At 38.8% G+C, this 44,166-nt stretch carries 44 protein-coding genes; 29 read left to right on the forward strand and 15 right to left on the reverse strand.

The window, feature by feature from the left end; all coding sequences use genetic code 11:
• Positions 1-493: 493 nt before the first annotated feature.
• Positions 494-1,429: an NAD(P)H-dependent glycerol-3-phosphate dehydrogenase gene (locus GGR10_RS05665; RefSeq protein WP_182480299.1), complete on the reverse strand. Its 936-nt coding sequence runs from the start codon at positions 1,427-1,429 to the stop codon at positions 494-496.
• Positions 1,430-2,252: 823 nt separating this feature from the next.
• Here GGR10_RS05665 and hisS point away from each other — a divergent pair.
• The gene (gene hisS / locus GGR10_RS05670) at positions 2,253-3,755 is read left to right on the forward strand and encodes a histidine--tRNA ligase (protein ID WP_182480300.1); all 1,503 of its coding nucleotides are present in this window, start codon (positions 2,253-2,255) and stop codon (positions 3,753-3,755) included.
• Between the two features lie 115 nt (positions 3,756-3,870).
• On the opposite strand, the gene GGR10_RS05675 is transcribed toward hisS, so the two are convergent.
• Positions 3,871-4,395: a peroxiredoxin gene (locus GGR10_RS05675; RefSeq protein WP_010704267.1), complete on the reverse strand. Its 525-nt coding sequence runs from the start codon at positions 4,393-4,395 to the stop codon at positions 3,871-3,873.
• Between the two features lie 300 nt (positions 4,396-4,695).
• Between GGR10_RS05675 and GGR10_RS05680 the strand changes: the two genes are divergently transcribed.
• Positions 4,696-6,336 (forward strand): alpha-D-glucose phosphate-specific phosphoglucomutase, encoded by a 1,641-nt coding sequence (locus GGR10_RS05680; protein ID WP_182480301.1) that lies wholly within the window; start codon positions 4,696-4,698, stop codon positions 6,334-6,336.
• A gap of 47 nt (positions 6,337-6,383) precedes the next feature.
• Here GGR10_RS05680 and fumC read toward each other — a convergent pair whose 3' ends face one another.
• The gene (gene fumC / locus GGR10_RS05685) at positions 6,384-7,772 is read right to left on the reverse strand and encodes a class II fumarate hydratase (protein ID WP_034990181.1); all 1,389 of its coding nucleotides are present in this window, start codon (positions 7,770-7,772) and stop codon (positions 6,384-6,386) included.
• A gap of 227 nt (positions 7,773-7,999) precedes the next feature.
• Here fumC and groES point away from each other — a divergent pair, with 227 nt between their 5' ends.
• On the forward strand, positions 8,000-8,296 hold the full coding sequence (groES, locus tag GGR10_RS05690; RefSeq protein WP_010701621.1) for a co-chaperone GroES: 297 nt from the start codon (positions 8,000-8,002) through the stop codon (positions 8,294-8,296).
• 47 nt (positions 8,297-8,343) lie between these two features.
• Positions 8,344-9,987: a chaperonin GroEL gene (groL, locus tag GGR10_RS05695; protein WP_010704263.1), complete on the forward strand. Its 1,644-nt coding sequence runs from the start codon at positions 8,344-8,346 to the stop codon at positions 9,985-9,987.
• A gap of 444 nt (positions 9,988-10,431) precedes the next feature.
• Here groL and GGR10_RS05700 read toward each other — a convergent pair whose 3' ends face one another.
• The 3 genes from GGR10_RS05700 to murJ all read right to left on the reverse strand — a co-directional run bounded on the left by GGR10_RS05700 (position 10,432) and on the right by murJ (position 14,216).
• Positions 10,432-11,022 (reverse strand): NifU family protein, encoded by a 591-nt coding sequence (locus tag GGR10_RS05700; RefSeq protein WP_010704262.1) that lies wholly within the window; start codon positions 11,020-11,022, stop codon positions 10,432-10,434.
• 467 nt (positions 11,023-11,489) lie between these two features.
• On the reverse strand, positions 11,490-12,575 hold the full coding sequence (gene trpS / locus GGR10_RS05705; RefSeq protein ID WP_182480302.1) for a tryptophan--tRNA ligase: 1,086 nt from the start codon (positions 12,573-12,575) through the stop codon (positions 11,490-11,492).
• A gap of 78 nt (positions 12,576-12,653) precedes the next feature.
• Complete coding sequence (murJ, locus tag GGR10_RS05710) at positions 12,654-14,216, reverse strand: murein biosynthesis integral membrane protein MurJ (RefSeq protein WP_182480303.1); 1,563 nt, start codon at positions 14,214-14,216, stop codon at positions 12,654-12,656.
• A gap of 1,203 nt (positions 14,217-15,419) precedes the next feature.
• Between murJ and GGR10_RS05715 the strand changes: the two genes are divergently transcribed.
• The 5 genes from GGR10_RS05715 (at position 15,420) to GGR10_RS05735 (ending at position 18,980) form a co-directional block, all read left to right on the forward strand.
• Positions 15,420-15,716, forward strand: a complete 297-nt coding sequence (locus tag GGR10_RS05715) for a helix-turn-helix domain-containing protein (protein WP_339379947.1) — start codon at positions 15,420-15,422, stop codon at positions 15,714-15,716.
• A 535-nt stretch (positions 15,717-16,251) separates the two neighbouring features.
• Positions 16,252-16,593, forward strand: a complete 342-nt coding sequence (locus GGR10_RS05720; protein ID WP_182480305.1) for a TrbC/VirB2 family protein — start codon at positions 16,252-16,254, stop codon at positions 16,591-16,593.
• A gap of 22 nt (positions 16,594-16,615) precedes the next feature.
• Positions 16,616-16,924: a conjugal transfer protein TrbD gene (gene trbD / locus GGR10_RS05725; RefSeq protein ID WP_182480306.1), complete on the forward strand. Its 309-nt coding sequence runs from the start codon at positions 16,616-16,618 to the stop codon at positions 16,922-16,924.
• A 218-nt stretch (positions 16,925-17,142) separates the two neighbouring features.
• On the forward strand, positions 17,143-17,988 hold the full coding sequence (locus tag GGR10_RS05730; protein WP_182480307.1) for a TIGR01459 family HAD-type hydrolase: 846 nt from the start codon (positions 17,143-17,145) through the stop codon (positions 17,986-17,988).
• The gene (locus GGR10_RS05735; protein ID WP_182480308.1) at positions 17,988-18,980 is read left to right on the forward strand and encodes a bifunctional riboflavin kinase/FAD synthetase; all 993 of its coding nucleotides are present in this window, start codon (positions 17,988-17,990) and stop codon (positions 18,978-18,980) included. Before GGR10_RS05730 ends, GGR10_RS05735 begins: the two co-directional genes overlap by 1 nt.
• A gap of 232 nt (positions 18,981-19,212) precedes the next feature.
• Here GGR10_RS05735 and GGR10_RS05740 read toward each other — a convergent pair whose 3' ends face one another.
• Positions 19,213-19,545 (reverse strand): protein tyrosine phosphatase family protein, encoded by a 333-nt coding sequence (locus tag GGR10_RS05740; RefSeq protein ID WP_182480309.1) that lies wholly within the window; start codon positions 19,543-19,545, stop codon positions 19,213-19,215.
• 1,200 nt (positions 19,546-20,745) lie between these two features.
• Between GGR10_RS05740 and flhA the strand changes: the two genes are divergently transcribed.
• From flhA to GGR10_RS05770, 6 genes are all read left to right on the forward strand, one after another.
• On the forward strand, positions 20,746-22,782 hold the full coding sequence (gene flhA / locus GGR10_RS05745; protein WP_246316869.1) for a flagellar biosynthesis protein FlhA: 2,037 nt from the start codon (positions 20,746-20,748) through the stop codon (positions 22,780-22,782).
• Entirely contained in the window at positions 22,782-23,567 is a 786-nt protein-coding gene (gene fliR / locus GGR10_RS05750; RefSeq protein ID WP_182480311.1) for a flagellar biosynthesis protein FliR, read from the forward strand. Before flhA ends, fliR begins: the two co-directional genes overlap by 1 nt.
• Position 23,568: 1 nt before the next feature.
• Positions 23,569-23,961 (forward strand): hypothetical protein, encoded by a 393-nt coding sequence (locus tag GGR10_RS05755; RefSeq protein WP_182480312.1) that lies wholly within the window; start codon positions 23,569-23,571, stop codon positions 23,959-23,961.
• A 413-nt stretch (positions 23,962-24,374) separates the two neighbouring features.
• Positions 24,375-24,872: a rod-binding protein gene (locus GGR10_RS05760; RefSeq protein ID WP_153302003.1), complete on the forward strand. Its 498-nt coding sequence runs from the start codon at positions 24,375-24,377 to the stop codon at positions 24,870-24,872.
• 112 nt (positions 24,873-24,984) lie between these two features.
• Complete coding sequence (locus tag GGR10_RS05765; RefSeq protein WP_078690118.1) at positions 24,985-25,428, forward strand: flagellar protein FlgN; 444 nt, start codon at positions 24,985-24,987, stop codon at positions 25,426-25,428.
• Positions 25,425-25,892 carry a hypothetical protein gene (locus GGR10_RS05770; protein ID WP_010704249.1) on the forward strand — a complete coding sequence of 156 codons (468 nt, stop codon included), beginning with the start codon at positions 25,425-25,427 and terminating at the stop codon, positions 25,890-25,892. The genes GGR10_RS05765 and GGR10_RS05770 overlap by 4 nt, the downstream gene beginning before the upstream one ends.
• A gap of 349 nt (positions 25,893-26,241) precedes the next feature.
• Here GGR10_RS05770 and GGR10_RS05775 read toward each other — a convergent pair whose 3' ends face one another.
• The 7 genes from GGR10_RS05775 to motA form a co-directional block, all read right to left on the reverse strand.
• Positions 26,242-26,667, reverse strand: coding sequence for a hypothetical protein (locus GGR10_RS05775; protein ID WP_182480313.1), 426 nt, complete (start codon positions 26,665-26,667; stop codon positions 26,242-26,244).
• Positions 26,668-26,756: 89 nt separating this feature from the next.
• Complete coding sequence (gene flhB, locus GGR10_RS05780; RefSeq protein ID WP_182480314.1) at positions 26,757-27,827, reverse strand: flagellar type III secretion system protein FlhB; 1,071 nt, start codon at positions 27,825-27,827, stop codon at positions 26,757-26,759.
• Positions 27,828-27,846: 19 nt separating this feature from the next.
• Positions 27,847-28,917, reverse strand: a complete 1,071-nt coding sequence (locus tag GGR10_RS05785) for a flagellar motor switch protein FliG (RefSeq protein ID WP_246316855.1) — start codon at positions 28,915-28,917, stop codon at positions 27,847-27,849.
• 52 nt (positions 28,918-28,969) lie between these two features.
• A complete protein-coding gene (gene fliN / locus GGR10_RS05790; protein WP_078690333.1) occupies positions 28,970-29,254 on the reverse strand; it encodes a flagellar motor switch protein FliN in 285 nt (94 codons plus the stop codon).
• Positions 29,255-29,565: 311 nt separating this feature from the next.
• Positions 29,566-30,003 (reverse strand): BAB2_0123 family type IV secretion system effector, encoded by a 438-nt coding sequence (locus GGR10_RS05795; RefSeq protein ID WP_210268813.1) that lies wholly within the window; start codon positions 30,001-30,003, stop codon positions 29,566-29,568.
• Positions 29,984-30,991 carry a FliM/FliN family flagellar motor switch protein gene (locus GGR10_RS05800; RefSeq protein ID WP_182480316.1) on the reverse strand — a complete coding sequence of 336 codons (1,008 nt, stop codon included), beginning with the start codon at positions 30,989-30,991 and terminating at the stop codon, positions 29,984-29,986. Before GGR10_RS05800 ends, GGR10_RS05795 begins: the two co-directional genes overlap by 20 nt.
• Positions 30,992-30,993: 2 nt before the next feature.
• The gene (gene motA, locus GGR10_RS05805) at positions 30,994-31,869 is read right to left on the reverse strand and encodes a flagellar motor stator protein MotA (RefSeq protein ID WP_182480317.1); all 876 of its coding nucleotides are present in this window, start codon (positions 31,867-31,869) and stop codon (positions 30,994-30,996) included.
• A gap of 277 nt (positions 31,870-32,146) precedes the next feature.
• On the opposite strand from motA, the gene GGR10_RS05810 reads away from it, so the two are divergent.
• From GGR10_RS05810 to GGR10_RS05875, 14 genes are all read left to right on the forward strand, one after another.
• A complete protein-coding gene (locus tag GGR10_RS05810) occupies positions 32,147-32,947 on the forward strand; it encodes a DUF1217 domain-containing protein (protein WP_182480318.1) in 801 nt (266 codons plus the stop codon).
• Positions 32,948-32,986: 39 nt separating this feature from the next.
• Positions 32,987-33,721 carry a flagellar basal-body rod protein FlgF gene (flgF, locus tag GGR10_RS05815; protein ID WP_182480319.1) on the forward strand — a complete coding sequence of 245 codons (735 nt, stop codon included), beginning with the start codon at positions 32,987-32,989 and terminating at the stop codon, positions 33,719-33,721.
• Positions 33,722-33,763: 42 nt separating this feature from the next.
• Positions 33,764-35,293, forward strand: coding sequence for a flagellar protein export ATPase FliI (locus tag GGR10_RS05820; protein ID WP_339379946.1), 1,530 nt, complete (start codon positions 33,764-33,766; stop codon positions 35,291-35,293).
• Positions 35,294-35,639: 346 nt separating this feature from the next.
• Positions 35,640-36,026, forward strand: coding sequence for a flagellar basal body rod protein FlgB (flgB, locus tag GGR10_RS05825; RefSeq protein WP_010704238.1), 387 nt, complete (start codon positions 35,640-35,642; stop codon positions 36,024-36,026).
• 2 nt (positions 36,027-36,028) lie between these two features.
• Positions 36,029-36,442, forward strand: coding sequence for a flagellar basal body rod protein FlgC (gene flgC, locus GGR10_RS05830; RefSeq protein ID WP_010704237.1), 414 nt, complete (start codon positions 36,029-36,031; stop codon positions 36,440-36,442).
• A gap of 63 nt (positions 36,443-36,505) precedes the next feature.
• Positions 36,506-36,850, forward strand: a complete 345-nt coding sequence (gene fliE / locus GGR10_RS05835; protein ID WP_246316861.1) for a flagellar hook-basal body complex protein FliE — start codon at positions 36,506-36,508, stop codon at positions 36,848-36,850.
• Between the two features lie 46 nt (positions 36,851-36,896).
• Positions 36,897-37,685, forward strand: coding sequence for a flagellar basal-body rod protein FlgG (gene flgG, locus GGR10_RS05840; RefSeq protein WP_034990291.1), 789 nt, complete (start codon positions 36,897-36,899; stop codon positions 37,683-37,685).
• Positions 37,686-37,690: 5 nt separating this feature from the next.
• Positions 37,691-38,149 (forward strand): flagellar basal body P-ring formation chaperone FlgA, encoded by a 459-nt coding sequence (flgA, locus tag GGR10_RS05845; RefSeq protein ID WP_182480320.1) that lies wholly within the window; start codon positions 37,691-37,693, stop codon positions 38,147-38,149.
• Positions 38,149-39,387: a flagellar basal body P-ring protein FlgI gene (locus GGR10_RS05850; RefSeq protein ID WP_078690109.1), complete on the forward strand. Its 1,239-nt coding sequence runs from the start codon at positions 38,149-38,151 to the stop codon at positions 39,385-39,387. The genes flgA and GGR10_RS05850 overlap by 1 nt, the downstream gene beginning before the upstream one ends.
• On the forward strand, positions 39,384-40,163 hold the full coding sequence (locus GGR10_RS05855; RefSeq protein ID WP_182480321.1) for a MotE family protein: 780 nt from the start codon (positions 39,384-39,386) through the stop codon (positions 40,161-40,163). Before GGR10_RS05850 ends, GGR10_RS05855 begins: the two co-directional genes overlap by 4 nt.
• A gap of 74 nt (positions 40,164-40,237) precedes the next feature.
• The gene (flgH, locus tag GGR10_RS05860; protein ID WP_246316875.1) at positions 40,238-40,906 is read left to right on the forward strand and encodes a flagellar basal body L-ring protein FlgH; all 669 of its coding nucleotides are present in this window, start codon (positions 40,238-40,240) and stop codon (positions 40,904-40,906) included.
• Positions 40,907-41,016: 110 nt separating this feature from the next.
• Positions 41,017-41,514 carry a flagellar basal body-associated FliL family protein gene (locus GGR10_RS05865; RefSeq protein ID WP_182480323.1) on the forward strand — a complete coding sequence of 166 codons (498 nt, stop codon included), beginning with the start codon at positions 41,017-41,019 and terminating at the stop codon, positions 41,512-41,514.
• Complete coding sequence (gene fliP, locus GGR10_RS05870; protein WP_010701587.1) at positions 41,511-42,272, forward strand: flagellar type III secretion system pore protein FliP; 762 nt, start codon at positions 41,511-41,513, stop codon at positions 42,270-42,272. The genes GGR10_RS05865 and fliP overlap by 4 nt, the downstream gene beginning before the upstream one ends.
• 199 nt (positions 42,273-42,471) lie before the next feature.
• A complete protein-coding gene (locus GGR10_RS05875) occupies positions 42,472-43,620 on the forward strand; it encodes a flagellin (RefSeq protein WP_182480324.1) in 1,149 nt (382 codons plus the stop codon).
• 110 nt (positions 43,621-43,730) lie between these two features.
• On the opposite strand, the gene GGR10_RS05880 is transcribed toward GGR10_RS05875, so the two are convergent.
• A partial coding sequence (locus tag GGR10_RS05880) for an autotransporter outer membrane beta-barrel domain-containing protein (RefSeq protein ID WP_182480325.1) occupies positions 43,731-44,166 on the reverse strand: 436 nt, incomplete at its 5' end.

Consider the following 44,166-nt stretch of genomic DNA (forward strand, 5'->3'; position numbering starts at 1 on the left):
TTGGTTATCGTGCATATTACACTAGGACAATAAAAACACTTATGAAAAAAGAAAAGGCTTTCTTGTCAGATCTTACTTACTTCTGACAGCTGGAATATGGCTAAACACTAACGCTTAAGTAATGTGTATAGTCACTCTGTTTTTAGCTAATTCGCGCTTGTATCATGCAAAAATGTTAGATGATAAAATAAACTCTTCTCTAATGATAAAGTGTATAAAAAACTTTTACATTGAATATTCTTTAATATTCTTTGTTAGAGGTCGAGAATACGCTTAAATAATTTTTTCAAATGGGGTGAATTTTTGTAATAGACTTAAGTATAGAAAAAATATTTATATATTACCAAAGAGACTAGATAGATAGGTCTTATCAGTACTGTTATTGCAACTGTATGTGGCTATTATGGTGCCAAAAGCCGTAAACATTGCTGCCTACTTTTAAAGTTTTGCTTAAAATTGAATAAAATTTCTTTGTTAGAACGTTATTTAAAGTTCACTTTTTCATCAAAGTTCTCATACTTTCTAAAGGGTTTTTGCCTTGAATGATTTTTTGAACTTCTGTAGCGATAGGTGCATAAATTCCTTCTCTTTGAGCAATTTGAGTAATTGCGTTAGAAGTTTTAATACCTTCTGCTACTTCGCCTAGATCGTTTAGAATGTTTTGCAAAGGTTTGTTTTGCGCTAATCCTAACCCAACACGGTAATTTCTGGAAAGAAGGGAATTTGCTGTTAAGAACAGGTCACCTGCACCAGACAGCCCTAAGAAAGTTTGCATTTTTGCACCAAAATGTTCTGCAAATTGATACATTTCTACAAGTCCACGCGATAGGAGAGATGCTTTAGCATTTTGACCTAATTGCAATCCGTCACAAATTCCACCCGCTATGGCAATGACATTTTTATATGCACTTGCCACTTCTCCACCAATGATGTCATTTTCAATATAGGGTTTGATAAAGTCAGGCATTCTACTTGCAAATTCTTGAGCAAGGATAAAATTATGCGAATGAATAGTTAAGGCACATGGGAGAGCGAGAATGATTTCTTTAGCAAAGCTTGGACCTGCTAAAAAACAAAGATTTTCTGGAGCAATAAAATCTTTGGCAATTTGACTGACAAATGCTCCACTATTTTCTTCAATTCCCTTGCTTGTGATGAGTATTTTTGAGTCTTTTTTCAAAGGTGTGTGAGCAAACCATTCTCTTAAAGCTTGCACACTGATAGCAATGACAAAAAGTGTAGAATCTAAACTCTCGTCTAAGGAACATTGTGAAATGATTGAATGAGAATTGTGACTCAATATTTTGTTTAAAGGGTCTAGTGCAGGGGTGATATTACGTCTTGAAACAATGCAGACTTCATTTTTATGTGCAAAAGCAAATGCAAGAGCTCTTCCCCAAATTCCACCACCAAAAATTGTTATTTTCATGTTATTCCTTAAGTCTTTTAAAGACGACATTTCATCTCATACATTGCCAAACGCATCTTTTAAGATAGGGAGAATATGTGTTTTCTTAAGTTAAAAAAGGACGTTTTTATACGATGAATAGTGTTTTTTGAATGGCTGTCAATATTGATTAAAAGAGTCTGGTATTATTGTTTTCTTGAGAAAAGGCGGGTTTTATTTAGTTTGCGTTGTTTTTTACCAAAGTTTCATCACTTTAAAACACTTTCTAATTTGATTAAGGTGCATCTTCTCTTTGCGTATTGATGTAAAAAAGTTTCTTAAGACAAAAAGAATTTCTTAAAACGGTAGTAAGGCACTATAGCCATAAACATCTATCGTTTGAAGTTTTGCCACAAATCTAGGAAGTCTTTGATGAAAATGAGATCGATTTAATGATACCTGTTTGTTGGGAAAAGCAACATGATAGCAACATGATAGCAACGTGATTGGCAGGTAATAAAAAGGGGTGACGGTGTATACTACCACAAGGCAGTATAAAATTACTGCGGTGTCTATTTTGAATTGCAATAGCATCTTACACAAATGTGAGGTTATGCGTGAACATAAAGAAACAACAAATGAGAAACAATATAGCTAAACCTTGGCATATATTGGGTGATGCTTTGGTGTGCGGGTAGAAACTGATGATAATGGGGGTATATTCTTTTGTTAGGTTAAAATCAGATCATTGTCTATAACCACAGGTTATATAAAGTCTTGCAGCGTTCATTTCGATAAGTTAGACATGATCGTTCGTGAAAACACAGAGTTATGCGTAAATATACATTGCTGAATAGAGAAACATATGTCTACGAAACAAAAAAAAACTAAAGCGCGTTTACCACGGGGATTAATTGATCGTAAAGGTATAGAGTTACAGGCGCTTGAAACAATGACGGCTCAGATACGTGAAGTTTATGAACTTTATGGTTTTGAAGCGCTTGAAACACCGATTTTTGAATATACAGATGCGCTTGGAAAGTCTTTGCCTGATGTAGATCGCCCGAATGCAGGTGTTTTTTCTTTACAAGATGATGACGAACAGTGGATGTCTTTGCGCTATGATCTCACAGCGCCTCTTGCTCGTTATGTTGCTGAGAATTTTGAAGTTTTACCAAAACCTTATCGTAGCTATCGTATTGGACCTGTTTTTCGTAACGACAAGCCGGGGCCAGGACGCTTTCGTCAATTTATGCAGTTGGATGCTGATATTGTAGGAGCATCTACAGTGGCTGCTGATGCAGAAGTCTGCATGATGGCAGCAGATGTTTTAGACAAATTAGGACTTGAGCGCCGTGAATATGTCATTCGTGTGAGTAATCGGAAAATTTTGGATGCTGTTTTAGAGCAGATTGGTTTGGGGGGAGATGAACAGGCTAACAAACGCTTAATTGTTTTTAGAGCAATCGATAAGCTTGATCGACTTGGTTTGAAAGGAGTGAAGTTGCTTTTGGGGGAGGGTCGTTTGGATGAAAGCGGTGACTTCACGAAAGGAGCAGGGTTAACTGATGACCAGATTAATGCTATCCTTAATTTTTTGTATATGAGCAGTGAAACTGCAGAAGGAAGAATACAGAAACTCAAGACAATGATTGGTCATCATCCTCGTGGGTGTGAAGGGATTCGCGAACTTGAGGAAATGCAAGAAATTTTTGACGTCAATGGTTATCAGAAATGCATAAAGATTGATCCGTCAGTTGTGCGAGGGTTGGATTATTATACGGGGCCTGTTTTTGAAGCTGAATTGCTTTTTCATGTTTTTGATAATTATGGGCAAAGGATTATCTTTGGATCTATTGGTGGGGGTGGGCGCTATGATGGGTTGGTCGCACGCTTTCGTAATGACAACGTTCCCGCAACGGGTTTTTCACTTGGTTTGTCACGCTTAATGGTAGCTTTGCGCAGCTATGGAAAATTGCATTTGGAAGAAAAAACAGGCCCGGTTGTGGTGTTGGTAATGGATCAAGAGCCAGGCAGTGTTGCGCGTTATCAGAACATGGTGAAGCAATTGCGCAATGCAGGCATTCGCTCTGAAGTATATTTAGGGGAGTCGGGTATTAAAGCACAAATGAAGTATGCGGATCGGCGCCGTGCACCTTGTGTGGTGATTCAAGGGTCACAAGAACGCCAGTACAGGGAGGTTCAGATTAAAGATTTGGTGGAAGGTGCACGTTTAGCTAATGAAATTGAAGATAATCAAACATGGCGTGAAAGTCGCCCAGCGCAAATAACCGTTAAAGAAGATCAAATGGTTGAAGAAGTGAAGGCCATTTTGGAAGCTCAAAAAGAAGACGTTTTTCCTTTTTGACGGTTCTATACAGGTCTACAAAAACAGCACAAATTCCTTAAAGGCGGTTTGTGCTGTTTTAATGTGCATTTTAAAAAATGTGATCTTCTTTAAAGAAGTGATCTTTGTTTAACACTTAACCTTGAAGTGCTTTTAAGATATGTTGTGGTGATGAGACTTCGTATGGGTCTGTTGGGCAATTATCTGAATAGCCTTTTTCTTCAAACCACTGTTCAATAACCCCATCATTAATGACCGCTGCATAGCGCCATGAGCGCATTCCAAAGCCAAGGTTGTCTTTAGCAACGAGCATTCCCATTTTACGGGTAAATTCCCCAGAACCATCAGGGATCAATTTCACATTTTTAATGCCTTGCTTTTGACCCCAAGCATTCATCACGAAGGAATCATTAACAGAAAGGCAGTAAATTTCATCAATACCGACTTTTTTAAATTCGTCATAAAGTTTTTCAAAATCAGGAAGCTGAAAGGTTGAACAAGTGGGTGTAAACGCTCCCGGGAGAGAAAAAAGAATAACCCGTTTCCCTTTAAAGTAAGTGTCACTATTGACATCTTGCCACCGATAAGGATTATCCCCGCCGACTGATTCATCCCGTACACGTGTGTGGAAAGTTACGTTGGGAACTTGTTTTTTTATCATAATTACGCTCCTATAAGCCTTTTGGGATTGTGTTGCAAAAACGGTTTTTGTTTTTCAACGACGAATGTTGGAAGTGTAGTAGATTGTGATAAATTTGCAAGTATTTCATGCTTGGCAAAAAGGTTGAATGAAAGCTGCTCGAATAGGTAGCCCCTTAAATAAAAAGGGCTGCAGGGGGGGCGATCATTTAACTAAAAAGGTGGTGTGGGAAGTTTCTGTGTAAGATAAGCTATTTGATGAGACGCTGATTGTAGCAGATGTTCCCTTTCAAGTTGAGAAAATAGTAGGAAGGTTATTTTTATGATCGTCAACACTGTTTTGACAACAGCTTTTCATGATCAAAAACTGGGAACATCTGGTTTACGCAAAAAGGTATCTGTGTTCCAACAGCCCCATTATGTTGAAAATTTTATTCAGTCCATTTTTAACAGTGTTGGACCTCTTGAGGGAAAATTATTCATCCTTGGTGGGGATGGGCGCTATTTAAACGACAGCCTTATTCAGCTTGTGTTAAAAATGGCGGCTGCAAATGGTGTGGGCTGTGTTAAGGTGGGAAGAGGGGGCATTTTATCGACACCTGCTGTGTCGCACCTTATTCGCAAATATCATGCACATGGTGGGATTATTTTATCAGCAAGCCACAATCCTGGCGGTGTGAATGGTGATTGTGGTATAAAATATAATATTTCCAATGGTGGCCCGGCACCTGATTATTTGTGTGATGCTATTTTTGCAGCATCGCAACATCTTTCTTCTTATAAAATTGTTGAAGCTCCAGACATTGATTTAGAAACACAAGGGCGAAGTTTTATTGGCTCCATGCAGGTAGATGTTATCGACCCTGTGGCAGATTATGCTGCTTTAATGGAAGAGCTTTTTGATTTTGACTGCATTTTTCAAGCAGTGAAAAAGGGCTTAACCTTGCGGTTTGATGCTATGCACGCAGTTACAGGGCCTTATGCGCAAGAGATTTTTGAAAAGCGCTTAAACTTTCCTCAAGGAACAGTGGTCAATAAAACCCCTTTACCAGATTTTGGGGGCTCTCATCCTGACCCTAATTTGGTGCATGCAAAGGACCTTTATCGTTTGCTCATGTCTGATCAAGGGCCTGATCTTGGGCCTGATCTTGGCGCTGCTTCTGATGGTGATGGTGATCGCAATCTCATTATTGGTCGCAAACAATTTATCACGCCTTCTGATTCACTGGCTATTATGGCAGAACATGCGCACCTGATTAAAGGGTATCGCCAGGGCATTGTTGGAATTGCACGCTCAATGCCAACAGGGCGTGCTGCTGACCTTGTGGCACAAGAAAAGGGGATCAATCTTTTTGAAACGCCAACGGGATGGAAATTTTTTGGTACGCTTTTAGATGCCGGAAAAGTTACCTTATGTGGTGAGGAAAGCTTTGGAACAGGCTCACACCATGTGCGCGAAAAAGATGGTTTATGGGCCGTATTGTTTTGGCTAAATCTTTTGGCTCTAACAGGGCAAACAGCGGCACAAATTGTACAAAAACACTGGCACAAATATGGGCGTTTTTATTATTCACGTTATGATTATGAAAATGTTGAAGCACAAAAAGCTTATATGATGATGGAACATGTGCGCACATTGTTGCCCTTAGCAGGGGCAAAAATTGCCGGGTTAACTGTGACACACTGTGATGATTTTGCCTACCATGACCCCATTGATGATAGTATAAGTGCAGGGCAAGGGGTGCGGGTGTTTTTTGAAAATGGGGCACGACTGGTCGTGCGTTTATCTGGAACAGGAACGGGGGGAGCAACTGTACGCATTTATCTGGAACAGTATGAAAGCGACCCCCGCAAATATACTCAAGATCTGCAAAAAGTACTTCAACCTTTATTTCTAGCAGCACTTGAATTGTTAAAAATAAAAGACTATTTGGGCCGTGAACGACCCGATATTATAACGTGAAACTGTCATTCATCATGACATCAATTCATCCATAACATAAAATAGCCTTATTGTGAGTGGATCATCTTCTTTGGATCAACCAGTCGGTCGTAGTCAGCTTCAGTAATTCCGGCTTTTAAAGCTTCTTCCCGTAAGGTTGTTCCATTTTTATGGGCTGTTTTAGCAATATCAGCAGCTTTTTCGTAACCAATTTCTGGCGCAAGCGCTGTAACGAGCATGAGAGAACGCTCAAGAAGAGACTGGATATGATCTGTATTAGCACGCAACCCTTTGATGCAGTTAGTATCAAAGGAACGCATAGAGTCACCAAGAAGTGAGAGAGACTGCAAAACATTATAACCAATAACAGGCTTAAAGGCATTGAGTTCAAAATGGCCCTGGCTTGCAGCAAATGTCACACTCGTCTGGTTTCCAAAGACTTGGCAGGCAACCATGCTTAAAGCTTCGCATTGGGTGGGGTTGACTTTTCCTGGCATAATGGAAGAACCAGGTTCATTTTCTGGCAAGCTCAATTCGCCTAAGCCTGAGCGTGGTCCTGATCCTAAGAAACGAATATCATTTGCAATTTTAAACAAATCAGCTGCCAGTGCATTTAAGCTTCCGTGGAAATTGGCAAGGGCCCCATGGTGAGCGAGAGCTTCAAATTTGTTGTTGGCGGTTGTGAAAGTTACTCCTGTAAGTGGACTAATTGTTTCAGCAAATGCAACATCAAATCCTTTTGGTGCATTAAGGCCTGTTCCAACGGCAGTTCCCCCTTGCGCAAGCATTTGAACATCAATAAGAGCCATTTCAATGCGTTGGCGGTTGGCTTCTAGCGCAGCACGGTAGCCTGAAAATTCTTGCCCTAAAGTAAGCGGGGTGGCATCTTGCGTGTGCGTGCGCCCCAATTTTATGATGTCTGCAAATTCTTCTTCTTTTGTTTGAAGACTGGCAATAAGAGTATCAAGAATTGGAAAAAAATGTTGGCGTGTTTGCAGTGTGGTGGCAATATGAAGCGCTGTTGGAAAAGAATCGTTTGACGATTGGCTCATATTCACGTGGTCATTAGGGTGCACGGGTGCTTTGCTGCCAAGCGTTCCACCCAAAAGCACGCTAGCGCGATTGGCGATCACTTCATTGACATTCATATTGCTTTGTGTGCCAGACCCTGTTTGCCAAACAGCGAGGGGGAAATGTGTATCAAATGCACCAGAAAGCACTTCATCAGCAGCAGTGACAATCGCTTGCCCTATGTCTTGCGAGAGTTTCCCTTTTTGCATATTCACAAGAGCTGCTGTTTTTTTGATAAGACTTAAAGCATAAATCAATGAAAGAGGCTGTTTTTCTGAGCCAATATTGAAATTATGTCGAGAACGTTCTGTTTGTGCTCCCCAATAACGGTCATGAGGAACCGAAACTGTCCCCAAACTATCGGTTTCTTGGCGTGTTTTAACCATCATAAAATCCCTTAATATATATATTCATTAGTTTAGTAAAAGATAAGCATTTTTTGACCAGAATCAAAGAGCCAATTAGAATCAATGTAAAATGAATTATTTTATTTAGAATCCTTGACATTATGGATCAATATTTTTATATAAAATTTGTTACTAGCACTCACCACTAGAGAGTGCTAATAAAATTTAAGATTAATCAGTTATACTAAGTTTTAAGGGTTTAAAACATGGCTAACACACAATTCCGCCCACTTCACGATCGTGTTGTCGTTCGTCGGGTTGAATCTGAAAATAAAACCGCTGGTGGGATTATCATCCCCGATACAGCAAAGGAAAAACCTCAGGAAGGTGAGGTAATCGCTGTTGGCAATGGCGCTCTTGATAATAATGGAAAGCGCGTGCCTCTCGAAGTTAAAGCAGGAGACCGCATCTTATTTGGGAAATGGTCTGGAACCGAAGTAAAAATTAATGGTGAAGAACTCTTAATCATGAAAGAATCCGACATTATGGGGATTTTGGGTTAATCCATTCTCTCAATTTGTTTCGTTTATTATATCCAAGGAGAAATTAAATGGCTGCTAAAGAAGTCAAATTTGGCCGTGAAGCACGTGAGCGCTTGGTGCGCGGTGTTGATATCCTTGCTAATGCTGTTAAGGTAACACTCGGTCCTAAAGGCCGTAATGTGGTGATTGACAAATCATTTGGTGCACCTCGTATCACGAAGGATGGTGTGTCCGTTGCAAAAGAAGTCGAGCTGGAAGATAAGTTCGAAAATATGGGCGCACAGATGTTGCGTGAAGTTGCTTCAAAGACCAACGATATTGCTGGTGATGGAACAACAACAGCAACTGTTTTGGGTCAAGCTATTGTGCAAGAAGGTGTAAAAGCTGTTGCTGCTGGTATGAACCCAATGGATCTCAAGCGTGGGATCGATTCTGCTGTTGCAGAAGTTGTTGAAAGCCTTTTCAAAAAAGCGAAAAAAATCCAAACTTCTGCTGAAATAGCGCAAGTAGGAACGATTTCTGCTAATGGTGCTTCAGAAATTGGTAAAATCATTGCTGATGCTATGGACAAAGTTGGCAATGAAGGTGTTATCACTGTGGAAGAAGCAAAAACTGCTGAAACGGAATTAGAAGTCGTTGAAGGTATGCAGTTTGATCGTGGGTACCTTTCACCTTATTTTGTCACAAATGCTGAAAAAATGGTGGCTGATCTCGACGATCCTTACATCCTTATTCATGAAAAGAAATTGTCTAATCTTCAATCCTTGCTTCCTGTTCTTGAGGCTGTTGTTCAGTCTGGTAAGCCTCTTCTCATTATTGCTGAAGATGTGGAAGGTGAAGCTTTGGCAACGCTTGTGGTTAATAAACTGCGTGGTGGTTTGAAGATTTGTGCTGTTAAAGCACCAGGCTTTGGTGACCGCCGTAAAGCAATGTTAGAAGATATTGCAATTTTGACATCAGGTCAGGTTATTTCTGAAGATGTTGGCATTAAGCTTGAAAATGTCACTTTAGATATGCTAGGCCGTGCAAAGAAAGTGCATATTTCTAAAGAGAACACAACCATCGTTGATGGCTCTGGACAAAAAGCGCAAATCAGTGCTCGTGTAAGCCAGATTAAAGCACAGATCGAAGAAACAACTTCTGACTATGACCGCGAAAAACTGCAAGAAAGACTTGCTAAACTTGCTGGTGGTGTTGCCGTTATTCGTGTTGGTGGTGCAACAGAAGTTGAAGTGAAAGAAAAGAAAGACCGTGTTGATGATGCCTTGAACGCAACGCGTGCAGCGGTGGAAGAAGGTATTGTTGCTGGTGGTGGAACTGCACTCTTGCGGGCTGCAAACGCAATTACTGTTAAAGGAAGCAATGCAGACCAAGAAGCTGGTATTAATATTGTCCGTCGTGCTCTACAAGCTCCAGCACGCCAAATTGCGACTAATGCCGGTGAAGAAGCAGCAATTATTGTTGGCAAAGTGCTTGAAAATAATTCAGACACTTTTGGTTACAACACTGCAACAGGTCAATTTGGTGATTTGATTTCTTTGGGGATCGTTGACCCAGTTAAAGTTGTGCGTTCAGCTTTGCAAAATGCTGCATCAATTGCCAGCCTTCTTATCACCACAGAAGCAATGGTTGCTGAACTTCCGAAAAAAGAAACTCCAATGCCTCCAATGGGTGGCGGCGGAATGGGTGGAATGGGCGGAATGGATTTCTAAGCTCCTTAAACCCATAGGTAAAAAGAAACGGGCCATTTTGGCCCGTTTTTTATTGTGTTTTGAAAGTCTTACAAGTGTTTTAAAGCCTCATGAAGCATGTATATTACAAGGTATTCTTATACCTTGAAGCATTGTTGTATTTACAACTTTATATTTCACGCGCTTTTGGTGATCTTTGTATAATGTCTTTATATAACGCAGACTTTCGTGTGGTGCAGACTTCTTTTGTGTAATGCAAGCCTATTGGTCTTCTTTAACTGCCTGTCTGTTCTCCTGCTATATTTTTTGTGCTGATAGGTTGCAACAGTTTGCGATACATAAATAGCAAGTTCCCATAGCTTTTAAAAAATGATTTTCAGCAAATGATTGGTATGGGATATTTGTACAAGATGGCTTTTTTCTATTTGCTTGTTTCTATTTGCTTGGGTGGGGGTACTTTCAAATTTATAGAATAACATCTTGTGGCATGGCTTCAACGCCTAAAACTTCTGGAATGAAATGGCGCAAAAGGTTTTCAATTCCGTGTTTGAGCGTGGCTGTTGAGGATGGGCACCCAGCGCACGCACCGCGCATATTTAAATAAACGATACCGTCTTCAAAACCACGAAAAGTAATATCCCCACCATCATTGGCAACAGCTGGGCGAACACGTGTTTCAAGAATCTCTTTAATTGTCATGACAATATCTGCATCTTTTTCGTCATAAAATTCTTCATACGCTTCAGGTGCTTGTGTTTGGAGAGTGGCATCATTGATAACAGTTGGGTCATTGGAAAGAAAATGTTCCATAATTGTGCCCAAGATCGCTGGTTTGAGATGCTGCCATTCCCCGTCATTTTTTGTTACAGCAATGAAATCATGTCCTAACAAGACACTGCTGACATTGGGAATTGTAAACAGTTTAGCAGCAAGAGGTGAATTTTGATCAGCTTCTTTGCTGTTATGAAACTCTAACACACCTTTGGCAAGGACCACGCGGCCTGGTAAAAATTTAAGTGTTGCAGGGTTTGGTGTGGTTTCAGTTTGAATAAACATATATTATCCTTTTGTTGCGTAAGCTTTAAGGAAACAATTAACGCAAAAAAAATTTAAATATTGATATAATCGTTTCAATATTTTTATTCCAAAAAATCGTTTAGAAGCACGATAATGGTAAAAACACCTTCTATTGACGATTAATGATTTAAATAAGCTCACCTATTTTATGTTATCATGAAGAAGGTAAAACATGGTAGCGATATCTTGATGCTTGTTAATCAATTTGCAAATTTTATCCGTTTTTGAATTTGCATGCATAAGCAGTTTTATTAAAAGAACTGCTTTTAAAGGTTTAAAATGCACGTTATCAAGCATTTGTTCCTTCATGAATAATATATATTTGCACTTGAAGATATGGGGGCACTTAACCTAACAAAGGGCAACAAGGGGTATTGTTTGCATCAAGCGTGGTTTAGTTTGCACTTGGCATCGGCTGTATTTTTTCAATCAAAACTTATTGTTTATCAATGATATAAAAAGCCAACAATTTCACGAACGTGTTTCATTGTATTTTCAGCCAATAGGCTAGCACGCTCAGCCCCATCACGCAAAACAGAATCAATATAAGCATTATCTTGATGAAGACGGCGTAATTCTTGCGTAATTGGTGCCAATTTATGGACGATAAGATCAGCTAAAGTCGCTTTAAAAAGCGAAAATTGTTGACCTGAAAACTCTAAAAGCGCCTTCTCTTTACTGATTTGCGCAAAGGCTGCATAAATACCAAGTAAATTGTCAACTTCTGGACGCCCTTCTAGAGCAGTAAGCTCATCGGGAAGGGGGGCGGAGTCTGTTTTTGCTTTGCGTATTTTTTGAACGATAAGATCAGCATCATCAGTTAAATTAATTCGTGAAAAATCTGAAGGATCTGATTTTGACATTTTCTTTGTGCCATCACGTAAAGACATAATGCGCATGCCCGTATCACCAAGAAGAGCTTCTGGTATTGGGAAAAAGCCTTGTTCTTTGTTTTCTCCCTCTTGTATGGGTTCTCCCTCTTGTATGGGGATGCCAACATTTAAATGTGCAATCCGCTCAGCGTAATCATGATTAAATTTTTGCGCAATATCACGTGTGAGTTCAATATGCTGCTTTTGATCTTCTCCTACTGGAACATGTGTTGCACGGTAGAGCAAAATGTCAGCAGCCATAAGGCTTGGGTAGGCAAAAAGCCCAACAGATGCTTGCTCACGGTTTTTTCCAGCTTTATCTTTAAACTGTGTCATCCGTTGGAGCCAACCGATGCGGGCAATACAGTTAAAGATCCACGCTAATTCAGCATGTTGAAAAACCCGTGATTGGTTGAATACAATATGTTTTTGTGGGTCAATACCAGCAGCTAAAAAGGCTGCTGTAACTGCACGGGTTGAGCTTTCTAAGGTGAGTGGGTCAGGGTTAACGGTTAATGCATGCATATCCACAACACAATAAAGGCATGTATAAGATGCTTGCAGTTCAACCCAGCGCTTAATTGCACCTAGGTAATTACCAAGATGCAAATTGCCACTTGGTTGCACACCAGAAAAGACGAGGGATGCGCAAGTGTCCATAAGAATAAGCCTTTCTTAATGATGTTATGTGTTGCTTTTGTTTTGGTAAAGCTTCTTTTTTGAAAGTCAAATAGGATATTATAGGTGCTGTTTCAAATTTTTACGTAAAAAAGGGAAATAGCTCATGCCAAGGGAAAAGCAGATGATACAATAAAACAATAGAATAGAGAAAATTAAACCTGCTAAAGTTCCTATTCGCAAGAAAAGTGGTGCTTGTGAAGATAAAGGAAAAGATAGAAACCCGAGTGCATAATACAAAGCTGCAGCCATTAAGAGAATGGCAACAATCAAGCACCCAACCCACTTGATAAGCTGCATATCACATTTCCAATAACCGCGTTTGATAAGAGTGCTACAAAGCAAAAGTGTGTTAACCCACCCAGAGGTAATTTCTGCAATCACAATGCCACGTGCTGACAAAAGCGGAAATAATGTGAGCGCTAAACCGATATTGATCAAAACACAAATGCCTGCAAAAATCATGGGTGTTTTTGTATCTTCATGGGCAAAAAAGTTTGGAATGAAGACCTTTATGAGCACAAAAGCTGGAAGCCCTAATCCATAAAGTTCAAGCAGGTGTGCAACAGTGTGTGTTGATTGGCTTGTAAATTGACCACGCTCAAAGAAAAGGCTGACAATGGGGTTGGATATCAAAAAAAAGAGGATCGATGCCGGTAAGGTTAAAAACAGGGTAAATGCAATGGCATAGTTTTGCAAATAATTGGCTTCTTTGTTATTTTTATTGCGGAAGGCTTTTGTTAACTCAGGTAAAAGAACAGTCGCAACAGCAATACCAACAATACCTAATGGTAATTGATAAAGGCGGTCAGCATAAACCAAAGAAGAAACAGCACCTGGGTGGCTAGATGCAATATTGGTATTGATCAATAAATTGATTTGCGTAATTCCCCCCGTAATGGCAGCGGGAAATGCCAGGGTTAAAAGCTGGCGAACATTGGGGCTCAGATAAGGAAGACGTAGGGAAATTTTCATCCCACTTTGACGCAAAGCAACTGCAATTAAAGTAAGTTGAAGAAGGCCGGCAACCATAACCCCCCAGGAAAGGTTTAGCCCAATCTGCCAAGCATCAAGTTGAAATATCCAAGCATAGGCGAGCACACCGATCATCACAATATTTAAAAAGACGGGGGCAACAGCTGCAACAAAATAACGTTGTAATGCATTGAGCATTCCCCCCATCATGGCTGCTAAAGACATGCACGCTAAATAGGGAAACATAATTGCAGTGAAACGAATTGTAGCCTCAAATTTTGTTGCATCTTCTGCAAACCCTGGTGCAATTACAGTACGCACCAAAAAAGGCATACTTACTTCTATAGCAATGGTTAAAAGTAAGAGTAGCGAGAACAAAACACCAAAAACCTCTTCTGCAAATTTGCGTGCATTTTCAGTTCCATTTTCAGTAATTTTTTTTGAAAACAGGGGAACAAAGGCTGCGTTAAAAGCACCTTCAGCAAAAAGACGGCGAAATGTGTTTGGAAAACGAAAAGCTGCGTTGAAAGCGTCAGCAGCAGGACCTGTACCAAAAGAAGCTGCCATGAGTATTTCACGCACAAAACCAAAAAGACGACTTGTGCAAGTTCCAGAAGCAACAGTTATAAATTTTTTAATTAAGCTCATAAAGATATATTATGTTTGGAAAACAAAAATAGAGTTTGAAAAAAGCAAAAATCACGAAGGATCATGCAAATATTATCACTCATGTTAGTCTCATAGTATTTTATGACGGTGTTTGCCCTTTCTGTCAATAAAATGCATCAAAGTTACATACATCAAAGTTATTTGAGTGATATTTGCTCCACTTCAGTTATAGATTTTATCATTCCTCTTCAATTGATCTATAAACATAACAAAAGACAATAAGAGCAATATTTGATGCCTTTTTAAAATATCCCTTTTAAAATTTTAAAATCTTATGCTGGTGTTAGTCGCATTCTTATCAGTTGCTTTTCTTCCTAAACTTTATGGTGGCATGACACACTCTTAATACGTTCCAGCATCTCCTGGTTATGAGCTTATACTTTTCCAATAAATGAGAGCTCACTTTATTCATTTACACATCATTCAAAATAAGGGGCTTTCTGCCTCTCAATTAAGGACAACCTCTGTAGGTTGAAAACTGTTTTTATTGCCAATTTTTTGAAATCACTTTATGAGTTAAAAAGTGTGTTGATCGTATACGCGGCAATCAAAAAGGGATTCAAAAAAAACCCTAAAATTCAAGTGCAAAGATTAACCCTCTCTATGGTTTTCCCCGCGATTCCGGGAGTTTTTGTGATGTCCAGGTGCTATAGCACTAAAAGCAAAAAAGCTGACTCGAATTCAGTGTTTTTAGACTCCCGGAATACCAATGCGAGGGCGCTTGCTACCCGGCAGGGGGGGTGACCTAGAAGTGCAAAAAACATGAATGCATCATTATTCTTTACTTTATTCGTACATCATTCAAAATGAGAGGCTTTCTGCCTTTCGTTGAAAAACCTCTGTAAGCTGAAAAACTATTTTATTGCCAATTTTCTGAAAATACTTTATAAATTAAAAGGTGTATTGGTCGTGTACGCGGCGATCAAGAGGGATTCAAAACCCCTTACAATTCGAGCACAGAAATTAACCCATTATTATATGGGGTTCCCGGAATTCCGGGAGTTTTTGTGATGTCCAGGTGCTATGGCACTAAAAGCAAAAAAACTGACTCGAATTCAGTGTTTTGACTCCCGGAATACCAATGCGAGGGCGCTCGCTACCCGGCGGGGGGTTGATCTAGAAGTGCAAAAAAATCCTCATAATGATATTTTTGTAGGCAAAAAAATCCGATATAGAAGAAGAATGTTGGGAATGTCTCAAAAAACATTGGCTCATCATTTAGGTATAAGCTTTCAACAAATCCAAAAATACGAAAAAGGATTAAATCGTGTAGGAGCTGGACGGTTGAAAGACATTGCTGATATATTTGATGTTCCTATTTCCTTTTTTTACCCTGATGCCACAACAAAAGAAGGTGGTGTGCACCATCATGATGAAATCATATCGAGCAAAGAAGAATATCTGCTTTTAAAAAGTTTTAGAGTTCTTACATCAGTAAAACAGAAAGCAATTTTAGAATTAATTTCTGATCAGAAGTAAAACTTTTTAAATTATAATATAGCGCTACACTTTCTCATAAGTATTCATGAGAACTTCTAAAAACTCCTCATGGCGATAACAGTTCTGTTTAGCCATGGCCATGATGCAAAAATGATTAATGGCAACCATGCTGCTCTTTAATATTGAGTTCTAATATTGATCTGTGCATCATCTGGCTTATTCATGGTTTAAAAAGGCAGATGCAAATTTGGGTTTACCGGTCTCTTGAAATGTTAGTTATGCTTAGATGCAAGCTTGAAGTTAACATGTATATCTATAACCATAACGATGAGAAGATTTGTGGAAAAAAATTACTTAAGAGTTATGTATGGTGATGTAAAACGTAAGGAATTCCGGGCAGAGGGTATCTCAAAATATTTGTGCTGTTAAATCAGATGTGGCCCTTAAAGTGGAAGCATCAAGGTATATATGATTGAAATGGTGAAGCTGTTTCGGTTTATATAGCCTATATACTCTTGTTTCTTAGGTGTCATAGTGATACTCAATTTATTTTAATTTGTTAAAGGCATAAGTCATGCAATTATCTCCAATTTATTTTAAAAATAATCCATATAATCAAATTACAATTCTCTTTACTTTAGGCATTGTCTTTCTGTTGTTTTTCATTTTAGGAGATTCCGCTTATGCTGCTGGTGCACCAGTTGGATTACCATGGGAAACACCTTTAAAAAGAATTATGAGATTAATATCAGGACCTATCTCTTTTGGTGTTTCTTTAGTTGCTATACTTATTGGTGGAATTGTTTTAGTTTTTGGTGGTGAGATTAACAGACTTGTAAAGTGGACTGCTCGTGTAGTTTTTGTTGTCAGTGTAGTCGTTTTTATCAACGCGCTCTTTGCAGGTGCTCTCTTGTAAATATGGTGATTGGAGAAATGCAATGGATGAAGAGTTAAGATGTACGCCCATATATCGTTTTCTTTACGAGCCTAAGCTAATTATGGGAGTAGAGCGCGAACCAGTGCTGATTTTAACGCTTTTAATTGGCGTTTTTATTATTTCAGCAATGAGCATTGTTGCAACAATTATTGGCATGTGTATTTGGTTGATTGGCCTTTATGTGCTACGCAAGATGGCAAAAATTGATCCTATGTTGTTTCGCGTTTACATTCATTACTTGCGTTATCAGCGTTATTATCCAGCTCGCTCAAGCCCTTTTCGGGTTGCACGATCAAAATGGCCTTATTAGATGTTTTAATTAAAACATTCTCGTTTTAGTCTGGGCTCGGTTTCCGATTTTTTAATTTTGCCATCTTAATTGATGAGAGCTAAAATTATCCTCAAAAATTTAATTGGTTTTTGGGGTGAGAATATGGTGGCTTAAGAAAGCAGATGACAAAAAAATGATCTTGCGATAAGAAGTTTAGAAAATAAAAAGCGGGCACAATATAATATAAATAGATAATCATGAAAGAACTCACCTATATTGATCCTATAATTACCCATTATGATGCTGTATTTTGTGATGTTTGGGGGGTTGTGCACAATGGTGTGCACGTTTTTGATTCAGCTGTGAAAGTCTTGCAGAAAATGCGCAAGATGGGGAAAAGCGTTGTTTTGCTCACCAATTCACCCCGACCACGTGAAGATGTTATAGCCCAATTGCAAAGGCTGAAGGTTGCCAGTGATTGTTATGATGCAATTGTCACTTCAGGTGATGTAACGCGTGATCTTATTTTGAGTGCACCGCAGAAAATCTTTTTTATTGGTCCGCAACGTGATTTGGCTTTGTTTAAAGGGTTAGCATGTGAGCTGGTTGAAGAAGAGGAAGCTGGTGCGGTGGTTTGCAGTGGCTTTTTTGAAGATTTTGGGGAAACGCCACAGGCTTATGAAGGTATGTTACAGCGCCTACAAGAACGGGGTTTGCCTTTTATTTGTGCCAATCCTGATATTACCGTTCATTGTGGCAATCAAACATTGTGGTGCGCTGGTGCATTGGCGCAGCTTTACCAACATTTAGGCGGTGAGGTTCGTATTGCGGGTAAACCCCATGCACCTATTTATGAATGTGCTTTTGAAAAGCTAAAAAACATCCGCGGGACAATAGAAAAAAGTCGGATTTTAGCTATTGGAGATGGCATTTTGACCGATGTTAAAGGCGCTATCGATTTTGGTATTGATGTCCTTTATATTCTGGGTGGGATCCATTGTCATGACTATACGCACAATGGTGTGATCAATAAAGAAGCTTTGCACTCTTTTCTTGACCATTATGGTTATCAGCCACAAGCGATGATGTGGGCGCTTCAATAATGGATAATTTTTTGCGTCTTCAAGGGCACACAGAGATTCCTGAAGTTTTACGTGGTGCAGTTTTAGCTATTGGGAATTTTGATGGTGTTCATCGTGGTCACCAAGCGGTGTTGCAAAAAGCGCTAGATTTAGCACATGTAAAAAACAAGCCAGCTCTTGTGTTGACATTTGAGCCACATCCAAGAAGTTTTTTTCAAGGTTCAGATTATGTTGATCGTTTGACACCGGCAACTGAAAAAGCCGAAATCTTCAAAATTTTGGGTTTTCATGGTGTTGTTGAAGAGCCTTTTGATGCACAGTTTGCTGCTCTTTCAGCTGATGAATTTATTAGCGTTGTTTTAAAACAAGCTTTTGATGTTTGTGTTGTGGTAACGGGGGATAATTTTCACTTTGGTCGAAAAAGAAGTGGAAATGCGCAGTTTTTGCGTCAAAAAGGGGAAGAGTGCGGTTTTGAAGTTGTTCAAATTCCTTCTTTATGCACCCTACAGGGGGAAAAAATTTCTTCTAGTTTTATTCGTCAGCTTTTATCACAAGGGCAGGTGGAAAAAGCAGCTCATTTATTAGGGTACCATTATCGTGTACGCTCAAAAGTTATACATGGTGAAAAGCTTGGTCGGTCTTTGGGTTTTCCTACTGCCAATCAAGTGTTGCCTTCCCAAACAAGTTTAGCACATGGTGTTTATGCAGTGCGATTGCGCCGTTTAAATGGTGTTTTGCATGATGGTGTTGCAAGTTTTGGCTGTCGCCCGACAGTTGTTGATGGTGGAGCACCACTTTTAGAAACTTATTTGTTTGATTTTACTGGCGATCTTTATGATGAAAACTGTACAGTTTCTTTTTTGCAGTTTTTACGAGGGCAAAAAAAGTTTGATGGACTAGAGCCTTTGAAAAAACAAATGCAATACGATGAAAATGAAACAAAAACGATTTTAAAGACAATTCAACCGCTTTCATTATTAGATCAGCTGCTGACTTTTAAAAAAACATCATAATCCGATCTAAAAAAGAAAAAAGAATCGCAAAAATAGAACTTAAGCTGATTATGAGAATAAAAATATATTCCAAAACGTCATGAAAAAGGTGAAGTTTTCGTTTATGAGTGGGGGAATCGGCGGTTTGAAGATCAGATTTTATCATTGTTTTTGTCGCTTTTTAGATAGCCTCATATTTTTAATAATAAGAAAGTTTAATGTTTGTTTCTTTCTGTTTTATTAAAACACAAGGTTAAATAATACGCGCTAAAGAGCAAAGGTGAATTGAGCGTGTGCCATAACAGCAATAAGCGAGAAGAGGAAGTGGTGCTGTTTTTAAAATTGTTTGCATAGCTTCAATGTGAGATTTTTCTATAACCGAAGGTGTAATAGGAATATAATGAGCTTGTATTCCATATTGATGAGCGGCTGCTTGAATGGTGGCAAAATCAGGCTGGTCAGGCTCTTCTTGATCGGGCCTGTTGCAGACAATAGTTTTAAATCCAGTTTTTGCGAGCGTTCTAATGTTTGCAACGCTGATTTGGGCACTAACAAAAATACCATCTTCAATTTGCTGCAACTTCATTTTTGTTTATCCTTGTTGAGTATAACTGCTTTGGTGCACTATTTTATGCTGCTCTCTTGTTTTGTGCCTTTAAATAGGCAGTATGATTAAATAAACAGTGTGATAAATGAAATTTTTATGAACGGCTTGAGTTTAACAAAAATTTATAGCCTGTCTAGAAAGATGAAAAGCTTCAAACGGCATTAATGGTATAAAGTGAATGGTATAAAGTGGCTGCCAATTTAGTTTTATAAATTATCGTTAATGTCTTATAAAAAGTAACCTGCTGAAGTCAGATCAAACTTAGTGATCAGGTGTTTTTATTGTGAGATCAATTGATAAAGACGTTGTTATAAAAATGCTTAAATCTTTAAAAGGGTAATATTGAGATAAGAGTTACTTATTAAGAATTACTTGTAAAAAAACAGGCTTTGAAAAAACAGGTCGCTCTTAAAATACCTTAGTAACAAAAATTTTTACACAAATTTTTAAGGCAGTAATTACGTATCAATAATACAACTTAACCAAAAAAATACACTTCCCTCTTCTTAATTTTTGTGAACTACTTTTTAAATTCTATGTACTTTCTTTGCTTGGTATATAACACCCTTATTTAACTGCTCAAAATAGCTCAGATTTTGCTATGGATGTAAAGAGCTTATAGATGAGCCTCTCTCAATGAGACTTTATTGAATACCAAGCACCAAAGCTAAAACAATAATGGCATTGGCACTAATAATCAGTGTCGAATAAAGCATAGCAGTTTTTACAATATCAGTCATAACAAACCTCTCATTGTTTTTAGAAACCTTTCACGGTTTCTTATTGTGTCCAATGTATATTCACACAATGTTACAAGCTGTAATATACGCTGATATCAAACATTCGGCAAGCTTAAAAATTTTTTTTGGGTTAGGGGTGGGTAGGTGTGCTTTATGTTATGGTTTATAGGGGGTAAAAGGTTTGTTATAGTGATGTGTAAATTTTAAAATATGTAAAAATTGTGTAGCCACGACCCCATTAATTGTGTAGTTACAACATCATTTTCACACAAGCTTTGTCACTTAAAGTTTGTGAGAAAAAATGCGCTAAAGAGTTTTTTAAAGTTCTTTTGGCAAAGGGGGTTGAATGTAATTGTTTAAGGAGAAAAGTGTGCAGCGTAGTCCGGGTACCCATATTGGAGACCAAAATCAATTTTCTGGTCGAGATATTGCGTTTGCGATGGGAATTATCATTATTCTCACGGTTCTCTTTTTACCTGTTCCTGCCTTTATTTTAGATTTGGGGCTTTCCTTTTCCATTGCATTTTCTGTTTTGATTTTAATGGTTTCGTTGTGGATTCAGCGGCCACTTGATTTTTCAGCTTTTCCAACAGTTTTGTTGATTACAACCTTATTGCGCTTATCCCTTAATATTGCGACAACTCGTGTTATTTTAACCCATGGTGATGAAGGCTATAAAGCCGCAGGAAATGTGATTCACGGTTTTTCGCAATTTGTGATGGGGGGGGATTTTGTTATTGGTCTTGTTGTTTTTGCCATTGTTATTATCGTCAATTTTTTGGTGATCACCAAAGGTGCAACGCGTATTGCTGAAGTGGGTGCACGTTTTACTCTGGATGCTATTCCAGGAAAGCAAATGGCTATTGATGCTGATCTTTCATCAGGCCTTATTGATGAGAAAGAAGCGCAGCGTCGCCGTCATGAGCTTGAAGAGGAAAGTTCCTTTTTTGGGGCAATGGATGGTGCATCAAAATTTGTGCGTGGTGATGCTATTGCCGGGCTTATTATTACGGCTGTTAATATTGTTGGGGGTATTATTATTGGTGTTACACGCCATGGAATGACATTATCTGGTGCGGCTGATGTTTTTACTAAACTTTCAGTGGGTGATGGTCTTGTTACACAGATACCGGCTTTGATTGTTTCTTTGGCGGCAGGTCTTTTGGTTTCTAAAGGGGGTACCCGTGGTTCAGCTGAAAAGGCTGTTTTGGGGCAACTTGGAAGGTATCCCAAAGCGCTCTTTGTATCTTCTCTTCTTTTATTTATGTTAGGGTTGATGCCTGGTCTGCCAGCTGTTCCTTTTATTCTTTTGTCTTTGCTTATGGCTTCGATTGGTTATTCTATTCCACATCGCTTGCGCAAAGAATCTCTTGCACAGGAAGCACAGTTGGCACAAGATGCGCAAAAGGCTCATCAAGAAGAAAGCCAGTCGCTTAAAGCATCGCTTGAAACGGTGCGTGTTGAAATTGCCATGGGCAAGCAATTGTCTAAACATTTATTATCCAAAAAGGTTGAGTTGGCTGACCGTGTTGCAAAAATGCGCCGTAAATTTGCGCAAGAATATGGTTTTGTTATTCCTGAAATACAGATATCAGATGATTATAAAGTGCCGGCAAAAAGCTATTGGATCAAATTATATGGTACGGTTGTGGCATCTTACGAAATGCGCATAGGTGAGGTTCTCATTATGCCGGGCAATAAACCTATTCCCAATATTCCAGGTGAGCAGGTATGTGAGCCGGCTTTTGGTATGCGTGCTTTTGCAACCTCAGAAACATTTCGCTCTGAATTGATGCGTGAAGGTTATATGGCGGTGGATAATCTTTCAGTATTATTAACCCATTTAAGTGAAGTTTTACGCAATAATTTAGCGCAATTATTTTCTTATAAAGATATGCGCATTCTTCTAGAACGTTTGGGGGGCGAATATCGTAAATTGTTAGAAGAAATTTGTCCTGCACATCTTTCTTATTCTGGTTTACAGGCGGTTTTAAAACTTTTATTATCAGAACGTGTCTCCATTCGTAGCTTAAATCTTATTTTAGAAGCGGTGGCTGAAATTGCACCCCATGTGCGACGTTCTGATTTGATTGCTGAGCATGTGCGGTTGCGTTTATCGCAGCAAATTTGTGGTGACTTGTCTGAAGGCGGTGTACTACAGGTTTTACGGATGGGAAGTTACTGGGACCTTGCTTTCCACAAATCTTTAAAACGTGATGCAAAGGGTGAAATTATTGAATTTGATATGGATCCCGTTGAACTTGAAAAATTTGGAACCGAGGCAACAGCTATCATTCGCCAATATATGGAAAAAGCGGTACGTTTTGTGCTGATCACATCGCCTGAAGCGCGGCCTTATGTTCGCATGATTATGGAACGCCTTTTCTCGACATTGCCTGTTCTTTCTCATGCAGAAATTGCTCGTGGTGTTGAAGTTAAAACATTAGGAGTTATCTCTTTACAGGAGAAGAGTTGATGTCATTGACGTCTTTATTACCTGTGACGTCTTTACCAATTGACCAGTTGGTTATCATCGCCATGTTAGTTTTTGCACGGGTAGGGGCTTGTTTGATGCTTATGCCAGGCATATCAAGTCTACGTATTCCCATGAATTTTCGTTTATTGCTTGCTATTGCTTTTTCATTTGTGATGCTTCCTTTGGTTGTTGATTTTTTTAAAGAACTTGGTGATAAGCCTGATATTGCAGTCCTTACACGCGCTTTGTTTTCTGAAATGCTTATTGGGGCTAGTTTGGGGGTTATTGCTCATGTTTATCTGTGGGCGTTACAATTTATGGCGACAATTATTGCCATGTCTATGGGATATTCAGGTCAACCTGGCCATAGTGTGATTGACTCAATGCCAGAAACTCAAATTGCGCATTTGTTTGTTTTGGCGGCTGTCATGCTTTTTTTTGCAAGTGATTTACATATGGTGACTATTCGTGGCCTTTTAGCTTCTTATGATGTTGTTTCACCATCTTTTATTCCAAATCCAGAAGCCGCTTTGATTGATTATCGTGATGTTTTGTCGCGAGCATTTTTAACCACACTATCTATTGCAGCGCCTTTTATTACTTATGCGATTTTAATCAATATTGGGATTGGATTGGTCAATAAATTAACACCTACCATTCCGGTTTATTTTATTTCATTGCCTTTTGTTGTCGCAGGGGGGGTGTTTTTACTTTATTTCTTGATACCAGAGCTTTTACATTTTTTCAGTTTAGAGCTTCAAGATTGGCTCAATAGGGGACCTTAAAATGCAAAAGGGCAAACGCTACCGTAAGCTTCTCAAGATACAAAGTTTTATGAAAACTTATCATAAGATTGAATTGGAAGGTTTACACAATGACCTTTCTGCTTGTGAAGAGGAGACGCGGGCACTTTTTTCCTTAATGGAAAAAGAAAAAACTCCTGATTTTTTAGATGCCAGTTTTTTAGCACGGCGCTTACAACGTATAGCTAAAACAGAAAAACATCTTCAGGGACAAATTGTACAAAAAAAACAAATTGTGCATGAAGCTTCTAGCCGTTTGCAACGATTAGAAGAAAAGTGTAAAGAGGTTAAAGTTATAGAAGAACGTCAACAATTTAGTAATATGCTTGAAGATTATATTACAGATAAAATGATAAAAGACGTCAGTTTGACATAAGTTTGGTGCTTTATAGTGCTTAAATGTTATAGGGTTTACTTTATTTTTTACAGCTATTGAAAGAATAAAAAAAATCCTATCTTTGTAGAAAATATGCATTACAAAGAAAAACGAGTTTAAAAAGAGGCAGCATATGGTACTTTAGTTGCTTTACATAATGTTCTTATAGTGATCCACGCGGGGTGATTTATTTAAACATTGTGTTTTGTTTAAAAATACATTATGTGCAAAAGCTCTGCACACGCAAGCTGCTTCGTGCACGAAGAGTAATTTTGCTCAAGCGAATACAAACCGTTTCTATGAAATTAGAGAGAAACATATATTAGAGAAACATACATTATTGTCAAATTTAAGACGAAACTTAAAAATTTAAAACAAAGAAAAGCGAATGGTAGTTAATAAAGGGGAAGCTCATGGCTATTCAGCCACCTTCAGATATTGTTCTTGATGTTGCGCGCGCAGCTGACCCAGTTGAATATCGCGCTTCTGTTGAAAAATTGCGTGATTTACGCAACACAGCACGCACACAAACTGTTGCACACCAAGAAAATAATTTTGCTCAACTCGTGCACGCTGATTACACAAACTCACATACCGTAACACAACACGAACTTCAGCAAGTACACATAAAACCGCACAGCGTAGAAAACAAAAATACTGAAGCCTTTAAAAACTTTGAAGCCTTTATACTGCAGACTTTTGTTGAAAATATGTTCACAACTGAGATGCAATCCATTTTTGGAAAGGGGCAAGCAGGGCAAATTTGGAAATTTATGATGGCTGAACAATTAGCTAAAGAATTTGCTACGTCTGGAGGAATTGGCATTGCGCAAATGTTGATTTCTGAACAGGCTAAGAAAGAAGAGGGGTCATATAATGGAGAGAGAAATAGAATAAATGCTACCCATTAAAGACGCTGTTTATCATTAGTGCGGTCGTTCATAAAATGAGCTGATCTGGCACGTTAATACCGAACACAAACTATTTAATATGACAATTAAAATACCATAAAGGGGAATAAAAATGTCTGTAGCGCAATGTGATGATGAAAATGTTGCATTAAAAACAAAAGTTCTCAACAATGATCTGATTGGTCGTGATTGGGCAATAACAAAATTTATGGCTGCCGTTAAAGGGCTGACAGAAGTGGTTGATTATGAAAGCAATATGCTTGAAAGCCACGGTGTTCCAGATTATGAAGAGGTTAATTTACGTAAAACACGTGGTCTGCGTGATCTTAATCAGTCGATGAAAGATGTTATGCGGTATTTGGACCAAGATGTTGAAAATAAAATAGAAAGTTTACTATCTGATTTACAGGGAAAATTACAGCGCAATAGTGAATTGCTTCAAGTGCATTTAGAAGCTGTTAAGGAACTTTCTCAAATTATGCAAACAGTTGCTCGCGCTGAAGAAACAGATGGAACTTATGATCCTGTTTTAGTTAATGCTGGAAGCCGCAAATGATTAAAATGATTGCGATGGGGGTATGGGGTTGTTTGGTGGCTCTTGGCACTTTAATGCTGAGTGTCAAAGTGAATGCTGTAAACCCCGATATTTCAGAAGCATCTGCTCCCGTTGTAGAAGAGGTTAGTTCTGGTCAGACAGAAGTCATCAGTGTTCCCATTTTAGTTGAGGGAGTTGTCCAGGGTTATATAATTTCACAATTAACTTATCTTATAGATAAGAAAGTTGAGAAAGATGTGTCCCTTCCTTTAAGTGTATTGATTAATGATGCTATTTTTAAGTGTTTTTGGGACAGTTATTCAGATGTGCGTGCTGTCGAGAAGATAAAATTTGAGACGGTTAAAAAACAGATTATAGATGAGGTTAATCAGCATTTTCCAACGCCTGTCGTGAAAGATTTGCTTGTGAAACAGTTTAATTATCTTCCAGCTGATCAAATACGCGATATGAAACATACGGGATAGAAATATTTAAATTTATGGTATGAGGAGTTTTTTTGAAGCATAAAGTTTTCAAAAAGTTGTACTTTAGAAAAGGTTTTTTGAAAGACTTCTATGGAAGTTATTAGTGCTAGAAAATTGTTTTTATATTAAATATGTCCACCTTAATAAGATCCACGCGGGGTGAGGAGGGGACATTACAAAAAGAGCCTCTTATTTTGTTATCAAATAGAGAGGCTTATTTGTATAATAACATTTAGCATCTTTGCTTTTTTTCTTACACTCTTCTTATTTTTCTTGCACCCTTCTTATTTTTAAGGTGTGGTGCTTTAATCCACAATACAGTTCGTATTTTAATGAGGCAGTGCATATTTTAGTGGGTAAGTCTTTTTTGTATTCGTGCATTATTGAGTGCATTCATCAAATTACTGGTATTTGTTTCTTCATCGGATGGGTTTTCAAAAATGCACTTATCCAATTCAACTCCAAATTCTTCTGATGACATGATGAGCCGGAAAAAGGCTTGTACGCCTTCATTTGAAAATTCCATATGAAGCAAGATTTTTGGTGTAGTGTTCCAATCTAATTCATAACTGGCATTACGCGCAAAACGCATGGTATTGGGGTAAAAACGCAATTCTGTAGCGCTTTCAATCAGTTCGGAAAGATGGTTGAAACGCTCTGTGTGGATGCAGGCAATGAAGTCACCCACATCGATCAATCGTAATTCTGGAATAAATTGCGCTACCTGTTTTGCCAGAAACATTTCACGGATTTCAGTTATATAATTTTTTTTCATCGTATGACTTTATGTTATTTATTGTTTTGGTATTTTAAAGTTTATATTAATTTGGTGTTGAATTTTGAAAAAAGTTGCAAATGCTTATTTTAATGGATCTTCTGACTGTTGATGAAACGAATTAATGCAGCAACACTTTCATATAATTCAGGTGGGATAACTTGGTCGACTTCAACTTGTTTATACAATGTACGTGCTAATTCTACATTTTCAATAACAGGGATGTCATTTTCGACAGCAATTTCACGAATTTGTAAAGCGAGAATATCTTGCCCTTTTGCAACCACAACTGGCGCATAATCAAGGGGTGGTTTATAGCGCAAAGCAACAGAAAAGTGGGTCGGGTTTGCCACAATTAAGGTTGCAGTAGGAACATTAGAAATCATTCGCCGACGCATGCGGTCACGTGCTAAGGAGCGCATCCGTGCTTTGATCATAGGGTTTCCTTCAAGGCTTTTATGCTCTTCTTTAATTTCTTGTTTGGTCATGCGTAGTTTTTGGCGCCAGTGAAAACGTGACCATGCTAAGTCAAACCCTGCAATAGCAGCAACAGCTACAATGAAAGAGAGGGACAGACCGACGAGTTTTTTACGAATATATTCTGGTAAAGCTGGTGCATCTGTTAATAATGCGTTGATGAAAATTGTATTGTTTTTGAAAAACATAATATAAACAATTATGCTCACACCAATCAGCTTGGTTAATGATTTTAAAAATTCCACTAACCCTGCTTTACTGAAAATGCGTTCAAATCCATTACTAAGTGAAACGCGCGACCATTGTGGGCGGATGCGCTCCATAATAATACGTGGTACATGTTGTATAGCTGATGCACTTATACCGATCAGGGGTATAATAATTAAAATAGGTGCTAAAGCTAAGCCTACATTACCACCTACTAAATAAATCAAATGTTTAATATCTTCTGCAGTGTTAATGCGCCACGATTCAGGGTGTTCAAGCCATTGAAGCAAAAAATGCGAAAGCTGTGATATGGCCGGAAAAGCGATAAAAATAGAAATTACGCTAAAGCTTAAAAGAGAAGAAAAAATAGGCAATTCACGAGAAAAGGGAAGATTTCCTTTTTCTTCTGCTTTATGAATTTTGTGTTCTGTTGGTTCTTCTGTTTGGCTCTCTTTATCGGGCTTTTCATCTGACATGTTGGTTTAAGCGCACCTTTTAAGACGTTCCTTCTTCACCTGAGAGATTAATTGTTCCTTGTTCTGATAATTTGATTGCTGTTTGGGCAATATTACGGCGTGCATTTATAATTGCTTCTTGTTGGATGGAGTCATTACCTGAAGAAAGTTCTGCTTCCACTATACGCCGTGTACGTTGTGAAAGAGAATTTAAAATAAGGTCTTTCATCTGATTATCTGCACCATGTAAAGCTGTAATAACGGTATCAGCTGTAATCTTATCAAAAAGCAATAACCGTGCTCGTTCTGTCAAACGCGGAATATCTTCGAAAACAAAAAGCTTTGCTTTGATTTTTTCTAAATCTTCAGAACTCAAATCATCAAGATTTGCAAGCATCTCGTCAACATCTGCTTTATCAAGTTCATTAAGGATGGTGGCCACTTGCCCGTGATGAGCTTTTTCTCCCACATTATTGTCTTGTGAGAAAACAGGACGCAGTGCGTCATCAAGAACTGTATCCATTTCTGGCGAAACTGGGCGTAAATGCAACCTTCTACGGGTAAGATCAGCACGCACCGCCATAGGCTGCGCCATTAAAATTTTTGCTGCAATTTCAGAAGGAAGACGCGAAACAATATAGCTAACCACTTGGGGATGCTCTTGTGCAAAATGCATTTGCAAAACATCAATGTTTAATTTTGCAATAATCTCCCAAAGGCTTTCGCGAGGTGGAGCTGGTGCCTTTGAAGGGTCAAGAACTAAAGCAGCTTCCTCTTCTGATAATGTTTCTTGTACCAGACTGTCGAAACGTGAACCAGCTTCAGAAAAAGAAGCTCCTTCAGCAAAGGCATCTTCAAATTGACGAACCAGAATTTCAAAATCAGCAAGAGAAATGTTGGGCAAAGTATGCGCCTGCCCACTCAGACGGCGTAAATCATCTGGAGTAAAATGTTTTAAAAGACGCGCAGCAGCAGGTTTTCCTAAAGCAACAAGGAGCGCTGCAACTTTTTGTTGCCCAGAAAGTGTATCAATAAGTGTAGAAGACACATGTGTATCAGGTAACGTATTTTCCAATTCGTCTTCTGGTACAACATTTATTACTTCTGTCATTTTTTCTTTCATTGCCTGCGTCATATTTGTTTTTCACATTTTGCAAGTTAATTTATTTGCCCATAACTTCGGTAAGGCTTACCCCAAAACGGGAAGGATCGTCTTCTAGAACGATAACCTCACCACGCGCGATAATACGACCATTGACGATAATATCAATAGGGTCTCCAATTTGCTTATCAAGCGTAATCACTGAACCGCGACCTAAATCCATTAGGTTTGCTACTGGCATAGTGGTTGAACCTAAGACAATTTGAACTTCAACTGGGATACTCATAATGAGTTCTGGATTGCTGTGCACTTCATTTGTATTTTTTTGTGCATTTGTAGCACCCATGCTTCCAACAGTTTTTCCTGCTGATGCAGTAAAAGCAGGGCCACTGCTTGCTGTTGCGCCGGGGGTACTCATCCCTGGTTTTTGTGCACTTGCTCCGGCACTACCTGGCATCCCAGGTTTTGCTCCTAGGGGACTAGGTGATGTTGCTGGACGAGGTGGCGTTGCTGGGTTGACCCCTTTAGCACCCCCAGGAGGATTTATATCATTTGTCATTTTTGTCACCATATTCTTTGTTTTTGCCTTATACTCTTTGGTTTGTAAAGGCTTTGAGGTTTTCTATTTTAAAGTTGTATTTTATTATTCAGAGGATCTTAGTGCATTTTACGCTGCACAAAAACCGGAAAGTTTTTGGGAACAATGGGTGGCTGTTGGTGCGTATGTGGTGCACCAGCTTCCATTGTAGGCTCATGAGCTTTGGCAGTTAAAGTGGCGCGAAAATGGTCAAAATCGCTTTGTAGTTGATTGCGGACATTTTCCATATGAGCAACAGAGCGATCAATATTGCGCCGAATCCGTGTTGATTCAATAATACGTGCATCCATTTTGCGGTTTTCATCGCGAAACTCTTGATGTTCTTCACGCAATATTGAAATTGCTCGATCAAGGCAAGCAGTTCCGGTTTGAACTTGTTTAGCCAATTCTCGACCCATGTGGATTGTTGTCGTTAATTTTCGTGTAGTTATAATAAAAACACCTAACGATACCAGTGCTAGAAGTGCACTTGCTATATTAACTATGAACCAGCTCATCAATCATTTCCTTTTCTTCATCAATAGGATCAGTGACCCGGATGGAAAAATTTGTCCCCATTTTACCAAGGGAGCATTTATAAAGAGATTTTTTGCCACTGCGTAATTTTATCTGTTTAACAGCATTGGCAGGAAAGGGCAGAACTTGCCCTACTTGAAGTTTTGATAATTCATCTAAGGTCATTGATCCTTGTTGGATAAACGCTTCAATAGATACGTGTGCTCGGCTTACTTCTTGTTTTAAACGTTTAGCCCAAAGCGGATCTGTATGTTTTGCAGGTGCGCGCAAGGCCCGTGTAACGGCTTCTTGAATAGGGCGGTGGCAACTGCGTGGCATTAAGATATTCACGTTTGTTTCTATTTCATTGCATTTGACACCAAGAGTACAAGAAAACATCTGCGATTGATGAAAGGTTTCTGCATTAAATTCTTGCGCTTTGAGTATTTGCTTAAAAAGTAAAAGAGAACCATCACCTGTGCCAAATATTCCATCCATTGTATTAGCCAGCAATTTTCCAAAATATTCACTTATTTTGTATTCTGTTGGGCTAAAGGGGCGTCCATTACGATTTATAAGCTTTGGCTCTGCTGCACCGAAAAACGCTTCTGTTATAAGATCAACCAAGGCTGCATCAAGAACAAAGATAACATCATCTCCCCAAAGACTGGAACTAAAATAAATCAATAATGTATCTGTTCCGATCGTTTGAGTAATCTTATCACTTTTAAGTGTATCAAGCGATTGTACATCGGTAGAAAATTCTAAGGATGTATAATGGCCTAACTGTGTACAAAGACTGCTCGCTGCGTCACGAAACACATATTGAAATGACATAAGGTCATCACTTGACAGACCAGCCGCACGCAAAATGTGTTGGGCCAACACATCTTGCTTTTTCTCTTCATTGATATTGTGCTCAGTTTGCGCAGCCTGTTCGGTTTGCGCAGTCTGCTCTGTCTGCTCTGTCTGTTCAGTTTGTTCAGTCATGTTCAAGCGGCCTCTTTTTCAGCACCTGGACCAACGATTGTGTGTTGCTCTACAACATCAATTGTTGGGCGATCTTTTGCTGAAATGGTTTTACGTCCATATTCTAGTGCAATTTGTGGTATTGCGCCGTTCATATAAGCCAACAGTGTTTGTTTCACGACAATATAAATACGTGTTTTTTTATGGCGCACCGTTTTAATTTTTGTGGCGATGGGACTAAAGACACTGTAGGAAAAGAAAATACCTGCAAATGTTCCAACAAGAGCTGCTCCAATCAAACGCCCTAACACTTCTGGTGGCTCACTAATAGCACCCATGGCTTTAATCACACCCAAAACAGCTGCCACAATACCAAGCGCTGGCAGAGCATCAGCCATATTTTGCAGAGCATGAGAAGATTTTTCAGAATCTTTTACAATTGTGTGAATTTCTTCATCCATTAAGGCTTCAATCTCAAAAGGGCGAGCGTTTCCCATGATAATAAGACGACAATAGTCACAAATAAAACTGGTTAGAGAACTATCTTTTAAAACCAAAGGATATTGCTGAAAAAGTGCAGATTCTTTGGGGTTGTCAACATGACCCTCCATTTCGGAGCGTGATTTTGAGCGCATTTCCCGCATAAGAACATAGAGCAAACCTAAGGTTGCTAAAAAATCTTTTTGTTTGGGAACAGCGTCTGTTGTTGCTTCCAATGTTGCTTTCATTGCATCTTTAATCACACTAAAAGGGTTAGAGACGATGAAAATACCAATGGCTGAACCCAAAATAATAACAAATTCCCATGGTTGTACCAGAACATCAAGATGCCCACCCATGGCAGTGTAACCGCCAATTATGCATCCTAAAGTAAGCACTAATCCTATAATGACACCCAATACCGTGGTCTCCTATTTTCTAGTTTTGATGAAAGATAAATCTTTATGCTTGTGCAAAGCTTACCAATTTTTCATGATGAATTGTTTGTAATTTTATGCAATGCTATAAAAAAGTGTTAAAATGCACAAGAATTTATGAAAAAATTTTTAAGTATATCAACAACGCTAAATTGAAAATACTGTTATAATAAAATATTGTTGCAATAAAAAGCATTTTTATCATCAGTTTCAGACAAGTTTTATACTTTAAAGAAGTCTGCCTAGAAAGAGGTTTGCTATGATTAGCACATATATGAGTTATAGAAGTACAATCGATAATATGAAACAAACATCGAGTCAGCTTTTTAATGAGCCTCAGGTTAAGCGTGAGACAGACTATTATGTAAGTCATATTATAGGTATAAGATCAGTTGATGATTTTTTGGCAGATGATCGAATCTATCGCTATGCTATGAAGGCTTATGGCTTGGAAGATATGATTTATGCAAAAGGTATGATGCGTAAAGTGCTTTCAGACCCTGATTATGCTTCTCAATTGACAGATAGGCGTTATCAGCAATTTGCAGCAGCTTTTAATTTTAGCGTTTATGGTGAAGAGGCCACTCAAAGAGAGAGTGCAAAAACAGGCACTGTAAATAAATATATGCAGCAAACTTTAGAAATAAAAGTTGGTGAAGAAAATGAAGGAACACGTTTGGCTTTGTATTTTACCCGTACTATTGGGGAAATGACAAAAAGTGGTGTTCTTTCAGAAAAAAGTTGGGCTTATCAAATTCTTGGAGATAAAGCTTTATCAGCGGTGGTTTTTACAGCTCTGAATATTCCAGAAAGTGTGCGTTCATCAAAAATTGAAGCGCAAAAATCTTTGTTAGAATCACGCATGTCCCTTGGAGATTTAGAAGACCCCAAAAAATTAGAGCAGTTTATTGCACGTTTTTCTGCTATGTATGATGCACAAAATCGAACAGATACAAATCCTGCTCTCACACTTTTACAAGATTCAAATTTAGGAAGCGGATTAGCGTTTTCTCCTGAAACAATGGTGGCTTTACAATCTCTTAAGCGGGGTAGCGCTTAAAGAGTATCGTTAAATAGTATAAGAAAAAGAGGCAGATTTATGCAAAATCCGATTTATGTGGGAGTGTCGGGTCAAATCAGTTTGGCACGCCGGATGGAAACAATTGCACAAAACATGGCAAATGTTAATACACCAGGTTTTCGTGCTGGTGGTATGAAGTTTGACACGTTGGTATCTCCCGTTGCACGCGAGCAAAGAGATCAGGTCGTTTTTGCGAGCGCTGGTAAGGGATATATTTCAACAGATCGAGGTGCTTTGGTAAAAACCGGTAATGCTCTTGATGTTGCTGTAGGGGGTGATTCATATTTTTCTATGCAAGCTTCTTTTGGGCCAGTTTATACCCGCGATGGTCGAATGATTATGACACCAGAAGGTGGTTTGGTTTCAGTAACAGGATTGCCTTTTTTAGATGATGGGGGCGCACCAATCCAGCTTAATCCTGCAGGGGGTACTCCTCGTATTTCAGCAGATGGGAGCGTTTATCAAAAGGATGTTTTAGTTGGAAAAATTGGTCTATTTCAATTTCAAAAAGGGACTCAATTGCGTTATGGCCCTAATGCTTCTGTTATTCCTGATAGACCTGCCATGCAGTCAGAAGGGGGGATTGGTGATAAGGTTGTACAAGGTTACATTGAAAGCTCTAATGTGAATGGTGTGTCTGAGATGACGCGTCTTATCGAAGTAAGTCGCGCTTTTGAACGGGTTGAGGCAATGTTGCGTCAGCAGGAAGAAATGCGTTCTAAATCTATTCAAATTCTTGGTGGAAAATCTTAAAATGATTGATCACACAAGTCTTTTATAAAGAGTTATTATGCAATGCAAAAAAGCAAAAATGATTCTGCACCAACGGATGTTTTAAAAGATACTACGCCAATGGTTTCTTCAGATACAAAGGTTTCTCCTGTAGGTGCAGATTCTGCAGATCCAGATCTTACGAATGCAGAGCTTAAAGATACAGATCTTACGAATGAAGAGGGTGCTGTTCTATCTGTTAAGGAAAAACAGGCAGATGCTCCACCTACAGCTTTGAGCCGGTTGCTTTCTTTTGTCACACATCAAGATGACCCTTCCTCTTGTTTGGTTAATCAAGGGGGGGTTATAAGCGATGTGGCGCGTGGTACATTGGTTGCGCGTGGTTTATCACAATCTGTATTGCTTGGGGATACAGTGTGTATTGATTGTGATGGGCAGGCAGTGCGGGGTGAAATTATTCATGTTAATGAAGAAAATGTTTTGATTAAACCTTATGATGAAACCGTTGTTCCTGTTCTTATGGCTTCTGTTTTTCCGCAAGGTCCGCTTTTTGTAGCGCCAGATCGTTCTTGGTGTGGTCGTGTTGTTAATGCTTTGGGGGAGGCTATCGATGGTAAGGGGGCACTGCTTTGTGGTCCACGCAATATGGCAGTTGAAGGTGATGTGCCACCAGCACTCAAACGTGCACGTGTGAAAAAGGGGTTACGTACAGGCGTTAAAGTGATTGATATTTTCACACCTCTTTGCTTTGGTCAGCGTATTGGAATTTTTGCTGGCTCTGGGGTTGGAAAATCAACCCTTTTGTCGATGATGATGCAAGCTAATCATTTTGATACAGTTGTTTTAGCACTTACAGGTGAACGTGGCCGTGAAGTGCGTGATATGCTTGATGATACATTGCACAACAAATTAGACAAAGTGGTTGCAGTGATTGCAACAGGTGATGAAAGCCCAATGATGCGGCGTTTAGCTCCAATCATGGCTACAACAATTGCAGAATATTTTTCCTCCTTGGGTGACAATGTTTTACTCGTGGTCGATTCGGTTACACGTTATGCATTAGCAATGCGTGAAATTGCTATTTCTGCTCATGAGCCACCTGTTTCACGTGGGTTTCCCCCCCGGGTTTTTAGTGAGTTGCCACGTTTATTAGAACGAGCAGGCCCTGGTAGAGAAGGCAAGGGGTCTATTACGGGTGTTTATGCAGTGTTGGTTGATGGCGATGATCATAATGATCCTATTTCTGATGCAATTCGCGGGATTTTAGATGGCCATATTGTGCTTGATCGTGCTATTGCTGCCCAGGGAAGGTTTCCTGCCGTTGATATTCCAGCTTCTATTTCACGTTTGGCACCTCATAGCTGGACAGATGAACAACGCATATTAGTTCAAAATTTGAAGGAAATGATTTTTCGATACGAAGAAACACGTGATTTGCGTGCAATGGGTGCTTATCGTGCGGGGACAGATCAGGTCCTTGATCAGGCAATCTTTTTAGTGCCATCTATTTATGCTGCTATGAAACAAAGCCCTGATATGCCTCTTGTTCATGACCCTTACGATGAATTGGCAAGGTTATTGAAAAGTCAATAATTGCCTATGAGAGACAAAGTTAAAGAGCATCTTTCCAACAGATTATTTTATTTATCAATAGCGATTATTCAATGTCTATAAGAGAGATGGCTTTTAGTTTATGAAGGTAGAGAGACAATTTTTCGTAAGAACCAATGTTTTGATTTTATGACTTACAAAGGGCAAGATTGATATAAAATTTATACAGTATATATTGTATTTCTATTTATTTTTTAGATTACTGTTCTTAAACTTATAAATATAAGTTGATATTTATACTTTATCTTACTTTAAAAAACATACAGACAAGGCTCGCGCAAGATTGTTTTCTTATCATCTTTCCCAAGGATTTAAGGATTATAAAATTATGGATTCAGTCAATCTTTTTGATATTGCCAACAAACAAGCAGATTGGTTAACTGTGCGTCAGAAGGCAATTGCTAGTAATGTGGCTAATGCTAATACACCGGGGTACAAAGCCCGTGATGTGCAAGATTTTCCGACTGTTTTGCAAAACCAAACGATTTCCATGGCTGTTACCAATGTCCGTCATATAGATTTGACGGACAATGGTATGGAAGCCCAAGCTATTCGCTCTGAAAATATCATGGAGATTACGCATTCTGGAAATAATGTTGATTTAGAAGAAGAAATGCGTAAAGGCGGAGAGGTTAATCGTGAGATGTCTCTCAACACTGCCATTGTTAAGGCTTTTCATCGCATGATGATGGTGACGGTTAAAGGAGGGTCATAATTATGGCTGATAGACTAATTGCAGCAGAGCAAGTTGCCACAACAGGTTTAAGTGCACAGTCAATGCGTTTGCGTATTATTGCTGAGAATTTGGCTAATGCCAATTCAACGGGGAAATCTCCAGGTGCATCACCTTATCGGCGCAAGACTGTCAGTTTTGAAGCTGCTCTTAATCCGCACAGTGATGCACAAGGTGTGCAGGTGACACGTATTGGCAATGATAAAGCGCCTTTTATTATGCGTTACGAACCAGGGCATTTGGCTGCTGATAGTAATGGCTATGTGAAATATCCCAATGTCAATTCTATTGTAGAGATGGCAGATATGCGTGAAGCAAATCGTTCTTATGAAGCGAATTTACAAGTTGTCCGCCAGGTGCGCGATTTGGTTTCACAAACAATTGATTTACTGAAATGATAAGGCAATTCATTGCGTTATCAGCGAATTTTATATTTGAATTTTTGTAGGAGCGTTAAAAAAATGATCCAGGCCCTCACTTCCATAATATCTAGCAGTTCTTTGGATTCATCAAACCAAGTAAGCGGGCAGATGAATAGTGCTGCTATGCAACATTTACCTGTTCAGGCAGCTGAAGAGAGCAGCAGTGTCAGTTTTAGTAAAATTTTGTCTGAAGTTGTAGGAACAGCTGAAATGAAATTACAAAATGCAGAAAGTCTTTCTATTGGTAGCTTGGCTGGCAGTGATGTTGGTGTGCGTGAAGTTGTGAATTCTGTGATGGAAGCTGAACGGTCTTTAAGTACAGCTATTGCTTTACGTGATAAGATGGTACAAGCATATCTTGAAGTGAGCCGGATGCAAATTTAAGATAGGCTGAACAGAGTTTTAAAAAATATAGGAAAAAATCATGGTCATGAGATCACTTTCAATTGCTGCAACAGGTATGGCTGCTCAGCAAACCAACCTTGATGTTATTGCTAATAATTTAGCAAATATTAACACAACAGGTTTCAAACGTGCGCGTGCAGAATTTGCCGATTTAATGTATGTGGCAGATCGTGCAGTTGGTGTTCCCAATATGCTCAATCAAGCTATTGTGCCTGAAGGTGCGATGATTGGAATGGGGGTGCGCACTGCAGCAGTTCGTAAGGTTAATATGCAAGGGGCTTTTGTTCAAACTGGTAATGCATTGGATTTAGCTATTAACGGAAATGGCTGGTTTGAAGTGCAAGATCCTAATGGCAATGTTTTTTACACACGTTCGGGTGCTTTTAACTTAAGTGAAACAGGGCAGATTGAAACATTGGATGGCAATTTAGTGCAACCTGCTATCACAATTCCTATAGGAAGTAAGAATATAACAGTAAGCCCTGATGGAACTGTTTATTATCAAACTGATATGGATCCCACCCCTGTGGAAGCTGGTCGCCTTAATTTGGTTAACTTTGTCAACGCAGTTGGTTTGGAAGCAGTAGGGGATAATCTTTTCCGTGAAACACCTGCTTCTGGTGCGCCGGTACCAGGTTTTCCAAAAGATGATGGGTATGGCGGCATTATGCAGGCAATGCTTGAATCTTCTAATGTTGATCCTGTAAAAGAAATCACAGAACTGATCGCAGCGCAGCGTTCTTATGAAATGAATTCTAAAGTAATTCAGGCGTCAGATGAAATGGCGGCGGTTGTTTCTAAGAATTTAAGGTAAATGCTATGAAAAAGCTTTTGCTTCTACTTACAGCCTTTTTGTTATCATTCTTTTCATTGACAGTAGTTTATGCTGATCGGGTCAATTTTATTGTTCCTAATAAGTCCGTTTATGCTGGCCAGCGTGTGAGTGATGTAGGTTTAAGTGAAAAAAGCTTTTTTATAAAATCTGAAGCTGCTTCTTTGTATGCTACACAGATGAATCAGCTTCTTAATAAGGTTGCAAAACGCACCTTAACAGCTGGTCGCCCCATTTCACTTGCTTCTTTGGGGGATCCGGTTTTAGTCGAGCGTGGTCAAACAACCAAATTAATTTTTCAAACAAATAATTTGCAGATCACTGCTTTGGGTGTGGTTTTACAGTCGGGATCCTCAGGCGATCTTATTCGAGTTCGTAATGCCGATTCAGGCCGTATTGTAATGGGCACTGTTTTACAAAATGGTGACGTGAGAGTAGGTTTTTAATGGTTACGCGTTCTCTTTCTCGTTTCTTTTTTGCTTCTTTGATAGGCTTTTTTCCAGTCTTTATTCCAGCATTTGCGGATGAAGGGGGCAAAAATGTAGAACAGTATACCTCTCCAGCGGCAGCTGATGCTGCTTGGTTAGGAGCTGGTGGTGACCCTGCTAAAATGCATTACGCAGATTTGGCTCGTCCAGGTGCGGTCGCACGCTTGAAAGATATTGCAGAAATTCAAGGTGTGCGCTCTAATCAATTAGTAGGTTATGGTTTGGTGATTGGTTTGAATGGTACGGGTGATTCTTTACGAAATGCACCCTTTACAGAGCAAGCTATGCGAGCCATGCTTGATAATTTGGGGATGAGCCCTCCTGCTGGTGCATCACGTGCCAATAATATCGCTGCTGTTATCGTTACAGCTGAGATGGTGCCTTTTGCCACACCAGGATCACGCATTGATGTGACGGTTTCTGCATTGGGAGATGCAACATCTTTACAAGGTGGAACATTGGTGATGACACCGCTTCTTGGGGCAGATGGTAAAACTTATGCAGTAGCACAAGGCAATATGGTTATTTCTGGCTTTGGTGCTCAAGGCGTGGCAGAAAGTGTGACGCAAGGTGTTCCAACATCGGGTCGTATTCCTAATGGTGCGTTGGTAGAGCAGAAGATTGAAGGCAATTTCAACCAGGGTAATGAGGTTATTTTGGAGTTGCGCAACTCTGATTTTTCAACAGCTGTTCGTGTGTCAGATTTAATTAATATTTTTGCCAATAAGCGTTATAAGCACAATGTTGCTAAAGAGCGTGATGCAAAAACTGTTGTTTTGAATAAACCCCGCAATATTTCAATGGCGCGTTTTATTGCTGAAATTGAAATGCTTCCTATTCCTACAGATGAAGTGGCACGTGTGGTTGTTGATGAACGTACAGGGACTGTTGTCATTGGTGAAAAGGTGCGTGTTTCACGTGTGGCGATTTCACACGGAAGTTTGACAGTTCGTGTAACAGAAGAGCCAGAAGTTTCACAGCCAAATCCTTTTAGTGATGGAGATACGGTTGTTGTGCCCAGAACATCTGTTGATGTTGATCAGCCAGTATCCAACATTGGTATTTTAGATGGGGTAGATTTAGATAATCTTATTAAAGGGCTTAATCAAATTGGTGTCAAACCAACAGCCATTATAGCAGTTTTGCAGGCTATTAAAACTGCAGGTGCTCTTCATGCGGAGCTTGTTGTTCAATGATAAAATTACAGTTTTATTCTTCTTGGTTTTATGTAGCGGTGCTCATTGTGTGTGGAGCGGGCAAGGGTTATGCGCAAGATGCATTTGATCTAAGCCCTGAGCCAATGTTCATTTTTGCTTCTGTTGCCAATCCAGCACAAAAATCGGCGCCAGCTCCTTCATCCACAAAGAAGGTTAAATCTGCAAACCGGTTGGATCAGGCAAAAGCGTCTACAAAGGCATCTACAAAAGCGCCTACAAAGACACCTGCAAAGGCACCTGCAACAACATCTACGACAACACCTGCAGATAGTGCTCCAGAGACAAAGGCTTCACCTGTTTCATCGACACAAGGTTTGTCTAAGAAAGACACAGAAGAAGTAGAACGTTTTTGTGATAATATTGGCAGTCAGGCTGCAGATGCGCGCTTTCAATTACAACGTCAACAATTACAACAATTGCGTGATCAAATTGATGAACGTGTAAAAACTTTAGAAGAAAAACGGCGCGAATATGAAGTTTGGCTCGAAAAGCGTAATGAATTTTTGTCAATGGCAGAGGATTCTTTGGTTGAGATTATTTCAAAGATGCGTCCTGATGCAGCAGCTGCTCAATTAGCTTTAATGAGTGACCTGGTGGCAGCTTCACTTGTGCTTAAGCTTAGCCCTAAAATATCAAGTGCTATTATGAATGAGTTACCTCCTGAAAAATCAGCTGAATTAACGCAAATACTTGTGAGTGCACAACAGACCTCGTCAAAAAAGAAACAAGCACAACAAGTGATTGATACAAAGTAATGATGAAAGTGAAAAAGATGAAACACAGTCAGAAACGCTCTTTGCACTTTTTTTTAAAGGCTGGCATATCTTTGATGTTAATGCCATTGGCTGCTTGTTCTTATAATCCGAAGGATTTTAATTCAGCACCAGATTTTTCTCCCGTACGTGCAGATTTAGGTTTTGCGCCTTCACGTTCAGCCCATTTTTATCCACCGGCACCAAAAGAAAGCAAATATTCGCTCTATCGCCCCAATGTTGTTAATAACTTTTATCGTGATCCACGGGCAATGAAGCCTGGTGATGTATTGACTGTGCAAATATTTATTAATGATCGTGCCAGTTTCAACAATAAAAGTGATTTAAAGCGGGATTCAAGTTCCAAATATACTGTTGGAACAGAGTATTCATTTTTAGAAAAACTTGCAGGTAGTGTTGAAGCATCATCATCAAACCAATCTAAAGGTGATGGTAAAGTAGAGCGGCAAGAAAACATTCGCCTTTCCATTGCTGCTGTTGTAACAGATGTTTTGCCAAATGGTAATTTGGTTATTAGTGGTTCGCAGGAAGTGCGGGTTAATTATGAAATGCGTATTCTCAATATTGCGGGGGTTGTTCGCCCACGTGATATTTCTGCCAATAATATGATTGATTATGACAAAATTGCTGAAGCACGCATTTCATATGGAGGGCGTGGACGTATGAGTGAGATACAACAACCTCCTTACGGTCAACAGTTACTCAATCAAATTGCACCTTTCTAATTCAATTATACTGTAAGGGTCTTTTTAAAATTTGAGATTTGTTCAATAATAATCGCAGGCAATCAATAAAATAACTGCATTTCATTATTTGTGATAATAAGGGGTTCTTTATGGCAGAAGCGCCGAAGGAAGAAGAAAAAACAGAAAAAAAAGACAATAGTGTGAAAACATTATTGATCGTTGGGGTTGTTTTGACAGTCGTTGCTGCAGCTTCTGGGTGGCTTTTTGGCATGTGGGTGAGTAAAGAAGTAACACCAAGTTCCAATGATTCTAAAGAACCAGTGGCAAAAACTTCAGCAAGTTTGATTATGGACGATTCACGTATGATTATTTTGCCTCCTATTTTGACTAATATAGCGGTGCCAGATAAAACTTGGATTCGAATGGAGATTGCGTTAGTTGTTAAATCTGGTGAAAATATTTCGCCGGATATGATTGCTGATATATCGAATGATTTTGTATCGTTTTTACATCAAATGACGATTGAACAAGTAAAGGGGCCGTCGGGTTTAATGAATTTACGTAGCGATCTTTTTGATCGTGCTAAAATTCGTTCTGACGATAAAATAAGCAATATTTTGATTTCGAGTTTGGTAATAGAACAATGAAGAAATTTGTCGGTTTTGTATTCATGATGCTTTTGTTGGTAACAACAGATGCTACAGACGTGTTTGCACAACAAACAAATTTGGCAAGCACTGGAGGCCTTTCAGGGCTCCTCGCACCAACTGACGGCAAAATCAGTGGACGGATTGTTCAGCTTTTTGGTTTGTTGACCGTTTTGTCAGTGGCGCCTGGTTTGTTAATTATGGTGACAAGTTTTACTCGTTTTGTTATTGCCTTTTCGCTTTTGCGTTCAGGTTTAGGGTTGCAAACAACACCTTCCAACCTGGTGATGATATCATTGGCTTTATTTATGACCTTTTATGTGATGGCGCCAACATTTAATACTGCTTGGGAGCAGGGGGTTCAGCCTTTAATAAAAAATGAAATTAGCGAACAAAAAGCGATAGAAAAAATTAGCCAACCTTTTCGTGAATTTATGATATCGCAGGTTCGTGAAAAAGATCTTGATTTGTTTGTAGATCTTTCTGACCCTTCTTTTAATGTTAAAACAGGGGCTGATATCGATTTTCGGGTTTTAGTTCCTGCTTTTATGATTTCTGAGTTACGCCGTGGATTTGAAATTGGCTTTCTTATTGTTTTACCTTTTTTGGTAATAGATCTTGTTGTGGCGACATTGACAATGTCAATGGGGATGATGATGCTTCCTCCAACAGTTATTTCTTTACCGTTTAAAATTTTATTTTTCGTGTTAATCGACGGTTGGAATCTACTCGTTGGAAGTTTAATAAGATCTTTTTAGATATAGTTAATACAGCCATTAACTATATTTAATATATATTTGTATTTAAAACACAAATATACTTTACAAAGTACTTTATTATTATAAACATAAAAATATACTTTAATTTATATTTCTAATAGATATTTATTTTTTTGATGCAAGCTTGGGGGAGGGCCTCCTAGCATATCCCATCTATTTTCTTTGGGGGCTTATAATTATGGTTATGAACTTATTTGCAAATCAGTCAGCGGTTGCAGTGCAAACAGCACAATCAATTGATAATCATTCAAGCCGACTACAAGATCAGCGTGAAGCAGAGTTACAAATTCGCAATACGCCAGATCATGCTGCTTATGAATCAATTTCACCAATGATGAAATATGATAGTGCTACAATAGTTTCAGTTGTTGATGCTATTAAGCAAAGCAAAGAGCAGGTTGAAGTTGCAAAAACTGTGGTTGACCTTACCAAAGGTTCGTTAGATACAATCGAGAAATTGGTGATTTCTGCATACACCAAGGGAGCTGAAGATTTTTCAAAGATTCAAGATCATATTGCAGAACATGTGAAAGATCTCTCTTATGCTATTGAAGAGGCTGCTATTAGTGCAGGAAATATTGTTGCCAATGGTGGGATGAAAGCTAAAATTCCTTCTTCTTATAGGCATGAAGGTTTAACTGTTTATGTTGATAGCATTGAAATTGGTGGTCCAGAATTGAACTTTGGTGTTTTAAATATCGATGGTACAATCGATATGTCTAAAGGCATTTTGAAGAATATTTTTAATACAGGCACAACAACGAATTTTGATACGGCCAAAGTGGCGTTTGATACAGCACAAAAAGACTTTCAAAAATTAAAAGATACTCTTATTCAAGCAAAAACTCACTATGCTGCTGATCCTTCGTTGACTCATAAAGTGGTGTATAATGATGCTCAGCAAGCTATTGATGACAATGCAAAAAATAATGAAACTTTAAATAAAGCAAAAGCTGAGCTTAAGACAATTGCAGATGGTATTTCTCTGGTAGATTTTGTAAAAATGAGGGATGTTGATCAATTATCTACTGAAGTACGTGATATCCTTTTTGAGAGTCTTCAGAATAATATTCAAGATTCAATTACTGCAACTTTAACTGCAAAAGCTAAAATTAATTCTACAATTGATTTAATTAGCATTCAACCTGAATTTGTCAAAACATTGGTTGGAAATATCGATTCAAATATTAGGGCTTTAGTTGATATTAATATGGATGCTCAAACAGCACGTCTATCAGCTTTACAGATACAAAAACAACTTAGTGCTCAGACATTTCCAATTGCTAATCAAAATACCTATCACACTTTAGCTCTTTCCCAAAAATAGAAAAGCAACTTTTTAGGTAGATTAATCTCTTTAGTAACGCAATAAAACCCAACGATATCAAAAAGACAAGCAAATAAAATTACCTTTTTGATCAAAGTAAAATAATATTTTTAAAAGCGATAGCGCAATGTTCCTGAGAAAATAGCTCCGGATAAGCCAACTTTTTGAAGTTTTTGCTGATAGCTAATATCTCCACGGAATGTAATGTTTTGAATAAGTTCTGCATTAACACCTATTCCCCCTTCAATTGCAGGTCCTATAGGGTCAAAATAGAAACTCTTTTTGCAAACTTGTACTGTTCCTCCATCACCAAAAACACTGATAAGATTAAGTTTACCATAGAAAGAAAGAGTACGACCGTCTTCAAACTGGTTAACATTCTTAACCAAACGCCCACCCATACGAATTGACCACTGGTAAGGATTGCTGATATCCACCTTAAATTTATCGGCATCTTGAATGGTATTAAATATCAATTGCTGATAAGCAATCTGTGTCTGTGGCTCGAATACCAAGCCTTCAATGCTGGTTGCTAGCTGTTTCCCC

The organism is Bartonella chomelii (assembly GCF_014138465.1).
Taxonomy (GTDB): domain Bacteria; phylum Pseudomonadota; class Alphaproteobacteria; order Rhizobiales; family Rhizobiaceae; genus Bartonella; species Bartonella schoenbuchensis.

What these genes read in the sequence shown, in the direction of transcription:
- GGR10_RS05665 (WP_182480299.1), bottom strand. Translation starts at nt 1,429, where the DNA reads ATGAAAATAACAATTTTTGGTGGTGGAATTTGGGGAAGAGCTCTTGCA.
- hisS (WP_182480300.1), top strand. Translation starts at nt 2,253, where the DNA reads ATGTCTACGAAACAAAAAAAAACTAAAGCGCGTTTACCACGGGGATTA.
- GGR10_RS05675 (WP_010704267.1), bottom strand. Translation starts at nt 4,395, where the DNA reads ATGATAAAAAAACAAGTTCCCAACGTAACTTTCCACACACGTGTACGG.
- GGR10_RS05680 (WP_182480301.1), top strand. Translation starts at nt 4,696, where the DNA reads ATGATCGTCAACACTGTTTTGACAACAGCTTTTCATGATCAAAAACTG.
- fumC (WP_034990181.1), bottom strand. Translation starts at nt 7,772, where the DNA reads ATGGTTAAAACACGCCAAGAAACCGATAGTTTGGGGACAGTTTCGGTT.
- groES (WP_010701621.1), top strand. Translation starts at nt 8,000, where the DNA reads ATGGCTAACACACAATTCCGCCCACTTCACGATCGTGTTGTCGTTCGT.
- groL (WP_010704263.1), top strand. Translation starts at nt 8,344, where the DNA reads ATGGCTGCTAAAGAAGTCAAATTTGGCCGTGAAGCACGTGAGCGCTTG.
- GGR10_RS05700 (WP_010704262.1), bottom strand. Translation starts at nt 11,022, where the DNA reads ATGTTTATTCAAACTGAAACCACACCAAACCCTGCAACACTTAAATTT.
- trpS (WP_182480302.1), bottom strand. Translation starts at nt 12,575, where the DNA reads ATGGACACTTGCGCATCCCTCGTCTTTTCTGGTGTGCAACCAAGTGGC.
- murJ (WP_182480303.1), bottom strand. Translation starts at nt 14,216, where the DNA reads ATGAGCTTAATTAAAAAATTTATAACTGTTGCTTCTGGAACTTGCACA.
- GGR10_RS05715 (WP_339379947.1), top strand. Translation starts at nt 15,420, where the DNA reads ATGTTGGGAATGTCTCAAAAAACATTGGCTCATCATTTAGGTATAAGC.
- GGR10_RS05720 (WP_182480305.1), top strand. Translation starts at nt 16,252, where the DNA reads ATGCAATTATCTCCAATTTATTTTAAAAATAATCCATATAATCAAATT.
- trbD (WP_182480306.1), top strand. Translation starts at nt 16,616, where the DNA reads ATGGATGAAGAGTTAAGATGTACGCCCATATATCGTTTTCTTTACGAG.
- GGR10_RS05730 (WP_182480307.1), top strand. Translation starts at nt 17,143, where the DNA reads ATGAAAGAACTCACCTATATTGATCCTATAATTACCCATTATGATGCT.
- GGR10_RS05735 (WP_182480308.1), top strand. Translation starts at nt 17,988, where the DNA reads ATGGATAATTTTTTGCGTCTTCAAGGGCACACAGAGATTCCTGAAGTT.
- GGR10_RS05740 (WP_182480309.1), bottom strand. Translation starts at nt 19,545, where the DNA reads ATGAAGTTGCAGCAAATTGAAGATGGTATTTTTGTTAGTGCCCAAATC.
- flhA (WP_246316869.1), top strand. Translation starts at nt 20,746, where the DNA reads ATGGGAATTATCATTATTCTCACGGTTCTCTTTTTACCTGTTCCTGCC.
- fliR (WP_182480311.1), top strand. Translation starts at nt 22,782, where the DNA reads ATGTCATTGACGTCTTTATTACCTGTGACGTCTTTACCAATTGACCAG.
- GGR10_RS05755 (WP_182480312.1), top strand. Translation starts at nt 23,569, where the DNA reads ATGCAAAAGGGCAAACGCTACCGTAAGCTTCTCAAGATACAAAGTTTT.
- GGR10_RS05760 (WP_153302003.1), top strand. Translation starts at nt 24,375, where the DNA reads ATGGCTATTCAGCCACCTTCAGATATTGTTCTTGATGTTGCGCGCGCA.
- GGR10_RS05765 (WP_078690118.1), top strand. Translation starts at nt 24,985, where the DNA reads ATGTCTGTAGCGCAATGTGATGATGAAAATGTTGCATTAAAAACAAAA.
- GGR10_RS05770 (WP_010704249.1), top strand. Translation starts at nt 25,425, where the DNA reads ATGATTAAAATGATTGCGATGGGGGTATGGGGTTGTTTGGTGGCTCTT.
- GGR10_RS05775 (WP_182480313.1), bottom strand. Translation starts at nt 26,667, where the DNA reads ATGAAAAAAAATTATATAACTGAAATCCGTGAAATGTTTCTGGCAAAA.
- flhB (WP_182480314.1), bottom strand. Translation starts at nt 27,827, where the DNA reads ATGTCAGATGAAAAGCCCGATAAAGAGAGCCAAACAGAAGAACCAACA.
- GGR10_RS05785 (WP_246316855.1), bottom strand. Translation starts at nt 28,917, where the DNA reads ATGACAGAAGTAATAAATGTTGTACCAGAAGACGAATTGGAAAATACG.
- fliN (WP_078690333.1), bottom strand. Translation starts at nt 29,254, where the DNA reads ATGGGTGCTACAAATGCACAAAAAAATACAAATGAAGTGCACAGCAAT.
- GGR10_RS05795 (WP_210268813.1), bottom strand. Translation starts at nt 30,003, where the DNA reads ATGAGCTGGTTCATAGTTAATATAGCAAGTGCACTTCTAGCACTGGTA.
- GGR10_RS05800 (WP_182480316.1), bottom strand. Translation starts at nt 30,991, where the DNA reads ATGACTGAACAAACTGAACAGACAGAGCAGACAGAGCAGACTGCGCAA.
- GGR10_RS05810 (WP_182480318.1), top strand. Translation starts at nt 32,147, where the DNA reads ATGATTAGCACATATATGAGTTATAGAAGTACAATCGATAATATGAAA.
- flgF (WP_182480319.1), top strand. Translation starts at nt 32,987, where the DNA reads ATGCAAAATCCGATTTATGTGGGAGTGTCGGGTCAAATCAGTTTGGCA.
- GGR10_RS05820 (WP_339379946.1), top strand. Translation starts at nt 33,764, where the DNA reads ATGCAAAAAAGCAAAAATGATTCTGCACCAACGGATGTTTTAAAAGAT.
- flgB (WP_010704238.1), top strand. Translation starts at nt 35,640, where the DNA reads ATGGATTCAGTCAATCTTTTTGATATTGCCAACAAACAAGCAGATTGG.
- flgC (WP_010704237.1), top strand. Translation starts at nt 36,029, where the DNA reads ATGGCTGATAGACTAATTGCAGCAGAGCAAGTTGCCACAACAGGTTTA.
- fliE (WP_246316861.1), top strand. Translation starts at nt 36,506, where the DNA reads ATGATCCAGGCCCTCACTTCCATAATATCTAGCAGTTCTTTGGATTCA.
- flgG (WP_034990291.1), top strand. Translation starts at nt 36,897, where the DNA reads ATGAGATCACTTTCAATTGCTGCAACAGGTATGGCTGCTCAGCAAACC.
- flgA (WP_182480320.1), top strand. Translation starts at nt 37,691, where the DNA reads ATGAAAAAGCTTTTGCTTCTACTTACAGCCTTTTTGTTATCATTCTTT.
- GGR10_RS05850 (WP_078690109.1), top strand. Translation starts at nt 38,149, where the DNA reads ATGGTTACGCGTTCTCTTTCTCGTTTCTTTTTTGCTTCTTTGATAGGC.
- GGR10_RS05855 (WP_182480321.1), top strand. Translation starts at nt 39,384, where the DNA reads ATGATAAAATTACAGTTTTATTCTTCTTGGTTTTATGTAGCGGTGCTC.
- flgH (WP_246316875.1), top strand. Translation starts at nt 40,238, where the DNA reads ATGTTAATGCCATTGGCTGCTTGTTCTTATAATCCGAAGGATTTTAAT.
- GGR10_RS05865 (WP_182480323.1), top strand. Translation starts at nt 41,017, where the DNA reads ATGGCAGAAGCGCCGAAGGAAGAAGAAAAAACAGAAAAAAAAGACAAT.
- fliP (WP_010701587.1), top strand. Translation starts at nt 41,511, where the DNA reads ATGAAGAAATTTGTCGGTTTTGTATTCATGATGCTTTTGTTGGTAACA.
- GGR10_RS05875 (WP_182480324.1), top strand. Translation starts at nt 42,472, where the DNA reads ATGGTTATGAACTTATTTGCAAATCAGTCAGCGGTTGCAGTGCAAACA.